This is a genomic window from Pseudomonas sp. P4_B4 (assembly GCF_056402255.1).
The window spans coordinates 1-55,402 of the sequence record NZ_JBFUHS010000024.1 but is presented as its reverse complement, the minus strand read 5'-3'; the positions used below and the strand labels follow the sequence as shown (position 1 = coordinate 55,402).

The 55,402-nt window shown below is 58.9% G+C and carries 56 protein-coding genes and 2 pseudogenes (1 of these 58 cut by a window edge); 20 read left to right on the top strand and 38 right to left on the bottom strand.

The features are described from left to right. The 6 genes in view from AC1DVE_RS22805 to AC1DVE_RS22780 are tightly spaced (at most 54 nt apart) and all read right to left on the bottom strand, a layout consistent with a single transcriptional unit that may run on beyond the window. On the bottom strand, positions 1–199 hold the 5' end (the start) of the coding sequence (locus tag AC1DVE_RS22805; RefSeq protein WP_477784217.1) for a tail fiber assembly protein. Its footprint begins 227 nt before the window's first position; the window shows 199 of its 426 coding nt (coding positions 1–199); its start codon is at positions 197–199; its stop codon lies beyond the left edge, outside the window. 54 nt (positions 200–253) lie between these two features. After that, positions 254–1,804: a phage tail protein gene (locus AC1DVE_RS22800; protein ID WP_477784216.1), complete on the bottom strand. Its 1,551-nt coding sequence runs from the start codon at positions 1,802–1,804 to the stop codon at positions 254–256. Further along, positions 1,801–2,418 (bottom strand): phage tail protein I, encoded by a 618-nt coding sequence (locus AC1DVE_RS22795; RefSeq protein WP_477784215.1) that lies wholly within the window; start codon positions 2,416–2,418, stop codon positions 1,801–1,803. Before AC1DVE_RS22795 ends, AC1DVE_RS22800 begins: the two co-directional genes overlap by 4 nt. Next, positions 2,418–3,329 (bottom strand): baseplate assembly protein, encoded by a 912-nt coding sequence (locus AC1DVE_RS22790; protein ID WP_477784214.1) that lies wholly within the window; start codon positions 3,327–3,329, stop codon positions 2,418–2,420. Before AC1DVE_RS22790 ends, AC1DVE_RS22795 begins: the two co-directional genes overlap by 1 nt. Beyond that, entirely contained in the window at positions 3,326–3,670 is a 345-nt protein-coding gene (locus tag AC1DVE_RS22785; RefSeq protein ID WP_477784213.1) for a GPW/gp25 family protein, read from the bottom strand. Before AC1DVE_RS22785 ends, AC1DVE_RS22790 begins: the two co-directional genes overlap by 4 nt. After that, positions 3,667–4,239, bottom strand: a complete 573-nt coding sequence (locus AC1DVE_RS22780) for a phage baseplate assembly protein V (RefSeq protein WP_477784212.1) — start codon at positions 4,237–4,239, stop codon at positions 3,667–3,669. Before AC1DVE_RS22780 ends, AC1DVE_RS22785 begins: the two co-directional genes overlap by 4 nt. Before the next feature lie 194 nt (positions 4,240–4,433). On the opposite strand from AC1DVE_RS22780, the gene AC1DVE_RS22775 reads away from it, so the two are divergent. Next, positions 4,434–5,330 carry a hypothetical protein gene (locus AC1DVE_RS22775; protein ID WP_477784211.1) on the top strand — a complete coding sequence of 299 codons (897 nt, stop codon included), beginning with the start codon at positions 4,434–4,436 and terminating at the stop codon, positions 5,328–5,330. Positions 5,331–5,380: 50 nt separating this feature from the next. On the opposite strand, the gene AC1DVE_RS22770 is transcribed toward AC1DVE_RS22775, so the two are convergent. The 12 genes and pseudogenes from AC1DVE_RS22770 to AC1DVE_RS22715 all read right to left on the bottom strand — a co-directional run bounded on the left by AC1DVE_RS22770 (position 5,381) and on the right by AC1DVE_RS22715 (position 11,629). Then, entirely contained in the window at positions 5,381–5,839 is a 459-nt protein-coding gene (locus AC1DVE_RS22770) for a phage virion morphogenesis protein (RefSeq protein WP_477784210.1), read from the bottom strand. Beyond that, positions 5,836–6,312 carry a phage tail protein gene (locus tag AC1DVE_RS22765; RefSeq protein ID WP_477784209.1) on the bottom strand — a complete coding sequence of 159 codons (477 nt, stop codon included), beginning with the start codon at positions 6,310–6,312 and terminating at the stop codon, positions 5,836–5,838. The genes AC1DVE_RS22770 and AC1DVE_RS22765 overlap by 4 nt, the downstream gene beginning before the upstream one ends. After that, positions 6,309–6,494 (bottom strand): annotated as a pseudogene (gene lysC, locus AC1DVE_RS22760) (Rz1-like lysis system protein LysC); the annotation flags it as partial. The pseudogene lysC and the gene AC1DVE_RS22765, both read right to left, overlap by 4 nt. After that, positions 6,409–6,852, bottom strand: coding sequence for an Rz-like lysis system protein LysB (gene lysB / locus AC1DVE_RS22755; protein WP_477784208.1), 444 nt, complete (start codon positions 6,850–6,852; stop codon positions 6,409–6,411). The gene lysB and the pseudogene lysC, both read right to left, overlap by 86 nt. Further along, complete coding sequence (locus tag AC1DVE_RS22750; protein WP_477784207.1) at positions 6,849–7,055, bottom strand: hypothetical protein; 207 nt, start codon at positions 7,053–7,055, stop codon at positions 6,849–6,851. The genes lysB and AC1DVE_RS22750 overlap by 4 nt, the downstream gene beginning before the upstream one ends. Beyond that, positions 7,052–7,894, bottom strand: a complete 843-nt coding sequence (locus AC1DVE_RS22745; RefSeq protein WP_477784206.1) for an N-acetylmuramidase domain-containing protein — start codon at positions 7,892–7,894, stop codon at positions 7,052–7,054. The genes AC1DVE_RS22750 and AC1DVE_RS22745 overlap by 4 nt, the downstream gene beginning before the upstream one ends. Next, entirely contained in the window at positions 7,891–8,214 is a 324-nt protein-coding gene (locus AC1DVE_RS22740) for a phage holin, lambda family (protein ID WP_477784205.1), read from the bottom strand. The genes AC1DVE_RS22745 and AC1DVE_RS22740 overlap by 4 nt, the downstream gene beginning before the upstream one ends. A 44-nt stretch (positions 8,215–8,258) precedes the next feature. Further along, complete coding sequence (locus AC1DVE_RS22735; protein ID WP_477784204.1) at positions 8,259–8,471, bottom strand: tail protein X; 213 nt, start codon at positions 8,469–8,471, stop codon at positions 8,259–8,261. Then, on the bottom strand, positions 8,471–8,932 hold the full coding sequence (locus AC1DVE_RS22730; RefSeq protein ID WP_477784203.1) for a head completion/stabilization protein: 462 nt from the start codon (positions 8,930–8,932) through the stop codon (positions 8,471–8,473). Before AC1DVE_RS22730 ends, AC1DVE_RS22735 begins: the two co-directional genes overlap by 1 nt. Before the next feature lie 104 nt (positions 8,933–9,036). Further along, entirely contained in the window at positions 9,037–9,735 is a 699-nt protein-coding gene (locus AC1DVE_RS22725) for a phage terminase small subunit (protein ID WP_477784202.1), read from the bottom strand. Positions 9,736–9,745: 10 nt separating this feature from the next. Beyond that, the gene (locus AC1DVE_RS22720; RefSeq protein ID WP_477784201.1) at positions 9,746–10,756 is read right to left on the bottom strand and encodes a phage major capsid protein, P2 family; all 1,011 of its coding nucleotides are present in this window, start codon (positions 10,754–10,756) and stop codon (positions 9,746–9,748) included. Between the two features lie 42 nt (positions 10,757–10,798). Further along, positions 10,799–11,629: a GPO family capsid scaffolding protein gene (locus tag AC1DVE_RS22715; protein ID WP_477784200.1), complete on the bottom strand. Its 831-nt coding sequence runs from the start codon at positions 11,627–11,629 to the stop codon at positions 10,799–10,801. A gap of 168 nt (positions 11,630–11,797) precedes the next feature. Between AC1DVE_RS22715 and AC1DVE_RS22710 the strand changes: the two genes are divergently transcribed. After that, entirely contained in the window at positions 11,798–13,555 is a 1,758-nt protein-coding gene (locus tag AC1DVE_RS22710; protein WP_477784199.1) for a terminase ATPase subunit family protein, read from the top strand. Continuing rightward, on the top strand, positions 13,555–14,574 hold the full coding sequence (locus tag AC1DVE_RS22705; RefSeq protein WP_477784198.1) for a phage portal protein: 1,020 nt from the start codon (positions 13,555–13,557) through the stop codon (positions 14,572–14,574). The genes AC1DVE_RS22710 and AC1DVE_RS22705 overlap by 1 nt, the downstream gene beginning before the upstream one ends. Before the next feature lie 22 nt (positions 14,575–14,596). Here AC1DVE_RS22705 and AC1DVE_RS22700 read toward each other — a convergent pair whose 3' ends face one another. From AC1DVE_RS22700 to phbB, 7 genes are all read right to left on the bottom strand, one after another. Then, positions 14,597–15,205: a GNAT family N-acetyltransferase gene (locus AC1DVE_RS22700; RefSeq protein ID WP_477784197.1), complete on the bottom strand. Its 609-nt coding sequence runs from the start codon at positions 15,203–15,205 to the stop codon at positions 14,597–14,599. A 15-nt stretch (positions 15,206–15,220) separates the two neighbouring features. Further along, complete coding sequence (locus AC1DVE_RS22695; RefSeq protein WP_477784196.1) at positions 15,221–15,394, bottom strand: hypothetical protein; 174 nt, start codon at positions 15,392–15,394, stop codon at positions 15,221–15,223. Between the two features lie 851 nt (positions 15,395–16,245). Further along, positions 16,246–16,539, bottom strand: coding sequence for a hypothetical protein (locus AC1DVE_RS22690; protein WP_477784195.1), 294 nt, complete (start codon positions 16,537–16,539; stop codon positions 16,246–16,248). Between the two features lie 970 nt (positions 16,540–17,509). After that, entirely contained in the window at positions 17,510–17,776 is a 267-nt protein-coding gene (locus AC1DVE_RS22685; RefSeq protein WP_223459047.1) for a hypothetical protein, read from the bottom strand. Between the two features lie 608 nt (positions 17,777–18,384). Continuing rightward, positions 18,385–20,088 carry a class I poly(R)-hydroxyalkanoic acid synthase gene (gene phaC, locus AC1DVE_RS22680; protein WP_223459045.1) on the bottom strand — a complete coding sequence of 568 codons (1,704 nt, stop codon included), beginning with the start codon at positions 20,086–20,088 and terminating at the stop codon, positions 18,385–18,387. Positions 20,089–20,249: 161 nt separating this feature from the next. Then, the gene (locus AC1DVE_RS22675) at positions 20,250–21,428 is read right to left on the bottom strand and encodes an acetyl-CoA C-acetyltransferase (protein WP_223459043.1); all 1,179 of its coding nucleotides are present in this window, start codon (positions 21,426–21,428) and stop codon (positions 20,250–20,252) included. A gap of 64 nt (positions 21,429–21,492) precedes the next feature. Beyond that, a complete protein-coding gene (gene phbB, locus AC1DVE_RS22670) occupies positions 21,493–22,239 on the bottom strand; it encodes an acetoacetyl-CoA reductase (protein ID WP_223459041.1) in 747 nt (248 codons plus the stop codon). 273 nt (positions 22,240–22,512) lie between these two features. Between phbB and AC1DVE_RS22665 the strand changes: the two genes are divergently transcribed. Continuing rightward, on the top strand, positions 22,513–23,628 hold the full coding sequence (locus AC1DVE_RS22665) for an AraC family transcriptional regulator (protein WP_317848710.1): 1,116 nt from the start codon (positions 22,513–22,515) through the stop codon (positions 23,626–23,628). Positions 23,629–23,642: 14 nt separating this feature from the next. Here AC1DVE_RS22665 and AC1DVE_RS22660 read toward each other — a convergent pair whose 3' ends face one another. After that, positions 23,643–26,066 carry a DUF3141 domain-containing protein gene (locus AC1DVE_RS22660; protein WP_223543092.1) on the bottom strand — a complete coding sequence of 808 codons (2,424 nt, stop codon included), beginning with the start codon at positions 26,064–26,066 and terminating at the stop codon, positions 23,643–23,645. 250 nt (positions 26,067–26,316) lie between these two features. On the opposite strand from AC1DVE_RS22660, the gene phaP reads away from it, so the two are divergent. Continuing rightward, a complete protein-coding gene (gene phaP / locus AC1DVE_RS22655) occupies positions 26,317–26,880 on the top strand; it encodes a TIGR01841 family phasin (protein WP_223459035.1) in 564 nt (187 codons plus the stop codon). A gap of 35 nt (positions 26,881–26,915) precedes the next feature. On the opposite strand, the gene phaR is transcribed toward phaP, so the two are convergent. Both phaR and AC1DVE_RS22645 read right to left on the bottom strand, forming a co-directional pair. Next, on the bottom strand, positions 26,916–27,449 hold the full coding sequence (gene phaR / locus AC1DVE_RS22650) for a polyhydroxyalkanoate synthesis repressor PhaR (protein WP_223459033.1): 534 nt from the start codon (positions 27,447–27,449) through the stop codon (positions 26,916–26,918). 59 nt (positions 27,450–27,508) lie between these two features. Further along, positions 27,509–27,715: pseudogene (locus tag AC1DVE_RS22645) on the bottom strand (helix-turn-helix domain-containing protein); the annotation flags it as partial. A 423-nt stretch (positions 27,716–28,138) separates the two neighbouring features. On the opposite strand from AC1DVE_RS22645, the gene AC1DVE_RS22640 reads away from it, so the two are divergent. From AC1DVE_RS22640 to AC1DVE_RS22620, 5 genes are all read left to right on the top strand, one after another. Next, positions 28,139–29,482, top strand: coding sequence for a serine hydrolase domain-containing protein (locus AC1DVE_RS22640; RefSeq protein ID WP_477784194.1), 1,344 nt, complete (start codon positions 28,139–28,141; stop codon positions 29,480–29,482). After that, complete coding sequence (locus AC1DVE_RS22635; protein ID WP_223459029.1) at positions 29,479–29,799, top strand: YbjQ family protein; 321 nt, start codon at positions 29,479–29,481, stop codon at positions 29,797–29,799. The genes AC1DVE_RS22640 and AC1DVE_RS22635 overlap by 4 nt, the downstream gene beginning before the upstream one ends. 146 nt (positions 29,800–29,945) lie before the next feature. Further along, a complete protein-coding gene (locus AC1DVE_RS22630; RefSeq protein WP_223459071.1) occupies positions 29,946–30,134 on the top strand; it encodes a hypothetical protein in 189 nt (62 codons plus the stop codon). A gap of 40 nt (positions 30,135–30,174) precedes the next feature. Further along, positions 30,175–30,435 (top strand): hypothetical protein, encoded by a 261-nt coding sequence (locus tag AC1DVE_RS22625; RefSeq protein ID WP_223459027.1) that lies wholly within the window; start codon positions 30,175–30,177, stop codon positions 30,433–30,435. Positions 30,436–30,445: 10 nt separating this feature from the next. Continuing rightward, the gene (locus tag AC1DVE_RS22620) at positions 30,446–30,814 is read left to right on the top strand and encodes a hypothetical protein (RefSeq protein WP_007988063.1); all 369 of its coding nucleotides are present in this window, start codon (positions 30,446–30,448) and stop codon (positions 30,812–30,814) included. A 341-nt stretch (positions 30,815–31,155) separates the two neighbouring features. Here the strand turns inward: AC1DVE_RS22620 and AC1DVE_RS22615 are convergent, their stop codons facing one another. Further along, on the bottom strand, positions 31,156–31,692 hold the full coding sequence (locus AC1DVE_RS22615; protein ID WP_477784193.1) for a hypothetical protein: 537 nt from the start codon (positions 31,690–31,692) through the stop codon (positions 31,156–31,158). A 339-nt stretch (positions 31,693–32,031) separates the two neighbouring features. Here AC1DVE_RS22615 and AC1DVE_RS22610 point away from each other — a divergent pair, with 339 nt between their 5' ends. Continuing rightward, positions 32,032–32,499 carry a glycine zipper domain-containing protein gene (locus AC1DVE_RS22610; RefSeq protein WP_223535448.1) on the top strand — a complete coding sequence of 156 codons (468 nt, stop codon included), beginning with the start codon at positions 32,032–32,034 and terminating at the stop codon, positions 32,497–32,499. 16 nt (positions 32,500–32,515) lie between these two features. Next, positions 32,516–32,698, top strand: a complete 183-nt coding sequence (locus tag AC1DVE_RS22605; protein ID WP_046042925.1) for a hypothetical protein — start codon at positions 32,516–32,518, stop codon at positions 32,696–32,698. A 30-nt stretch (positions 32,699–32,728) separates the two neighbouring features. On the opposite strand, the gene AC1DVE_RS22600 is transcribed toward AC1DVE_RS22605, so the two are convergent. Beyond that, a complete protein-coding gene (locus AC1DVE_RS22600) occupies positions 32,729–36,085 on the bottom strand; it encodes an RHS repeat-associated core domain-containing protein (RefSeq protein WP_317850331.1) in 3,357 nt (1,118 codons plus the stop codon). Positions 36,086–36,333: 248 nt separating this feature from the next. On the opposite strand from AC1DVE_RS22600, the gene AC1DVE_RS22595 reads away from it, so the two are divergent. After that, positions 36,334–37,029, top strand: coding sequence for an HAD-IA family hydrolase (locus tag AC1DVE_RS22595; protein ID WP_223543090.1), 696 nt, complete (start codon positions 36,334–36,336; stop codon positions 37,027–37,029). Between the two features lie 140 nt (positions 37,030–37,169). On the opposite strand, the gene AC1DVE_RS22590 is transcribed toward AC1DVE_RS22595, so the two are convergent. Further along, a complete protein-coding gene (locus tag AC1DVE_RS22590; protein ID WP_223459018.1) occupies positions 37,170–37,916 on the bottom strand; it encodes a 3-oxoacyl-ACP reductase family protein in 747 nt (248 codons plus the stop codon). A 124-nt stretch (positions 37,917–38,040) separates the two neighbouring features. Between AC1DVE_RS22590 and AC1DVE_RS22585 the strand changes: the two genes are divergently transcribed. Beyond that, positions 38,041–38,964: a LysR family transcriptional regulator gene (locus AC1DVE_RS22585; protein ID WP_223532870.1), complete on the top strand. Its 924-nt coding sequence runs from the start codon at positions 38,041–38,043 to the stop codon at positions 38,962–38,964. Between the two features lie 133 nt (positions 38,965–39,097). Here AC1DVE_RS22585 and AC1DVE_RS22580 read toward each other — a convergent pair whose 3' ends face one another. The 3 genes from AC1DVE_RS22580 to AC1DVE_RS22570 all read right to left on the bottom strand — a co-directional run bounded on the left by AC1DVE_RS22580 (position 39,098) and on the right by AC1DVE_RS22570 (position 42,650). Then, positions 39,098–39,826 (bottom strand): aspartate/glutamate racemase family protein, encoded by a 729-nt coding sequence (locus AC1DVE_RS22580; protein WP_223459014.1) that lies wholly within the window; start codon positions 39,824–39,826, stop codon positions 39,098–39,100. Between the two features lie 56 nt (positions 39,827–39,882). After that, positions 39,883–41,424: an NCS1 family nucleobase:cation symporter-1 gene (locus AC1DVE_RS22575; protein ID WP_223543089.1), complete on the bottom strand. Its 1,542-nt coding sequence runs from the start codon at positions 41,422–41,424 to the stop codon at positions 39,883–39,885. A gap of 485 nt (positions 41,425–41,909) precedes the next feature. Further along, positions 41,910–42,650 carry a phosphoadenylyl-sulfate reductase gene (locus tag AC1DVE_RS22570; protein WP_095197272.1) on the bottom strand — a complete coding sequence of 247 codons (741 nt, stop codon included), beginning with the start codon at positions 42,648–42,650 and terminating at the stop codon, positions 41,910–41,912. Between the two features lie 173 nt (positions 42,651–42,823). Here AC1DVE_RS22570 and thrH point away from each other — a divergent pair, with 173 nt between their 5' ends. After that, a complete protein-coding gene (gene thrH, locus AC1DVE_RS22565; protein WP_223461372.1) occupies positions 42,824–43,441 on the top strand; it encodes a bifunctional phosphoserine phosphatase/homoserine phosphotransferase ThrH in 618 nt (205 codons plus the stop codon). 51 nt (positions 43,442–43,492) lie between these two features. On the opposite strand, the gene pabB is transcribed toward thrH, so the two are convergent. From pabB to rloA, 4 genes are all read right to left on the bottom strand, one after another. After that, positions 43,493–44,836 (bottom strand): aminodeoxychorismate synthase component I, encoded by a 1,344-nt coding sequence (pabB, locus tag AC1DVE_RS22560; RefSeq protein WP_223461374.1) that lies wholly within the window; start codon positions 44,834–44,836, stop codon positions 43,493–43,495. A 264-nt stretch (positions 44,837–45,100) separates the two neighbouring features. Next, complete coding sequence (locus tag AC1DVE_RS22555; RefSeq protein WP_223533931.1) at positions 45,101–46,087, bottom strand: alpha-L-glutamate ligase-like protein; 987 nt, start codon at positions 46,085–46,087, stop codon at positions 45,101–45,103. Next, entirely contained in the window at positions 46,087–47,622 is a 1,536-nt protein-coding gene (gene rloB, locus AC1DVE_RS22550) for an osmotic stress tolerance membrane protein RloB (protein ID WP_223533930.1), read from the bottom strand. Before rloB ends, AC1DVE_RS22555 begins: the two co-directional genes overlap by 1 nt. A 5-nt stretch (positions 47,623–47,627) precedes the next feature. Further along, positions 47,628–48,164 carry a retropepsin-like aspartic peptidase RloA gene (gene rloA, locus AC1DVE_RS22545; RefSeq protein WP_223461380.1) on the bottom strand — a complete coding sequence of 179 codons (537 nt, stop codon included), beginning with the start codon at positions 48,162–48,164 and terminating at the stop codon, positions 47,628–47,630. 298 nt (positions 48,165–48,462) lie between these two features. Here rloA and AC1DVE_RS22540 point away from each other — a divergent pair, with 298 nt between their 5' ends. From AC1DVE_RS22540 to prpF, 5 genes are all read left to right on the top strand, one after another. Further along, positions 48,463–49,182 carry a GntR family transcriptional regulator gene (locus tag AC1DVE_RS22540; protein ID WP_223533929.1) on the top strand — a complete coding sequence of 240 codons (720 nt, stop codon included), beginning with the start codon at positions 48,463–48,465 and terminating at the stop codon, positions 49,180–49,182. After that, the gene (gene prpB / locus AC1DVE_RS22535) at positions 49,179–50,069 is read left to right on the top strand and encodes a methylisocitrate lyase (RefSeq protein ID WP_008061726.1); all 891 of its coding nucleotides are present in this window, start codon (positions 49,179–49,181) and stop codon (positions 50,067–50,069) included. The genes AC1DVE_RS22540 and prpB overlap by 4 nt, the downstream gene beginning before the upstream one ends. 42 nt (positions 50,070–50,111) lie before the next feature. Next, positions 50,112–51,239: a bifunctional 2-methylcitrate synthase/citrate synthase gene (prpC, locus tag AC1DVE_RS22530; RefSeq protein WP_046042905.1), complete on the top strand. Its 1,128-nt coding sequence runs from the start codon at positions 50,112–50,114 to the stop codon at positions 51,237–51,239. Positions 51,240–51,442: 203 nt separating this feature from the next. After that, the gene (gene acnD, locus AC1DVE_RS22525; protein ID WP_223461382.1) at positions 51,443–54,037 is read left to right on the top strand and encodes a Fe/S-dependent 2-methylisocitrate dehydratase AcnD; all 2,595 of its coding nucleotides are present in this window, start codon (positions 51,443–51,445) and stop codon (positions 54,035–54,037) included. Positions 54,038–54,107: 70 nt separating this feature from the next. Continuing rightward, entirely contained in the window at positions 54,108–55,298 is a 1,191-nt protein-coding gene (gene prpF, locus AC1DVE_RS22520; RefSeq protein ID WP_223533928.1) for a 2-methylaconitate cis-trans isomerase PrpF, read from the top strand. Positions 55,299–55,402 lie beyond the last annotated feature (104 nt).

The following is a 55,402-nucleotide window of genomic DNA, read 5'->3' as shown; positions in this document are numbered from 1 at the left end:
CAGCCAATTGCTCAACGGGCAACGCTGGCCGCTCAATTAACGACGGCGGGCAAGTGGTAAAGTCGATGATTTTCCCCGCAACCTGTCCTTCCAGGTACAACTGGTGCTCATCTGATGTCAGGGGGTGTGCGTCCTCCGGCAGCGGATTGATACGATCATCCAAAAAGCACTGTTGCGAACAGCTTGAATAGACAGCCATTTTTCATTCCTTATGAATTTGAGCCAGCAACACTCGCTCGTTTGGTCACGACAGCTAGAAGCCAATGGCGAGGTAGTTGTGGCCGTTACCGGTGCCGGTCGCCCTCCAGACAAAACTGCTCAGCGAATTTGTGCCTGCGCAGGCGTAGCCCATCGAGTTCGAACCCGCCGTGTAGCCCTGGGAAATCACAACTGTGACAAACGCAGTGGGAAACGCGATGGGTAGTGATGTGGTCACATCACCGGCTGTTGCGACTGGAGTCTGGCCCCATTGAAGAATCAGCCCGCTCGGCAACTTCTGCCAGCCACTGGTGCCCAGAGCAGCGCCGAATGGTCGGGTTTTGCCTTGCACGCCGGTGCCTGTTAGCAACCACCGGCCGGTGCCGATGTATAAGCAATCCACGTAGCTGTCTGGTGGAATCGAGCGAGTCGTTGCTGACCACGTACCGTCGATGTTTTCCTGCATTTTGTCCGAGCCTTGAATCGCCAGGCCCAAACTAGTGACACCCCAATTCTGCACACGAACGTTAGCGCCTAATGGCAAGTTGTTGGCGGTGGAGTCAGGAAGGCTGTACGAGTTTGCTGTTGCGCCAGAACAATGGAGCACTCCACCCACATGGGAAACAATCCCGAGCAACGCACCACTGAACGAGAGAAAACCGGCGTATTGGAGTCCGCGAGCCTGAAGCGCTGCCATGGTGGCGATCTTGGTGCTCACGTCAAACCGTGCCGGCGTCGGAGCGGTCGGGTTGCCCGTGAATGCCGGGGAGTTGATCGGCGCCAACCCTTGCGTAATGTTCTGGAACGTCAGGGCCGTGGTGCCCACGACAATCACTCCGTCGGTGACGAGTTGCCAACGGGTGTCCGCTTGCGTGGCACCTTGCTCAACCGAAACCAGCAGCGCTGAGCTGACTTTGGCATGGGTGTCGGCATCCGGCGCACGAGGCCAAGCACCTGCGGCCGCGACATACAGCCCATTGTCCTTGGCAGACGTTTGGTTCTTCACCAATACCCGGTCGCCGGCGACCAGGGCGATACCGTCGAGGGTCTTGAGGTCTGTCAGCGTGATATTGGCTGTGGTGGCCACCCGCACAGATTGCTTGCTGTCGAGTTTATTCAGCTCCTCCAAGACCTTGGAGTCGACGTAGGCACGGGTCGCGAGAACCACGCTGGGGTCGATCTTCAGTTCGACGTTGCTGGAGTTGCTGACGATCATGTTCATACGCACGACTTGCGTACGGCCTGATCCTTGATTGAGTAACGGCTTGAACGAGGGGGCGCAGTTGGCGACGGCGATCATGTCGCCGTCTGAGTCGTACAAGCTGATTTCGCGAATCCACCAGCCTCCGACGTTTTCCGGAATGACTTGTTCCGCGACGATGACGGCCGCGTTCGCGGGGTCGACTTTGATCTGGTTCAGCGGTGCTCGGCGGCGTTCGTTGATGAGCCTGGTTTGTGTGGCTGATGGGATTGGGTCAGTTCCATTGGCATCACCGACGCCCATGTGGGTGATTTGCCACGGGATACCCAGGGCATCAGCGTTCGCCTGTTTGGCGACTCCGATGTTGGTGAGGATGGCGAAAAACTGCGAGTTCTGGTCGATCATAGAAATACATCCAGGGTGTCGATGGTGTGGTCGCGACCGCCTCGGCCAATCACGCCGCCGACTTCGATGTCACGTTGGGCAGGCGGGTAAACGCTGATTTCGTCGCCCTCATACAGGGTGGCGCCCAGGAACATATGTCCGGTGGTTGCCAGGCTGATAGCCAGCCCAGTGAGGTGGCGGCTGCGTGGTTTGGCGTCATCGATGAGGAAGCTCAGTTCCTGGTACATCTCATCGGTGATGCCGGTTTCCAGTACCCCAACCTTCAAGGCGAAGGTGCCAGGGACGCCTTCGGGATGAGTCTGAAACCATTCAACCACCTCGATCAGGTATCCAAGCGGTTCGACCACACGGCGAAGGGCGCCGATGGTGCCTTTGCGCGAGTGGATGTAGTACGCCGAGCGAATGGCGGCACGCTTGGTGGCTTCGCTCCACTGGGTATCCCATCGGTCCACGGAAAAAGCCCAGGCCAGATAGGGCAGCATTTCGAGGGGGCATTGCGATGGGCTCCAGAGTTGGCGCAGGGGGATGGGCGTGCGCTGAATCTGCGCCAGCGCCTCGGCCGCCAAACGCTCCAGCTGGGTGGCATTACGCGGCAAAAGCGAAACGCTGCCCATTACTCAACCCCCTGTGTCAGGGTGATGCCAGTGCAATACGGTGCCTGGTACGGCGTCGCGCAGATGTCCACCCAGTTCTCCAGCTCGACTTTGCGCACGCCCTCGACGTGCAGCGCGGCGTGGATCGCAGATTCGGACACGTCCATGGCCAAGCGCCGACGTTGGTGGACGAACGCTAACAAGCGTTGTTCGGCAGCGGCAAGGATGGGCTCCGACTCGGGGCCACTGGTTTTCAAGAACAGCTTGGCTTTAACCAGGTAGGGAACAACAGCGGCGCTTTGTACGGTCAGGCGATCCGCCACGGGGCGGCGGTCGTCGTCGCTGAGGTAGGCATTCACGATGCTGAGCAATTCCGGTGCAGCGCTACCATCACCCAATAGCGCCTGAACCGTCACCACCACTACGGCCGGGGACGGGCTTTCCGCCGTGGCATCGGCCACACGTCCATCCGCCGCGCGGGCGTGAAAGATGTAGCTGTTGCGTGGGCCAGCGGTGCTCAGGCCTTCCCAGGCCATTTGTGCGCGTTCGCGCAGGCTGTCGTCGCTTTCCATCAGCCTTGGCATCGGCGGCACGGCCGATGGATTGCCGGGCTGTATGACCAGTCGTTTGACGTTGTAGTTGGCGGCGAGGTTTTCGAGGTCGGTGCCTTTGGCCAAGGCGAGCATGTTGGCGACGGACGCCTCGTTGACCCGCTGCCGCCACACGGTTTCACGGTAGGCGTTTTCCTCGAGCAATTTGGTCAGAGGCTCGGATTCCATTTCCAGGCGAGCAGCAATCTCTTCCTGTTGCTCGGCTGGCCAGAGGCTGATGGCGTAGGCCTTGCGCTCGGCGAGGATCTGCTCGTAATCGAGCTGCTCGACGATCTGCGGTGCCGGCAGTTGGCTGAGGTCAATGGCGACGAAGGTGTTCATGCGCTGCCCCCCAATTGCAGAGGTACGCTCAGGCTCAACGGCTGATTGCTGTCCACGAGGGTGCCCTCAAGGTCCAGCGATGCTTGGCCTTGGAGGTTCGCCCCAACGAGCTGCACACGACTCAGGCTGATGCGCGTTTCCCAGCGCATCAAGGCCATGACCGTGGCGGCATACACCTGCAGGCGGGTGAAGTCGTTGAACGGCTGATCCACCAGCTCGGGCAGCAGGCTGCCGTACTCGCGGCGCATGACGCGGGTGCCGAGGCGGGTGGTCAGGATGTCGGTGATCGACTGGGCGATATGTTCGACCAGGTTGAGGGTGGCGCCGGTTTCTCGGTTCATTCCGGTTTCCCCGTTTTTCCGGGGCCAGCCATCACGCCGCCGTGCAGATGGTTGACCAGACTAATACCGGCGGCCACCACGTCCTCCGACACAGTGACCTTACCGGTGATGGTCTGGTTGCCGGTTTGTGTGTAGTCACCCTCATGGGTGATCGGGCCAACGATGTGGATGCCGCCGGTGCTGGTCAGGTTGGTGGTGCCGCCGTCGACCAGTGTGGCGTTCAGGTGGTGGGCGATGCTGTCGTATTCGATGACGGTGCCGTCGCGGTAGGTGCAGCGGTGCAGGCCATCGCGGTCGCCGTTGGCCGGGACGTGATCGCTGAACAGGCCGGTCAGGACGATGCCGTTGCCGAGTTGGCCGGAGGGGCTGAAGAGGATGACTTGTTCGTCGAGGGTAGGCGGATTCCACTCGCGGTCGGCACCGGCTCGGGGGGCAATCCATGGTAGCCAAGCGGTGGTCAGCGATCCGGTTTTGACCTGCACGCGCGGGGGCTTCATCTGGACGGCTGCGATGGTGCCGAGGCGGATGAGGTTTTCGATGAGGCGGGCGAGGGTGGCTAGGTCGTTCATGACGCCGATGGTGGTGCCATGCGCGTGTGCTTGCAGCCTTAGCAATTTGTATAGCTTTGAGTTACATGCTCAGATCTGTGATGACTGGACTGGAGATAATTTAATTCCGGCTCTTCCTAGCATAATGGCTACTTGCTGCTATACATTTTTCAAGGGTGACAAGAAGTCATTAAAGGCGGGTTAGGGAGTCGGGATTGAAAAGACCAGTATGTATATTCGGATTGTCGGATTCTCATCGAGTAGGGCGAGGGCTTTTAATCTCTATGGTCGTATTTACCGCCGCTTGCTCCAATCGCCCGACTCATTTCATACCACCTAATCGTGCTGATCCGATTATTGAGGTCTCCGAAGTCAAAATCGAAAAGACTGGAGATATTATTGGAAGAATCAATAGCACTTCAACTCGGAACGCTGAACAGCTGAAGTTACTTGCAATGTCAGATATTTATTGCGGCGATTTTATTTCCTCGATTTATGGGCGGCGGGCTGTGACAAATGTTTGGTACAGCACCATTACAACGGCTACAGCGGCGGCGGCTGCAATCGTAGGCGGCAGAGCGGCGCAAAATTTGGCGGGCACATCTGCTGTGACCAATGAAATGCGTTCATCCATAAACAACGAAATGTACGGAGGAGAGCTTATTCCTACTGTCGCTAAAGAGATACAAGGCATGCGCAAAGCCGAGATTACTCGCATTAACAGTTGGCAAGCGAAAGACATAAACCTATATAGCGGTCCCGCAGCGGTCTCGGATGCGATCGGCTACCACGAATTGTGTTCAATCCCTATCGCGATTTCTAGAATTTTGAGTCGGGCCAATGAAAAATATGGAGTCGAAACCCTTGATCTTGACAGTTCAACTAAAAAAATAGATGACGCGATTGCTGCTAACAAAACCTTGTTAAATGACAAAATTTTTTCGAGTGATTCAGTAAAGAAAAAGGAACTTTCTACGGCAATCATCGAGTTGACGGAACACCGGAACACATTAATAAAAACGTTCGCCATACCCGGCTATAAGACTATTTCCGACGGTGAGGGAAAACCCGGCGTTGCTTCCGGATCATCTGGCGATTCCGCGCCAAAATAATCAGCCGTTTGAACTGGGTTTTGAGTCAAGTAATTAGTTCTTGACCTTGGCTATGGCTGCAGATGTACGAGTAGTTCATCCCGGATTAATTCTATGTCAGCCTCAGTGAGGCCAACTATCTCCCGTCGCTCATATTTGACAGAGGGTGCATCCAGTTCGGCGCGGTCTTTTAGCCCGAACTGGTGCACTCTCGCAATCCGGGCAATGCGCCCCGTATAACCAACGCTGATCGCGTTGCCGTCACCCCGAACCTTTAGAAAGCTTGCGTTCCGAATTTTTTTGAACATATGAATCTTGCGCTTCACCCTTCCTTTCTTACCACGGAGGTTGCGCTGTTTGCGCGGTGCATACTTGTTCCCGTCCGGGTTTTGTTGGGCAATGATTCGTTGCTGCTGGCTACGGCGCAACGCCTGGCCGAGGCTGCGGGCCAGCTTGTTGCGCGATGTTGGCTCAAGTTGCGCGAGCAGGCCGGCCGCCCAGTCTTCCAGCACTTCCAGGCGGTTGGTCATTCTGGCAGCACCCATTCGCTACCTGTGCCTTGGGCGCCGGGGATCCAGTTCGGGTCAAGGAAGTCAGCAACCCGTTGCGGTTCGCCAGGATGGCGGATAGTGGTGTTGCCTTGGTCGTCCTTGCCTACTATCACGCGCTCAGTCAGGGGCAAGGTCAGGCTCAAATCGACTTTGCTGTTGTCCAGGATGTCGGCCTCGAACTGGATGCCGTCAGTTGCCTTGCTCAGGTTCTCCAGCAGTTCGGATTGGTGGACGCTCAGCCAGCCGAGCAGCGGCAGCATGACGCTGTCGGGATGGCCGGCGAAGTCGGTGAGGATGACTTGCAGGTCGAAGCTGTATTCGAAGGAAAGCGTTGCGGCGGCGGTGCAGCGGATTTTGCCGTTGTCGATGAAGATCAGCAACCGGTCGGGGTTGTGCTTGAGCTCGGCGACGGTGGCCAGCAGGTGAGATTTCAGGCTGTCGGGTTTGTTCATGGTTGGGCCTGCTGCTGTTGGTAAACCATGTCGAGCTGGCTTGCGCATTCAGCCCATGCGGCCTCGATACGATCCTGGTCAGTGAGTTGGTCGCCGTTACTGCGCGGGCTGGTCGCCGGCAGGGTGCAGGGCACTACGGCCGGACAGCCACTGACGATAAGCGTCGGCGCCGGTGAGGACGGGGCGTTCGCGCAGCCGGCGAGCAGCAGCAGGCAAAGGCTGGGCAGCCCAATTGCGTAGTTCGGAGTTTTCACGTTTCAGTGCCTCAATGGTGAGTTCGCGTTTTGCCAGGCCTTGGCGCAATTGATCTTGCTGGGTGCGCAGGGTGACCTGGGCGGTGCGTTCCTGTTGCAGGGTGGCGCGCAAGGTGTTGGCGTTTGCGAGGTGGTGCTCGGCTTGGTCCCGGGCGCTGGTCGCGTCCTGGGTGGCCAGCTTGGTGTGTTGGTTCGCCACGCTGATACGTAGCTCCTGGCTCCAGACCAACAAGGCCAGGGCGGTGAGCAGGGCGATGCCGAACAGGGCTTGGCGCAGGCTAGTCATGCGCGGTACCAGCCGAGCTTGTTCATGGCATCGACGTCCAGTTGCTGTACCGGGCCGCGGATGATGATGACGTTGCGACCCGGCATCTGGACGTACAGCGCATCGCACAGCAGTTCCATGTCGTGTTGATCGCTGTCTGGTGGCACTACCAGCAGATCACCGTCTTGCACTTTCAAACGTTGCACGGCGTCGAAGTCGATCATGCAGCCACCGCCTGACCGCAGCCGCAGTCTTCGTGCCGTTCGTAGGCGCGCTGGAGTTTGATGTCGTACAGGTTTCGCTGGTAGTGCGGCCCGTTGTAGAGCTTGGCAAATTCGGCCCATTTGCGGCCCTTCAATGCCTTGTGCAGTGCCGGATCGGTCTCAATGATGCGTACGAAGGCGTCGAATTGCTGCGACTCGCCCGTACCCATGGCCGCGACGAAGTCCTGCACGCTGCTGTAGCCCAGGCGTTGCCAGTGAAACCCCATGATCTGGAACGCGCCCCAGGAGGCGGACTCCAGTGCTGCGGTGTCGTCGATCAGGCGTGCGGTGGCCAGGCGTTGGTGTTCGGCGGTGCCGCCGGCATAACCACCCGACCTGGGATTGACGATGGCCGGGTTGGTTGCGGCCAGTTGGTCCGCGTGGTGCTTGAGTGCTGCTGCATCGTCGCCTTTGTGCCGAACCTTCGACAGTTGGCGGTACATGACATGCCGCTCGAACAGGATCACTGGCTTGCCGTTGTCGAGGAAACCGGCGCCTTTCGATTCGACTTCGTTGACCGCGTAGACGCTGGCCAGCGGCACGCCGAGGCGTTCGGCGGCGTTCACCAGGTCGACGTTTTTGAGCAGCCGCTGGCAGTGGGCGCCAGCGAGTGCGGCCTGCGTCTTGCTGCTGGCGACGCCATCGGCGACCAGGCCGACCTTGAGTTGGTAGGCACGCACGGCGGCTTCTGTGACGTCACCGTATTCGCCATCGACGATCAGCCTGGCGCCGTGTTGGTTGAGGTTCTTTTGCAGGATGCGCACCGCTTGCGAGCGGTCGCCGTGGCGGAGGGTGGTCATAGCTGATCTACCTTGCGAGTGAAGAGCCTTTTCGCTGCGGCACGGGTGCCTTCGACGCCCAGCAGGCCGATGACGCCGCCGAAGAACGGCGCGGTTGAGGGCGCAATCCCCACCAGTGACAAGCCATGGCTCACCGCAAGGGCCAGCGCACCGCACAGCGGCGCCTCGATCACCATTCGGCGCAGGGTGCCGCCGCCATAGATGACCCGCAGGCCAGCGATGACTAAGGCCAGCAAACCGGCATAGAGGGTCGGCCAGTGCTGTTCGAGCCAGGCGGCGAGCCAGGCCCAGGTTTCGTGACGGTCAGGCATGCGTTTCATTCCAGGGTCCAGGGGGTTGGGTTCAAGGGCGCGGTGCGGACGGGTCAGTCCCATAGGTTCACCATTTGCCGTTGTGGGGCCGCGGCTTGGGCTTCAGGCATTCCCACCGGGAGGCCTTGCGGGAGTGTTGGGCCGTGGTCGGCCAGACCAGGGTTGGCTTCAAGCACCGCTTCGGTTACGCCCGCAGTGCGGCCGTAGTGACGCCAGCACAGGGCATCGACGGTGTCGCCTTGCTGGGCGCGGACAGTGACGGCCATCAGATCAACTCCACGGTGGTGCGGCCGAGACCGAGGAAGTCGCGCACGGCCCAGCGTTGATCGCGGCGCAGCTCGTCGATGCTGGGGCTGAGGTCGTCGGCGTTCTGGTTGCCGCTGTTGGTGCTGTCGAAGGAGCGGTAGCGTTCGCAGATTTCCGCACCGGTCGCGGCGTAGATGGCGCGTTGGTAGAGGTGGACGAATTGCGAGACGTCTTTGACTTTTTCGGCCGGGACATCGGCAAGGGTGGCGTAGCCTTCGGCCTGCTTGGCGCGGCGCCACTCGGCGAACTCGCGGTTGACGCTGATGGCAGCGGCGATGGTTGCGGTTTCCAGGCGGATGGCGGTGACGCTGGAGTCGATCCGCAGTGTGCCGCGCACGTCGTCCAGATCAATCGAGGGCCAGAAAGGATCGGTGTTGATATGGCCAGCAGGGGCCTTGCTGCCCGCTACGAATCCACTCATGTCGGTGCGCTCTGCGTTGGGTCGCCGGTGGTCGGGGCTTCTCGTTCAGGAGGAGCGGCCTGGCCGATCCGCCCCGAGCCGGCGGGGTGCGTGGGGACGCTCGGTTAGCTACCGGTGGTAGCGTGTTTTTTGAGCAGGCGCTCGGCCCGCTCCAAATCCTTTTTGCCGCCGCAGGCGTCATGCAGGTCGATGGCCTTCTTCAGCAGGTCGATGCCGGCCTGCACCTGACCGGGTTGACCGGGTTGCTCTTCGGTGAGGCCTTCCAGCGTTGCGCGGCCCATGGCGAGGAACAGCTTGGCGCGGGCCTGATCGGGCATGTCTTCGGCGTCGGTCAGTTCGGCGGTGCGGTGCAGGATGGACAGGTCGAAGGGTTCACCGACCTTCTGCGCCTTGAACGCGGCGGTGGCGACTTCTTCCGCCACCAGGCAACCGAGGGTGCGGGCGAAGCGGTCGGGCATGACCATCTTGTGCTGCAGCACGTACTGGGCAATGTCGAGGCCGCCGGTGAAGTCGCCGGCATCGAAGCGCCAGACCATGACGGTGGTCATTACCTCGTCCTGGGCGCCTTGGCCGGCCTCCAGTACGCCTTGCACATAGGGCACGTAGTCGGGCAGCAGCTGGCGTTTGAGTTCGGCCTTGCCCTGGTTCGATTGCACCTGTTTCAGGCGCAGGCGGTCTTGCAGCAGCTGGTTGAGCTGATGCTCGTAGGCGGTTGCACCGGCCATGGTTTGGGTCGGTTCGGCCGCTGCCGCCTCAATGGCGGCGGTGACTCGTTGGAAATGGCGGCGGCAGGGGTTGGTCATGGTCGGCCCCTTACGACGCGATTTCGATGTTTTCAGCGAGCGAGGCGCATTCCAGATCCTCGATCACGTAGGCATCGTTGACCGACTCATAGTTCTCGACGCGGTCGCGCTTGGCGTTGTCGAGGACAGTGCGGCGGCGGCTGCCTTCCTGCCAGTAGATCGACAGGTTTTCCAGCTTGGTCACCAACAGCCCGCGCGCCGGGAAGTACGGCACGCGCACCGCCGGCAGGTTGCCCAGGCGTTTCTGGCTGGTGACGATGTCAGCGGCCAGCATTTCGGTCGGGGCGTTGTCTTTGTTGATGATCGGGAAGTACTTGTCGGCCAGCAGTTGGCGGCCGCAGATCACCACCAGGTCCGGGTCTTCCTGGTACCAGGGCGCGATGAATTCCTCGACCATGCTGAAGACCAAGGCGTCGAGGTTGGTGAAGTCCTTGCCGGCGCCGATGGTGATCGCGCCCGAGCCTTCGACGACTTCCTTCATGACTCGGGCGGCGTTTTCGGTGCGCATTTTTTGCAGCCAGCCGACGTTGACGTCCTGGCGCAACGGGTTGGTCGCCGGGTTCGAGGTGGCGGCGCGGCTGGCGCCGTTCCAGCCGATCAGGATGCGGTCCAGCGCCTGGCGTTTGAGGATAGCGTCGCGTATGCGTGCCTGGAAGTCGGGGAACTTGGCCCAGGCATCCAGCTTGCTGTAGCGCAGGTGGGTGTCGAAGTTGGTCTGCGAGCAGAAGTAGCCGCGGTCGTCGAGGGTGGTGATGTCAGTGGTTTCGCGGTCTTTCAGGGTGGTGTCGGTGGTGCCGGCGTTCGGCCCGCCGATGCCCATGCCGATCTTTTCGCCCATCTGTTCGGTCACGCCGTAAATGTTGATCGCGCTGAGGAACTGACTGGATTCCTGCATGCGGGTTTCCAGCGTCTGGGTGACGCTCGGCGCGGTGGCGAATTTGGTGGTCACGTTCGGCACGCCGTGCAGCTTGGCCAACTGACCGAGGTAGGCGTTGAAGTGGTTGCGGGTGTCGTTGCGCATGAAATCGTCCTTCGTTGTTCGGGGCTGTGGGTGGGCCGGCTGTCAGCAGTCGGTCATGACCTGGTTGTCGCCACCGGTGACCGGAGGGCGCTTCGTTTGGTTGTGGTCCTGGGTGGTGGAGAGCCTGGTTTTCAGCTCTTTCAGGTCGGTGCTGACCTGTTCGATTTGCGTCTTCAGCCCGGCGGAAAACTGCTTCTCGGCAGCCAGTTGCTCGGGCAAATCCTTGACGTGTTCGGCGACGGCTTCGAGCGCATCGCTGATATGTGCGAACTCGGTGTCGTCCTTGGCTTGCTTGCCTTTGAGCAGGGTTTGCACCTTGCTGAACAGCTGGGCGCCGAGGCTTGGCTTGTCTTCGATTTCCTCGAACGTCAGCTCGGTCTCCAGCGCCTCGGTGAACATCGAGGTCGCGGAGTAGTGGCGATCCTTGAACGGACTGGCGTCAGGTTTCTGGGCTGAGAACGACAGCACGTCGGTGCCTAGGCTGGCCGGGGAATCGGTGATGCCAAGCCCGACGATGTAGGCCTCGCCGGTGTCGGCGAAGCTGTCGTCGATTTCAATCGAGGTGTAGACCTTCTGCTTGGCCTTGTTCAGGGCGATCAGTTCGGCGGTCGGCTCGACCTGGGCGAACAGCGCCAGTTTTTTCTGGCCGCCGATGTCCACTTCTTCGGTCTTCACGGCCAGCACGTCGCCATAGGCCTTGAACGGGCCATCGGGCAGCACGCTGCGGTAATGCTCCAGCCAGATGCGCGCGCCGTAGGTGGACGGGTTGAAGTTCTTCGCGGCCTGTTCCAGCCAGTTGCGTTTGATGGTGCGCTTGTCCGAGGTCGCGCCCTCGACCGCGACGCGGAACCAGTTGCTGCGGAATTTCTTCATGCCGGGAATCCTCAATGCGTAGGGCGCCTGCCTGTGGGGGAGCAGTACGTTGCGATGAGGGCATGGTCGTGACGCGCGCGAGTGGCGGCAACGAGGTGGGACTGTAGGGAAGGGCGGTACAAAGGGCGGCGCTATTGAGTCGCGGGCGCGGGCGGCAGCATCGCGGCCATGACTACGACCGAACTGCTGCCCATCGATCCCCGCCGCCAATCCAGATTCCTGTACTGGATGGGTTGGCGTGTCTGCGAGATTGCCGAGGCTACGGGCGAAAAGGAAAAAACGCTACACAGCTGGAAGGCCCGCGATGAGTGGGATCGGGCCGACAATGTCGAGCGCATTGGTGGGGCGCTGGAGGCGCGGCTGGTGCAGTTGATTCTCAAAGAAGGTAAGAGCGGCGGTGACTTCAAAGAGATTGATCTACTGCACCGGCAGTTGGAACGGCAGGCGCGGATCCAGCGCTTTCAGGGCGGCGGTACCGAAACGGACCTCAATCCGAACCTGGCCAAGCGTAACGCCGAGCCGAAAAAGAAGGCCGTCAAGAACGAGATCGATGAAGACCAGGTCGAGTTGCTGCGCGAGGCGTTTCTCGACGGTTGTTTTGACTATCAGAAAGACTGGTACCGGGCGGGCAATCAGCGTACTCGCGTGATCCTCAAGAGTCGGCAGATCGGCGCCACTTACTACTTCGCTCGCGAGGCATTTATCGATGCCCTGGATACCGGGCGTAATCAGATTTTTCTCTCGGCATCGAAGAACCAGGCCTACCTGTTTCGCGGGTACATTCAGGCGTTTGCCCGGGAAGTGATTGGCGTCGAGTTGACGGGTGATCCTATCGTTTTGCCCAACGGTGCCGAGTTGTTTTTCCTCGGCACCAATGCCCGCACCGCCCAGGGCTACCACGGCAATTTCTACTTCGACGAATTCTTCTGGACGTTCAAGTTTGAAGAGCTGAACAAGGTCGCCTCGGGCATGGCGATGCACAAGAAGTGGCGCAAGACTTACTTTTCCACGCCGTCGAGTATGGCCCACGAGGCGTACACCTTCTGGACGGGCGAGCGGTTCAACAAGGGTAAGCCTGCCGCGCAGCATACGAAGGTAGACGTGTCCCACAGCGCGCTTCAGCTGGGGCGGTTCTGTGAGGATCGGTTGTGGCGGCAGATCGTCACAATCCTCGACGCAGAGCGGGGCGGTTGCGACCTGTTCGACATCGAAGAGTTGCGGCGTGAGTATAGCCCCGAGGCGTTTGCCAACCTGCTGATGTGCGATTTCGTCGACGACGGCGCGAGCATCTTCCCGCTGACCCTGTTGCAGTCGTGCATGGTGGACAGCTGGGTTGAATGGGCTGAGGACTACAAACCTTTCGCCTTGCGACCGTTCGGCGACCGTCAGGTGTGGATCGGCTACGACCCGGCCGAGATGGGCGACTGCTCCGGCATGGTGGTAGTCGCGCCACCGTTGGTACCGGGTGGCAAGTTCCGCATCCTTGAGCGCCACCAGTTCCGAGGCATGGACTTCGCCGCGCAAGCCGCGTTTATCAAGAGCGTCTGCGACCGCTACTGGGTGACCTACATCGGCATTGATGTCACTGGGCTGGGTAGTGGCGTGGCTCAGCTGGTGCGCCAGTTCTTTCCGGCAGTGACCACCTTCAGCTACTCGCCCGAAGTCAAAACCCGTCTGGTGCTCAAAGCCTACGACGTGATCCACAAAGGCCGGCTCGAATTCGATGCCGGCTGGACAGACATGGCCCAGTCGCTGATGGCGATCCGCAAGACCGTCACTGCCAGCGGACGGCAATACACCTACACCGCAGGGCGCAACGACAACACCGGTCACGCCGATCTGGCGTGGGCGCTCTTTCATGCATTGCACAACGAACCGCTTGAGGGGCAGACCTCTGCCAACACCGGGCGGATGGAGATTTATTGATGACTGAACAACTTGCTGGCCAGACGCTGCTGCCCGCGACTACATCCACCGCCGGGACTCAGATTTTTTCCTTTGGTGAGCCGACGCCGGTGCTGGGTGGTCGGGAGGTGTTTGATTACCTGGAGTGCTGGTTTAACGGACGGTGGTATGAGCCGCCGTTGTCGCTGGACGGGCTGGCCCGGTCGGTGGGGGCGAGTGTGCATTTGCATTCGGGGTTGATGTTCAAGCGCAATTTGTTGAGCAAGACGTTTATTCCGCATCCGCTGTTGTCGCGGGCTTCGTTTGAGCAGTTTGCGTTGGACTTTTTGTGTTTGGGGAATGGGTATCTGGAGGCTCGGCGTTCGGTGCTGGGCAATACACGGCAACTGGTGCCGCCGTTGGCCAAGTACGTGCGTGTTGGGCCGGAGGGAAGGTTTTACCAGGTGCGTGGGTGGAAGGATGAGCATGTCTTCGAGGAGGGAAGCGTCTTTCATCTACGGGAGGCGGATCTGCACCAGGAGATTTATGGGCTGCCGGAGTGGATCAGTGCTTTGCAGTCGGCGTTGTTGAATGAGTCGGCGACATTGTTTCGGCGTAAGTATTACGAGAATGGCAGTCATGCTGGGTTCATTCTGTACATGACGGATGCGGCGCAGACTGAGGCGGATATTGATGCTTTGCGTAAGGCGCTGAAGGATTCGAAGGGGCCGGGGAATTTCCGTAATCTGTTTGTCTATTCGCCGACTGGCAAGAAGGATGGGATTCAGTTGATCCCGGTGAGCGAGGTTGCGGCAAAAGATGAATTTAACTCAATCAAGAATCAGACGCGTGATGACGTGTTGGCTAGCCTGCGGATTCCGCCGCAATTGATGGGGATTGTGCCGCAGAACGCTGGGGGATTTGGGTCGATCAGAGAAGCGGCGCAGATTTACGCGGCGAACGAGCTAGAGCCCATTCAGACGCGGATGCTGCATCTGAATGATTGGGCGGGGGAGGAAGTAATCCAGTTCAAGCCCTACGAAATCACCGGGGAGGTATAGACCGAAATAGGCCAGCTAATTTTCAGCAGGCAGCGACTTCAGCAGCGGCTGTTTCTTCATCTGGTTCGGGATTTTCGTCCTGGACTAGCTTGTTGAGATCGAGAAACATCACAGGCTCCTGGCGGCCTCTGTTTTCCTCTGTATCTAAAAGTGTTAGTCCAATCTTTTCGTAAAAGCGTACAGATTGAGCCTTGGAGTCAGTCACTAGGAACCTACATCCAACACTTTGGGCAATATGATCTGCCGCCATGGCGATAGCGAACTCCATGAGCACGCTGCCGATCTTGTTGCCGGCATAGCCTGCGTGGCTTGCCAGGCGAGCTACCTTTAAAGCGGGCATTGATGGGTAACGATTAGCGTGCTCGCAGTCGTCTAGTGCGTAGGTACCATTGAGCTCAATCTCGCTACAGGTCAGCGTTATGTATCCGATCACCCTAGGTCTGGCGCCGTGCTCTGCAGGTGGCAGGATGGCTACATAGGTGACGGCGACGTTGGCAATCTGATACTCCAGCGCGTTGTTCTGAATGAACGACTTCAAGGGCCGCAGATCAAGATCTGGGCCCATTGAGAATCTGCTTGGTTGGTGGAGCGGGTCGAGCTTTTCTATGAAGTAATCAACGCCTGGTTGCATCCTGCACTCACTTTATTAGCGAGCGCGGGCGGCTTGGCTGTTGAATACTTGGCTCAGCAGATCGCGGCCACGTGCATACGAGGCTTTCGCTTTTGCGTTGGGTTTGTCTTCGCGCATGTGCTGCACGAAACGAACGGCGTCCGAATCACTCAATTCAACGCGACTAAAGGTATCGCTTTTGATTGCCATGGGCATTTCCCTCGCAGCTAGTACGCGCTGCTACTCATCGGCTTCGCCGATTCCTTCGCCGGACGAACGTCGGGCGGTTGCGTTTAAACGCTTCGGTGATCATTTTTGATCACCAACAAGCACTATGTCAATCGTAGTAGGTTTCGAAACGTGTGCAACGTACGCGGTATTCACTGCGGCGGATTACGCCGGTCTGAAACGGTGCAGGAAAAATGGCGGCTAATTTCGGCTAAAAAATGACCTAGCGCTTTGTAAAGCGCGTGCTGGTTACGTCTTGCGTTTCCGAGACTCGTTCGCATGACTCTGCGGAGCAGGAGGGTGTTGACTCTACGCTTTCAGTTTTCGCTTGTTATACCGTCTGTCAGTTTTTGCTTGAACTGATAGGGGGTAGGGCAGTTCTCGACGCGATGCGGTTTAAGCACTCCAGTTTGACCTACGAGCACCGACGTGGTTGGTCTATTGGGCCTGCGCCTGCACAAGGGCCAGCGATTCCCGTGCCTGCTCCAATTTCAACAGATCCGCATCGGTCAGACCATTCAGGCGTCTTATGCTGCGCCCACTTGCGCTCCCAAGGGCGGATCTGATTCATGTGGGTGTCGCACCAAGTTGGTGCGATTATGGCCGGCCTGGGTGGGTCAGCAACTGGCGCGCGCCGTCGTCCCCCCACCTCGCCTGCGGGCTAAATGGGTCTTTTTTTCTGCACTTCTGCACCTAGCTGAGAACCTCTCAGTGCCAGCCTTAGAAGCGTTTTGGGGAGTGAGAAAAATCCTGCAGATCCCTGCGGAGTGAGGGCGTTTTGCCGCTACCTCCGGCCTCACAGTGGTCGGCTACGCCTGCTTATTGGTTGAGCGTCAACTCAATACCGGTACTGGTCGCTCATCCCATTTCAGTGATTCTTCACCATTTTTAATTTCTATTCGAAGGTTACTGACCAACCGACCATATAGGTGCGGGTTATGGCCACAGTGAACCCTTCCTTCCCATTGCCTGCCATTGATAGTGCCGTAGTGCGCGGGATATGGATTTGCCGTCGAGTCCTTTGCGTAATCCAGTTTCTCAGAAGCGGTTGACGTTTTCTCAATGTAAAGCTGCTCCATCAGATCCTTTATGTACGGTGCCTTACGGCGGTAGTTGACGATTGCCACAACCTTCTCCTCTACAGAGGCATGGTCGCCGATCCACTCCCACGTAATTAGCCAACCACTTTTCATGTATTACCCTCGGATCACTCAAGAAGCCGGGCCCTTCAGGACTCAGCAGTGGGCAAATCATAGCTCTTCCATTGGTGCCAGTGCCTGGAGCGGGATTTTTAGGAGGGGTGGGGGGCTTTTTCAGGAACGCCGTCGGAAAAAGGTAATTTTGGTAATTTGGAGCATTTATACGGCTGGAAGCCCCGTATTGACTGGGTTTTACGGATTACTTCAAAAGGTAATTTTTAGTAATGCATAAGGTAATTTTTACGTAACTTATTGATTTGTAAGGTACAGGTGATTAAAGGTGATTACCTACAAGAAGAGTAATTTCATTACCTAAAAATTACTCAGATATTACCTTTCCGGTTTCGTCTGGAAGCCTTGAAAACAAAGGCCTGTAGCCAATTGTCGCACTCACATTACCTAAATTACTCTTTTCCGATGGCTCACCCGAAAAACGCATCAGGCCCTACCAGTCGATGCGATTTCCGTTGCCGCACAAACCCATGGGAACGCCGTGGGAATGCTTGCGCGCTAACTATCGCCGCGAAACCCTTATAAACCGGGGGCTGATTTTCCGAAAACCGCGATCGGGTGCTTTCGAATCTCTCCTTCACCGCCACATTTAAACGTTAGAGCCCCGATTATTCGGGGCTTTTTCGTTTCTGCGGTTCTGAAAAAAATTCAGCCCATACTTTGGACGGTTCAGTGCTTTGCGATCAAAGGCTGATTTTTCAACAGTTTCTAAGCGGTGTACATCACTCGACGCACTGTATTTCAGTGATGATCCCCGCATCGCGAAAGCCCAAGGCATAGCCCTCTGCACGACTGGCTGATTCCAACACCAGGTGCATGAGGCTGCCTTCGATGATCTTGAGAGTGGAGTATTAGGCGGATCACCGGTAGCGATCCGCGAGAATGCTTACTCTGGCATTGTCCAGGATTGTAGCTTGTAGCCCTCCTGGCTCAACTCGGCGCGCACCTCTTCCAGCAGGCTTTCCAGCTGCGCCGGGTCGGAGTAGGCACTGCTTGGAACCTGTTTGCGACAAATATGAGTGTTGGCCCGGTCCATGACGGTCAGGCTCAGTTCGCCATTACCGTCTTGCGGAGCCCAGGCGACGCATTGAAAAGGTTCGAATGCGTGGCCGGCAATCAAAAGTGCTTCGTTGATGCGCAACGGAGTGCTCATGGGTCGTCTCTCCTTGTACCCAAACAAATGATGTGCCATCGGGTGGGCTTACCGGTCGGCTGTTTATTAGTAGGGGGGGCGGGTCACACGTAGTAATAATTTTGTTTAAACTTTATTTCATTCACAAAAATTAACCCGCGATTGTGAAAGTTGAATGGACGGTAGTAATTCATTAGGGAAACTCTGAAAAAGACTTCCAGATTTGGTGAAATTGTTGGCGCTGATTGAAAACTCACACACCCTGCCGATTGAAATTTGACCCAGGGCGGATTGCTGATTTCGCAGCAGCAATTTCGGATAAACTTAGCTGCATGCCGAACACATGAGTCGCGGAAGACCTGCTGCATGCCGTCATGCAGCAGGGCATTTCCACAACAACAGTCAAAATTGCTGGTCCTCCTCCGTACCAACCTCGTCCTTGAGCTTACGTTTGAGTGATTTGATCTTCGTCTGAACAATCAAACTGCTGTGTTGCAGGCGGTTCGACTCGTTGCCCGTTTCCGATCAATCATACTTCGGCACAACCCACAATATCTCGACGCTGCCGTCATCCAGGAAGTTGAGCGTCACGGACTAGAAAGTGTCGCGCTCTGGCCCACAGCAGTTTTTCATTGCTTTACATAACTGCCTGGCGCCGGCTCCAGAGGCGGGAATTTGTCATTCCCTATGTGCGCAACCGCTGGTTGGCGCTCGCCGGAGTGTCCCGCCAGCCAGTTGAACCAATCATTCCACCAGCTACCGGGTTGCTGCTCAGCATTCTTGAACCAGGTCTCCGGGTTTTTCGTGACCCGATTATTGGTCCAGTAATGGCGCTTCTGCTTGGCCGGTGGATTGATGACGCCGGCGATATGCCCTGAAGCTCCTAATACAAAACGCTTGGCCCCGGAGAGCAGGTTGGTGCTGGCGTAGGCGCTTTTCCAAGGCACGATGTGATCGTCATGGGTGGCGAGGATGTAAGCGGGAGCGTCAATTGCACGCAAATCAAGCTTGACCCCACAGCACTCCAGCTCGCCTGATTTCAAATCGTTCTGCAGATAGGTGTGGCGCAGATACCAGCAGTACATCGGCCCCGGAAGGTTGGTGCTGTCGTTGTTCCAGAACAGCAGATCAAGCGGGATCGGCTTCTGCCCCTTGAGGTATTTGTCGACGTTGTAGTTCCACCACAGTTCGTTGGGGCGCAGTAGGGAAAAGGTATTGCCCATGTCCTCACCACGAAACAGACCGATGGGACCATTCATGCCACCGATGGTGCGCTCTCGATAGGCCACCAGTTCTTCGTCGACGAATATGTCGATGGGACCGGTATCGAGGTAGTCAAGGAACGTGGTGAACAGGCTCACGCTGGCGATCTCCCTGTCGCCGCGTGCAGCAAGTACTGCCAGCGCCGTGCTCAGCAGGGTGCCGCCGATGCAGAAGCCCACACAATTGAGTCGCTGCTCGCCACTGATATCGCGGGTCACCTGCAAGGCGTCGATTACCCCGTGCTCAATCAGGTCATCCCAGGTGGTGCCGGCGTGTTCCTCGTCAAAGTTGCGCCAGGACATCAGGAATACAGGATGTCCCTGTTCCAGCAGGTGGCGGACCATCGAGTTGTCCGGGCGCAGATCAAGGATGTAGTACTTGTTGATCGACGGAGGTACGACGAATACCGGGTGTCGGTACTGGGTTTCGCTTTGCGGGTAGTACTGAATTAGTTGGAATAGGTGATTCTCAAAGACGATTTCGCCGGGGGTGTTAGCCAGATCGACGCCAACCTTGAAGGCGCCGCTATCACACTGGCGCATTTTGCCTTCGTTCATGTCGCTGGCCAGATGCTGCATACCTGTGAGCAGGCTGGCACCTTGAGTCTCAACCACACGCTGGAGCGCATCAGGGTTACTGACCAGGAAATTGCTTGGCGCACTGGCGGCAATGGCTTGCTCCACCAGATAGCGCAGGCGTTGGCGCGGTTTTTTTTCGTCGATCAGCAGCTTGTCGAGCAGTTTCAGGAGAAAGCTTGCGTTGAGCAGGTAAAACGCAGCGAGGGAGCCGAACAGTGGCGCGCTCCAGTTGCCGCTGGAGAAGCGTCGATCATCGAAGCTGAAGGGTTGGCCGGTCAGCAGTTTTTGGCCGAGTTGGCCCCATTGAACCTGGTAGTCCGCTTGAAGGCTGTCCAGGGTTTCGCGAGGCAACTCGAACCAGGCGCCGTGCTCATGCCCGGAAAACCACGGATTAGTGCTGACCCATAGACGTAATTGTTGCACTGCAAAGGAAGCGATGAACGGAACCTGGCCTGACCAATAGGTTTTGAATGTATGCGCGTTGTTGTCCATAAAGTTCCTTGCCCATACAGATGAGCCGGGCAGAAAAAAAGCCGCGCTTTGCCGGACTCCGGCGTAGCGACGGCAGGAATGCGGGCAGCGTTGTCTGACGCCAATCTGATGCGCGGAACAAGGGTCCCAAGTCCGCGCATGGGCTACTCAGATGCCGTTGGTTAGCGCTCGATAGCCAGGCCGACGCCTTGTCCGCCGCCGATGCACAAAGTGGCCAGCCCCTTCTTGCCGTCGCGACGGATCAGTTCGTGCACCAGCGACACCAGAATCCGTGCCCCCGATGCGCCGATCGGATGGCCAAGGGCGATCGCGCCGCCGTTGACGTTGACTTTGCTGGTGTCCCAACCCATCTCTTTGCCAACCGCCAGCGCCTGGGCGGCGAAGGCTTCATTGGCTTCGATCAGGTCCAGGTCCTCGACGCTCCAGCCGGCCTTTTGCAGGGTCAGGCGTGTAGCCGGGACCGGGCCGATGCCCATGATCGACGGGTCCACACCGGCGCTGGCATAGGCTTTGATCCGTGCCAGTACCGGAAGGCCGAGCGATTGTGCTTTAGCGGCGCTGGCCAGCAACAGCACGGCCGCACCATCGTTGAGGGTCGAAGCGTTGCCGGCGGTCACGCTGCCGTCTTTCTGGAATGCTGGTTTGAGTTTCGCCAAGGCTTGCGCAGTGCTGTCGATACGCGGCTGTTCGTCGGTGTCGAAGACCAGCGGTTCGCCCTTGCGCTGAGGAATCAGGATCGGGGTGATTTCGCTCTGGAAACGCCCGCCCTCAATGGCTGCGGCGGCCTTCTGTTGCGAGGCGGCAGCGAAGGTATCCTGTGCTTCACGAGAGATCTCGTACTTCTGCGCCAGATTCTCGGCGGTGATACCCATGTGATAGTCGTTGAAGGCGTCCCACAGGCCATCCTGGATCATGCTGTCTTGCAGTTGTGCATGGCCCATACGCAGGCCGGTGCGTGCCTTGGGCAGAACATAGGGGGCCAGACTCATATTTTCCTGGCCGCCAGCGATTACCAGTTCCGCGTCGCCGCAACGGATTGCCTGGACGGCGAGATGGACCGCCTTGAGGCCGGAGCCGCAGACCTTGTTCAAGGTCAGGGCAGGGGTGGTGTGTGGCAAACCGGCTTTGATCGCTGTCTGGCGTGCCGGGTTTTGCCCAGCGCCGGCAGTGAGTACCTGGCCGAGGATCACTTCATCAATTTGAGCAGCATCGATACCCGTCTGCTCCAGCAAGCGGCGAATCACTGCGGCACCCAGTTCGGTCGCGGGAATTGCAGACAAAGCACCCTGGAAACTGCCAATGGCGGTACGAGTAGCGGCAACGATTACGACTTCGTTCATGCGTGACCTCATCGAAAAGACAAAATTCGTCGAGCAAACCAGGGCATTCCTGCCCTGATCGGGGTTATTGCATGTTCATGCCGCCGTTTACCGAGAAATCGGCACCGGTGCTGTAGGCAGACTCATCGGAAGCCAGCCAGGCCACGATAGAGGCGATCTCTTCGGGTTGGCCAAGGCGACCGACCGGAGTTGCAGCGATCATGCCTTCGAGAATGTCCGGGCGAATTGCCGCGGTCATGGAGGTCTGGATGTAGCCTGGGGATACGGTATTGACGGTCACGCCCTTGCCGGAGACTTCCCGGGCCAGTGCCATGGTGAAACCATGGATGCCAGCCTTGGCGGCGGAGTAGTTGGTCTGGCCGAACTGGCCACGCTGACCGTTGATCGAGGAGATATTGATGATCCGCCCCCAGCCTTTGGACAACATGCCTTCAATGACCTGCTTGGTGGTGTTGAACAAGCCCGTCAGGTTAGTCCCGATCACGCTGTTCCAGTCTTCCGGGGTGAGCTTGCGAAAAGACGCGTCGCGGGTGATGCCGGCGTTGTTGACCAGCACATCGATCGGGCCGAATTGTTCACGAGCTATCTCGAAAGCCTTGCGGGTTGACTCCCAATCGGTGACGTCACCATAGATGAACTCGAATTCATAACCCGCCTCCAGTTGGCTGGCACGCCAGTCGTTCTTGCGGCTGGAATCAGAGCTGCAGCCGACGATTACCTTGAATCCTTCCTTGTATAGACGTTGGCTGATTGCCGTACCGATACCGCCCATACCACCCGTTACCAAAGCAATGCGACTACGCGATTCCATACATCTACTCCATTTTTTTTTGCGCTGCAGGAGAGAAGATTGTTCGATATCGACGGGCCGTGCGGAAGTGTTTGAAGGTGACGTTCTCCTGTCCATCGGTGCCACACGGGTGTTTTGGCCTGCTGGCAAAAAAATGAGGAGCACCCATACTGGGATCAACTCTTAAAACTCAATGGATAGTTAATATTACTGAAACACTGTTGAAATATGTTCAGCGCATGTCAGTATCGGCTCCGGACAGGATGTTCGGTTCCATTGGTCATTGAGGACGCCATGTATAGAATGAGTTCAGGTTATGCCAGCATGCTGGCGAATACGTTTTTGGCCCAAGGACTGGACCTTGCCGGTTTGTGCCAGGAGGCGGGACTGGATGTCGAGTTCGTGGGTAAACCAGGAGCATTCTGCGAGCGAAGCGTTATCTATCGTCTTTGGGACCTGGCTGCTCAGGCTTCGGATGATCTGAATATCGGTTTGAAAGCCTACGGGGAATTCCATCCCAGTAGTTTTCAGATCGTGGGCTACACGATGATGTCCAGTTCGAATCTGAAAAGGGCGCTTGAACGTCTGGTTCGTTTCAGCCCGTTGATTGGTACCGGATTCAGCCTTTTCCTTGTCCAGGAGCAGCAGCATTACCGATTGGCCAGTCTCGATCATCAGCAACATGGCTCGGTCAAACCCCGGCAATACACGGATGCAGCCTTGGCTTCGCTGCTGGGTTTCTGCCATTGGCTGGCAGGTGGCAAGTCACCGCAACCGTTGAGTGTGGAGTTCACTTATCCCGAACCTGAAGACACGTCGGAGCATCAGCGGCTTTTTGGCTGTCCGCTGAGTTTCGGGGCGGCATATGACAGCATCTTGTTCGATGGCCAGGAGCTTCTGAGTCCGTTGAGCATGGCCAACGAGGCGTTGGCCACACTCCATGACAGTTTTGCCGAGGCTCAATTGGACCTGTTGTCCGGTTACTTTATCGTTGGCAGGATTCGCGCGCTGATTACCGAGCGCTTGAGCCAGGGGCAAGGCCAAGGGCAATGTGATATGGAATCGATTGCGGCGGCACTGAATATCAGCAAGCGAACGCTTCAACGAGGCCTTGAGAAGGATGGCACGCAATTCAAGGACGTCCTGAACGATGTGCGCCGGCAGATGGCTGACTTCTATTTGCGCCATTCTCATTTCAACATGAAGCATGTGACTTCCCTGCTCGGCTTCCATGATCACAGCAGCTTCCATAAGGCATGCATCCGTTGGTTCGGTATGACCCCCGGTCAGTATCGAACCGACGAGTTGTCGCCTGTGGTCGAAAAAGTCGCGCGGGTCCGATCCATGAACCCCATCGGTCTGTACAGAGATCATAAGGTCGCAGGCTTCGCCGAACGGATGCACCGCTAATCCCTTGTGAAGTGTCATTGAGGCTTGGGACCTGTTGTACCTTTGCTCGCTTTGCGCTTCGGGGCTTTAACTACGATGGCGGGAGCGGGCAGTGGTGTGATCTGCGGCGACGGAGATGGCTCCGAAGGGGTCTCCTGCGGGATGACAACTGTTTCACTGGGTGGTTGGGTCAGGCTGAAGCCCGGCAGGGGGACTTCGAGCAACGCGTGCAGTTCACACCAGAATTCGCCTTCAGCTCCAACGGTCGCTAGCAGTTCAGGCATCAATTGCCCAACGGCTGTCAGGACCTGTTGGCGTTCCTTTGCCTCAGGTAGCAACAAGGGCAGGCTGCGCAAGCTTTCTTGCGGGTGGGCGAAAACCAGCAGGTTCTGCAATCGGATGGCTTCGCGCAGGGCAGTGGGCTCATTGCTGTAGTCCTGGACCAGCAGGTGCACCTGCTGGACCAGCTTCTCGATGCTTTCCTTGCCCGCCTTGTCGCTGTCGCGGCCCAGCAAAAACAGAATCCGCACCAATGCTTCCAGGGGGCCGCCATGAGGCAGCGCATCCTGCAGGCGTTCGATCAGGGCCTGGTCCAGCTGGTCGGCATGTGCCTGGAGATTTCGCACAGGCTTGTTGCTGGTGAGGGCACTCAGTGCGCCGTAAATACCGTAAAAACACAGCTCCTGAGTGGCGTCACGCACATCGCGATAAGCATTCAGGGCGTCTTGCATCTGGTTGGAAAACAACGCTTGCCAGGCCAGCAACGGGTTGTCTTTGCGTGCAGGATGACGATCACTGCTCACTTGGGAGGCGGTCCCGGCTAACCACCACAGCGCCGGATTCAGGCTGCTCCATAGCACTTGCTGCTGATTAAAGGGGTGCGTCCTGCGTATCAATTCGGCAATGGGCTCGTTGACTATCTGACGCAGCCACGGACGTATGAACCCGTCGTAAAACGCGCTGTTGATTTCAGAGGCGCGCTCCACCAGAGAGAATTCGCGATCGTCATCACGGGCCGGCTCGACGTCATCATGGATATCGGCGATTCGCCTTGATTCGAAGCGCACTCGGTATTGCATGTCATCGCTACCTGAGGAGGTTGGCAGATCGTCAATCAGCATTTCATACAGTCCCGCCGGCAGCGCCTTGATGGTTTCGACCGCGCCGAGCATCCCACGGTGTTCGCGCCGCGCCACTTTGCCGGAAACAAAAATACCTAGATGGCCGATGCTGGCGTGCCGCAGGTAGACGATGGTACGTCCTGCGTCATGCAAAGCGAGATCGCTGGGATAGGCATCGGCGATCCAGTTCATTGCCTGCTGCGGGGGGGTGATGTTGTCTCCGTAGGAGCAAAATACCACCACCGGTGCTTCGATACGTTTCAGGTCAATGCCGGTGCTCTTGCGGCCGAGTCCGCCGGACAACTGGTTGCCGATGAAAAGCTGATCGACAATCATCTCGATCTCTTCGCCATTAAGCAGGGTCGGGCTGCCCCACCAGCGTTCGAAGTCGAGGAAGCGCGCAGCCTCGCTGTCGACCTGGCTGAATAACTGGTAGTACTTGCCCCAATAGGTGTTGGCCGGGTCCAGGTTTTCGAAATTGCTGACCAGCCAGGTACCGTCGAAACGGTCATTGCCCAGGTCGCTGCCCAGGCGAGCCATCCAGCCGCCACCCAGCAGGCCACCGGTATAGCGCATCGGATTGCGTCCATTGACACCGGCCCAGTATGACAAGGGGGCACCATTGATAATGATCAATCCCGGCAGTTCCGGTCGTTTTGCCGCCAGTCCCATCAAGGCCCAGCCGGCCTGGCAGTTACCGACGATGATCGGCTTGCTGCTGGTCGGGTGAAGGGCGCTGACGACTTCGATGAACCGGGCCTGGGCTTCGACGATATCGGCCAGGGTTTGTCCAGGCTGTGGTGAGTGACTGAAAGAGATGAAATAGGTGGGGTGGCCGGCTCTGAGGCTTTCACCTAATACCGAATCCTGTTTGAAGCCGCCGATTCCGGAGCCGTGGCCGCCGCGTGGGTCAATGATGATCACCGGCTGGCCGTTGCTGTCGATTCTTTGCTCTGGTCCGGGGAGGATTTGCAGCAGTGAATAGTTGACCGGTCGTGGGAGGTCGGAGCCGGCGATCAGGGTTTCATGATCGAACTTGAGCAGCAGTGGATACCCGGCGCGTTCATGGGCCAGCGTATTGTCGCCGCGCTGGCGCAGGGTGTCCCAGAACAGCAGGCTGCGTTGGCCGAGGTCGGTGAAGTATTCCTGCCAGTCAGTGGGCGTGGGTTGTCTGAGTTGACCCCGCTTCAGGGGCGCGAGAGTTTTTTCCTGGCGCTGGCGCAAAGCATCAAGGACGTTCAGGGTGTTGAGGTGCTGCAGATGACTCAGGTGTTCGAACAGGCCGCGTTGAGAGGAGGCTTTTTCATATTGCGATGCAATAATATCTTCCTGGCCCATGGTGATCTCCTGGCGTTATGCATGAGAAGCAGTTGCCTGCGCCTCTTTAATAAAGAGGGCTTGGCTGGCTGTTCGATGTTAGGAGTCTATAGCGAATAGAGGCAGGAGAAGAAATATTTTTGTGCACCGCACAAAAAATTATTGCTAAACGGATTTGTGCGCTGCAATATTAAGGCTAACGCGATGACCGGCAGGATCGCTATCGCGTCCTCAGGCCCATGTCGGCTTTTCAGAATCAGGAGATTCAAGCATGTCTTTTTTTAACTCGGAAAAATTGCAAGACGCTCAGAAAGCCAACCTAGACCTCCTGCAGCAAATCAGCGGCAAAATCTTCTCCAGTGTTGAACAGTTCAGCCAATTGCAGTTCAAGACATTGCAGGCCTCCACCGAGGAGCAGTTCGACGGCTTTCGCAAGCTGCTGGCAGTCCGTGATCTACAAGGACTCGCTGAGCTCCAGACTTCTTTCACCCAGCCAAATGTGCAAGCCGAACGCCTGGCTGAGTTCAATCGCCAAGTGCAAGCGTTGATTGTCGGCACTCACTCGGAAATCGCCAAACTGACCTCGCGTCAGGTCGAGGTGGGCACCCAGCAGGTGCAAGAGTTCGTTGAAGTGATCAGCAAGAATGCACCGGCTGGCTCCGAGCCTGTTGTGGCCGCGTTCAAGTCGTCGCTGGCGAATGCCGGTACCGTTTTTGAAAGCGCACAGAACGCCGTAAAACAGGCTGCTGACGTTGCCCAGAGCGGTTTTGACGCAGCGACCGCCGCAGCCGGCAAAACCGCTCCTGGTGCCAAGGCTACAAGCGGTAACAAGTAAGTCACATTAGAGCGGTTACACTGATGGCGATGGGTTTACTCCCCATCGCCATTTTTTTTCGGCCCGCCACCGGCACCTGGCTTGCCTGGTGGCATGCCGCCGAACAGGCCGAAGAGGTTCTGAGTGTTCAGGTAGAGGTTTTTTGACTGGTCGACATACTGGCGCATCAAATCCTGCATGACCGGTGCTTGCTGGTGCATGAACTTGCTCCAGGCTTCAGAGGACTGAGCGCCGGTCTGGGACTGGATGTCGATGACCGTCTGGATGCTTTTATCCAGGTAGCTGCCGAGGACACTCTGGTAGGGACCGTAGAACTGGATAATCCCCATGAGCATCTCACTGGAGAATATCGGCTCACCGCCACTTTCGGCTTCCAGAATGACCTGCAGCAAAATACTTCGGGTCAGATCCTCGCCAGTCTTGGCGTCGACCACCTCGAACGGGATTTTATCGACGACCAATTGGCGTATATCCGCAAGGGTCAAATGACTGCTGGTGTGCGTGTCATACAGACGGCGATTCGGGTACTTCTTGATCAGATGGGTGGTGTTCCGACTGTTATCTGTCATGCGGGGCTACTCACAGCAAGCCTGATTTGCAGGCATCTTATCTTACTCTGACCACTGCCACTCCAATGCGTCGCCTCACGCGGCACGCGCTGGGTGGTCAGCGTAAGAACTTTCTTCATCTTTTTAGTGCTGAGCTTGCGAGGCTGGCCACTTCTAGGCAGGTTCGTTCAATCCCTCAAGACCCGCCTCCGGATAGCGCTTTCGCCATTTGAACACCACAGGTTCTGAGATCTGGGCTGATTGCTGATGTCTCTGGGCGTTAATCCAACACCCTGTGCACCTGTTCCTGCGTTGGCGAAGCAAAACTGAGCAAACAGGGCGCGCTTCTGTGATCGCCACATAGGTTAGCGTGGGGGGAGGGTGATGTCTGGCCAAACACCATCGCCTTCGTTCGTCCTTTCGGTCGCGGTAGGAATGGCACCCCCAGCACAGGCGACATCCCGATCGACGGTGACTTTACGCACTTTGAGTTGCCGCTCAGCGTGACTATGCTCAGGACCAATCGCCAGTAGTCTTTTTTGTGGGGATGCGCCATGGGACAAAACCCCTGGTTTCGAAAGAAGCCAGGGGTTTTGTGTTTTTGGAGTTTGAATTTCGGCAAATAAGAGACAAGAGCATCTACCGTACAAGCGGTAATCAAGCCAATCCGGCTGTTAGACTGCTCAAACTCTTCGAACGGAATCGACATCATGCTCCATCCTCCCGCCAGCTTTCGCGGCGCAGCCAAGCTCATCGCGGCTGTGTCGATAGTTGCCATGTCATCACTGGCCCTCGCATCCGCCCCTGCAACTTTTCCCGACGCTGAAGCCAGTGATCCGGCCAAACTCGGCTGGATGGCAGGTTCGCCACCCCCCGCTGATCGCACCGTGCGTTTTGAAGACGGCAGCTATTTCCAGTTTCCGGCAATGCGCTGGAGCGTTTCGAATTTCCGGCAACTGATGCCGACGATCAACGTTTCACGCGGCCTGGGTGCTCCGGTTCCACTGGAGATAGCACTACGCAAAGATATCGACGGGATCAGTTTTGTCCCCCTTGGCGCCAAGGCGCCGATGACCTGGGAGCAATCCCACGCGGCCACTTACACCGATGGCATTGTGGTGATGCACCGCGGGAAAGTTGTCTACGAACGTTACTTCGGCGTGTTGAAGCCGGACGGCCAGCACGCCGCGATGTCTGTGACCAAGTCTGTGATCGGCACGCTGGGCGCCATGTTGGTGGCGCAGGGGCGCATCGATACTGACAAGCGGGTTGCCGAATATGTGCCGGAGCTGACGGATTCTGCGTTTGGGAGTGCGACAGTGCGGCAGGTACTCGACATGACCACGGGCCTCAAATACAGCGAAGACTACGCGAATCCGGATGCCGAAGTCTGGGCCCATGCCAAGGCAGGTAACCCGTTGCCCAAACCCAAGGGTTATGACGGCCCTCGCAGTTACTACGAGTTTTTGCAGACGGTGCAACCGCAAGGTGAGCACGGCAAAGCGTTTGCCTACAAGACCGTCAACACCGACGTGTTGGGCTGGGTCATTGCCCGTGCTACCGGTCGCAATGTTGCACAACTGCTGTCGGAGAACATCTGGAGCCGGTTGGGTGCCGAACAGGACGCCTATTTCACCGTGGACTCCATCGGCACGCCGTTTGCCGGTGGTGGCCTGAATACGGGGTTGCGGGATCTGGCTCGTTTTGGCGAGATGCTGCGTAACGGCGGTCGGTTCAACGGTCAGCAGATCGTGCCGCAGGCAGTGATCGACGATATCCGTGGCGGCGGTGATAAACAGGCTTTCGCCAAGGCGGGATACACATTGCTCAAAGACTGGAGTTACCGGTCGATGTGGTGGGTGACGGGCAAGGAGGGCGGGGCGTTCATGGCGCGTGGGGTCCATGGGCAGCGTATCTATGTCGACCCGAAGGCCGAAATGGTCATCGTCCGCTACGCATCCCATCCGGTGGCCAGCAACTCGGCCAATGATCCCGTCACTTTGCCGGCGTTTGATGCACTGGCTGAATTTCTGAACAGGAAGGAACACCCATGATCACCACCACAACCCACTCCATTGAGGGTCGGCAAATTACCGCCTATCTGGATATCGTCAGCGCCGAGTCGGTGCAAGGGATCAACGTTGTCCGCGACGTGTTTGCCGGGATGCGCGACTTTTTCGGTGGGCGCTCCCAGACTCTGGAGCGAGCGTTGAAGGAAGCACGCATTCAGGCCACCGAAGAGATCAAGGAGCGGGCGCAGGCGCTTCAGGCGGACGCGGTAGTCGGGCTTGATTATGAGATCAGCATGCCGGCCGGCAAGGGTGGGATGGTCGTGGTGTTTGTGACGGGGACTGCGGTCAAGTTGCGGTGAAAGGTGAGAAGCCATTCGTCGGTCACGGGGAAATCCGAACGGCAGGTCCGTTAGTGACCGGCTAGTCTCAAAAACCTTGGCGATCGATATTTCTCCAGGCAAAGGGCTTGCCGATGTCGATCGCGCGTGTTGAAAGGGGTGAAGAGATGGCTGATCCGTATATCGAGGACGATGGCGCAGAATTTCCGATCAACAATTCCGTGCGGTGTGGTCAGACCCAGTATGTGGCCAGTTTCGGCGAGGACCAGACTGAGGTCGACAAGATCAAGACCAGGGCGTGCCGGGCATTGAAGGGCAAATTTTTACCCAAGGTGACAGCGCCGGTCAGGAAGTAACCGAACGTTAGGCAGACCCCGTTATAGAGCGGGTTTTTTCATGTCTGAAAAGTTTTATGACAATTTTTTAAAGATGCTGATCTTTCACAAACTTTTCACAGATCCCTCCGTAATCTCGACTCATCCGTTAGAAAGCAACACCTGGCCCGTTTCCCCAGCGGGCTTTTTTTTGTCCGTCATAAAACCTTTTTCAAAAATGCTGTCCAACCGTCGCCAATCGCGAAGTTGGACCGGCGTGCTGGACTTTATCCGCGCAAAAGCATTCAATCTCGCCCCCTTTTTGTGTACCCCTATTTTTTGAGGTTTTTGTCATGCGTTTAACACTGCCTGCTCTGGTTCTGGGGCTTCTGGTTGCTCAAGGTGCAATGGCTGGTGACGGCACTGCCGCGCTGGGCGGTGGCTTGGGCGGCGCGTTGGGTAACGTGGTCGGCCAGAAAATGGGCGGCAGCACTGGCGCAGCGATTGGTGCGGGCGTGGCTGGCGCGGCGGGCAGCGCAGTTGCCGCCAAAAAAGGTCATCGCACCAGCGCTGCTATCGGTGGCGGTGTCGGCGCGGCCGGTGGTTCGGTGATCGGCAATAGCCTTGGCGGCAAGTCCGGTGCCACTATCGGTGCAGGCCTGGGCGGTGCATTGGGTGGCGGCGTAGGCAGCAACCTGGCCAATGGTCACAAGCGTCACTGATCCTGATTGAGCATTTAAAAGAGCCCGGCCATCGTGACTTATACCCTAAAGGTACATAGTTCTGAGAGCGGGGCCCAAAGGTCTAGCAGATGTCGGCTTTCGAGCATCATATCCTTTCGATGTAGAAATACATCGTAAGACATCGCTACTCCTGAGCGCCGATGGCAACGTCGGCGCTTTTTTATGCATGGTCCACATTCCTAGTCATAGCCCTGACCCCTACTTGGGGTTGTGCCGAGATATGGCAAAAATTAGGACATTCGCTCTATAACACAATGAATTACAAGGTAATTTTTAGATTATTACTTTCTGCTCACCCGCCGTTTGGCTAGATGTCTACTTCAGCGCCAAGGCCAGGCCGGGGTCCATGGCTTACTATAATTTAGTGTAGGGGGACCGTCGGAGGTGGCGCTATGCGTATCTTCAAGCAACTCCTGCTCTTGGTCGCGGGGCTTCTGGCAAGCAGCCTCTCCCTGGAGGCAATCAGCGGTGGCGGCCTCGGTCAAAATCCTCACCCGGCCGTTCTGGTCAGTGGGCAGCCACAGCAATGCGGGCAATTCCACCATTTCCACGGGGGCCCGTTTCATATGGAAAACCGGCATTTCGTGCCAATGCACAACCGGCATTTCGTACCAATGCACAATCGGCATTTCGTGCCAATGCACAACCGGCATTTCGTACCAATGGATAACCGGCACTTCATACCGATCCACCGGATGAACAGCTTCGAGGTGATCAGAGGGTCCGGGTTCAGCGATCAGCCCTTCGGTTCCAGGCACGTTCACTTTGTGCGCCAGTTCGATCCGCGGACGGGGCAGTTTCTGATTCGGGAATTTGTCTGGTGAAGCATGCCGCTCCAGAGAACTGAGCAGCAACAACTCACACCATCCGTTCCTGGCGCAATACCTCACCCATGGCTTGCAACGCCCAGGTCAGGTGCTGGCGCCCATCCGCTGGGCATTGGGCAATAACAAATTTCGACCATTTAGCGCTCAGATTTTGATTACATACGAAGCTGGATCACGGTATAGCTTTCGCAATGGCCAGACAAAAAAATACCCCTCGGAGAGGGGTATTGAAGCAGGAATGTTAATAAGCCCATTAACTATGTATTCCCAAGCGTGGGGAATAACTTGATGCCGGGCTTTTTCATATATGAACGTTTCACGCCGCAGCAGCTCAAATCTTCCAAACCCCTGAAAAATGTGAGGCGTGCCATGAACCCAAAAACCAACGGCAAGAAAACCGCAAGCCTGAGTGCTCGACGATTGATGTTGCCTGCGATTATTTTTGGATGGCTGGTCTCTCAGGCGGCGCTGGCGGGAGGTAATGGAGATGCCGCCGTGGGCGGTGGTCTTGGTGGGGTGTTGGGCAATGTTGTCGGTGGCCAGGTGGGTGGCAGCACGGGGGCAGCGATTGGCGCGGGTGTCGGCGGAGCGGCCGGTAGCGCCATTGCCGCACCCAAGCACAGTCGCACCGAGGCGGCGGTAGGCGGTGGTTTGGGCGCGGCGGGTGGATCGGTGGTCGGCAACAGTCTTGGCGGTTCGACCGGATCGGCCATCGGTGCCGGTCTTGGCGGTGCAGCCGGCGGTGCGGTCGGCAATGATCTGGGGAGTGACAGCGGTCATTCCCATTCCGGTAACGGTTATAAACACTCGAACAAGCACCACAAAAAGCATCACTAGTTGAGCGAGGCATCCCATGACTGCGAAAAGCGAAGGCAAGGAAGAAAAGGGCCCGAGCGGACTGCCATCTATCAACGATCCCGGCAATGAAGATCCGGGATCGCTGATGGATGATGCGACAGTGCCGCTAAATGACGCTGATGATGCGGGCGATGTGGGGAATATCGAGTTTGAAGATGAGGAAGAGGACGAAGATTGATCGAGTCGTGTTGGTGGATTGACCGGTTGTCTAGCTGATCGAGCGTGTCCATCGCCCGGTCCTCGATATGTAGTGGTCTGAGTCTGCGTGATGTAAGTATTGGTTTGGAGGTTTTGGAGAGGGCACATTGGGCTCACCCTCATCAACCTTTGCCTCACCCACCCCATCTGGCGCCGAGCCCCCTGCCTTGTTCGCCAGTGGACAGTTCCCGCTCAACCTCATCGGATCCACCCACCCCGTCGGGTTCCGGGTGTACCGATACGGGTTCAACCCTCCGGCCAACTTGACCGGATCCGGTGTCAGATAACGACCGATGTCCGGATGGTAGTAGCGATGCCGGTTGTAGTGCAGGCCGGTCTCAGAGTCAAAGTATTGCCCCGGAAACCGTAGCGGCTGTTCGAGTCGTTCGCCGTCGCCGTGGTTCACTTCGCGGAGTTTGCCGTGGGCGGTGTATTTGGCCGACCAGACGATGGCGCCGCCGTAGCTGGTCAGTTCCTGCGGGGTGCCGAGGTGGTCGAGTTGGTAGTAGAACGGGCAGGTGTCTGCCCGGCCTTTGCCGTCGAGTAGCGCCAGCGGGCGAAAACTGCCGGGTTCGTAGACGTAGCTGCGGTAGTGCCGGGGGCCGCTTTCGGCGATGAGTTGGTCGCCTTGCCAGAAGAATTGCGTGGTCTGGCCATCGACGGTTTTGCCGATGCGCCGGCCGAAGGCGTCGTAGCGATAGCTGACACTTTTACCGTCCGGGGTGCTGATGCCGATCAGGCGGTGCTGGCTGTCGTAGGTGTATTCGGTGATTTTGCTCGGCATACCGCGGCGTTCGCGAATCAGGTTGCCGAAGGCGTCGTAGTCGTAGTGGCTGTCGTAACGGCGGCGCAGACGGTTGCCCTGGAGCACGCACGGGCCGGGGCGGTCGTGGATCAGCAGGTTGCCGGCCGGGTCGTGGGTGAAGTTCTCCGCGAACTGGTCGCGGGCGTGGCGTACGCCGGTCAGGCGGTCGAGTGCATCGTATTGATAGTGGCGTTGACCGTGACGGCTGTCGGCAATCTGCAGGAGATTGCCCTTGGCGCTGTAGGCATACTCGCGGCGGTAAAGCGGTCGTTGCTTTTGGCTGACGGCATGGGCCTGCAAACGGCCCTGCTCGTCGTAGGCATAATCGCTGAGCAGTAGGCCCTGTTGGCGTTGCTGTTCGCGCCCGCCGACAAAACGATGGCTGGTCAGGCGCGTACCGTTGAGGTCGATGGCAGTCAGGGCACCGCCCCGGGCATGGTGGTAATCGAGCACGCAGCCGTCCGGCAGGCGCAGGCGCTTGAGCCGACCGCAGAGGTCGTATCCGTAACGCAGGGTGCTCCAGCCCTGATGCTCGGTGATCAGCCGGTCCTGGGGGTCGTATTCGAACTCCAGCGGATGGTCCTGGCCGTCATCGACGCTGACCAGCCGCCCGAGGCTGTCGTAGCGGTACTCGACCTCGATCCCGTCGGGCAGGGTCTTGAGCAATAAACGTCCGGCGCTGTCGCGTTGGTACAGCGTGACAAGTTGCGAACCGTCGTTGCCAAACTCGGTTTTCTCCAATAACTGGCCATTGCCGTCATAGGCATACGCGGTACGACGGCCATCGAAGCCGGTTTCCTGTCGGATCAATCCGCCTGGCGTGTAGTCCAGCCGGTAGGTATCGCCGACCTCGTTTTCGATTTCGGTGAGCAACAATTGCGCATGGTCATAGCGGTACTTCAGCGCGCGGCCTTCGGGGTTGATCCGGCGGCTGACCAAGGGCAGGTCGTCGGCGTATTCGTAACGGGTCACCCGTCCCAGTTCGTCGGTTTCGGCGGTGACCTGGCCGTTCGCGTTGTAGCGATAGGCGCGGTGGGCGCCGGTGGGCAGCGTGGTCCGGGTCAGTCGGCCCACCGCGTTCCACTTATAACCGGTGATGGCACCGTGTTCGTCCTGCCGGGTAATGCGCCGGCCGAAGGCATCGTAGGAAAAAGTGCGCTGAGCACCGTCCGGCAGGGTCTCCTCCAGCAATTGCCCCAAGGCGTTCCAGACAAACCGGTGACCGCTCTGATCGGGGAAACGGATCGTCAGCAAACGCCCCTGCGGGTCGTAGAAATAGCGGGTGATCTGCCCGTCTGGATCGGTGATGGCAGTGATGTCGCCCTGGGCATTGCGCTGGTAGGTCCACGTCGCCTGACCCTGGGTACGGGTGTGCAGCAAACCGTGGCGATACTCGCAGGACGTGGGCGCCGCATCCGGCGCAAACAGCGCGATCAGCCGACCGACTTCGTCATAATGGTATTCGGTGATGGCGCCGAGGGCGTCCTGCTCGGCGATCAGACGGCCCCGATCGTCATAAGCCTTGTGCTGCTCACCGCCGTCTAGCCCAACCTGGCGCACCAGTCGCGCGCGGTCGTCATGAACGTAAACCTCATCGCTACCGTCGGCGTTGTTCACCGTCACGCAGCCTTGATCGTCCCAGACGTAATGCGCCTCCATCTGCGCAAACGAAGCCCAGTGACGAATGCAGCGGGCGGCTTTGCCGGAGCGTTCCCACGCCCAGAAAAAACTCGCGCCGCCGGCCAGTTGCCGTTGCAGGATGACGTGTTGCTCGTCGTAGTCGTAGCGCTCGCTTTCACCCGCCGCGTTGGTTGCCTCGATCAAACGCTGGCGGGCGTCGTAGCGGTAGCTGGCCAGTGTCTGCTCGGTGCGCCAGGTGGACGCCTCGGGGTCGCTACGCTGAAACACCTGATAGTCGATGGCCACCAGGTGCTTGAGCTCGTAACGCAGCAACAAGGCGCGGTCGGCGCCATTGTCCAGGCGCTGAATCCGGTCAAAGTGGTCCCGCTGCACCGTCAGGCGGTTGCCGTAGGCGTCGCTGATCGCGCTGAGCCGGCCGTTATGAAAGTGGTAGAACAGCGCGCGGTCGCCGGCCAGGGCGAGGATCAGTTCGTCCGGCTCCTCGCCGAGGTAAATCGCCGCCCGCGAGAGGTTGTTGTGGATCATCGGGCGCTCCGCCGTCGGCCGTGGAAAGGACGTGCGGCGGTTTTCGGGGTCGATCCACAGCACCCGCTCGCCGTGGAGTTCCAGGTGCTGGGACAGCGAATGGCTCCAGCCAAAACCGAGGCCGCTGTCGAGCTCGACGGCACTGGTGCGATAGACGCGGCTGAAGTCGAACGGCAAGATCCCGTCGAGGGTGCCGTCGGTGAGTGTCAGCAGTTTTTCGCCGGTTACCATCGACACCGAGCAGTTGTGGGTGGCAGTGCGCTCGACGGTGTCGGCGCTGTCGCCGTTGGGGTTTTTCGCCTGTCTGGACGCGTCGTCATGGTGTTCATGCTTGCCGGAGCGAAGTGTCAGAGGGCCGCTGACGGGGCATGCCAATACCTTTTGGGGATCGAACATCTGCAGTCTTTCGCTTGGCGGAATGTGGAGCGCAAAACTCTGCGGGGGATCGGCAAGGAAAGAAGTCGGGAAAGGTGGCGCTTGCTGTAGGGCGATTCGCTAAATCACGAAGGGCCATTCGGCGTCGATCGGGATTTCCTCGTTGCTCTAAGCCGGCGGCGCTCGCTATGCTGCTGAACCCTTTAATCCATTCGGGCATCGGCTGTACCTGAGCTGCCCGGGATGCCTTGGAAAACGGATCAGATGCAATGAATGCACCACTGAAAGCATTCGGCCCGATCAAGGCCGTGATTTTCGATATGGACGGCTTGTTGCTGGACACAGAGGGCATCTACACCGAAGTCACGTCCATCATTGCCGCGCGTTACGGCCGGACGTTCGACTGGAGCATCAAACAAAACATCATTGGCCGGGGCGCGGGCGATCTGGCGCGCTATGTGGTTGAGGCGCTGGACTTGCCGATTACCGCCGAAGAGTTCCTGGTGATCCGCGATCCGCTGATGCGCGAGCGTTTTCCTACAGCGCAAGCGATGCCCGGCGCACAGGAACTGGTACGGCATCTGAAGGCCAACAACATTCCCATTGCCGTCGGCACCAGTTCTTCGAGCCAGTCGCTCGGCCAGAAAACTACCCTGCATCGCGACTGGTTCGCCTTGTTCGACTTCATCGTCACCGCCGATGACCCCGAGGTGGGCGCGGCTAAACCGGCACCGGATATTTTCCTGGCGGCGGCGCGGCGTCTGGGCGTTGCGCCCGGGGATTGCCTGGTGTTCGAGGATTCGCCCTTTGGTGTCACCGCGGCGAAAGCGGCGGGGATGACGGCGATTGCGATTCCGGATGCGGCAATGGCCGACGTCAGGTACGCACACGCCGATGGCATTCTTCGTACGTTGAAGGCGTTTGTGCCGAGTGCTTTTGGTTTGCCGGCGCTGGAATGGGCCTAGCTAAAAAGACGGGTCGACACTGGCAAATGTGGGAGCGAGCCTGCTCGCGAAAGCGGTGTTTCAGACAACATCAACGTGTCTGATACTCCCTCTTCGCGAGCAGGCTCGCTCCCACGGTTATTGCAGTTGGCTGACACGCATCAGGCGCCGAATCCACCGTCGATGGTCAGGCTGGCTCCCGTGATGTAGCCGGCTTCAGGGCTGACGAGGTAGGCGACGAAGCTGGCGATCTCTTCGGCCTTACCGTAACGGCCAACGGCCATCAATGGGATCAGGCTTTCCGCAAAGTCACCGTTGGCCGGGTTCATGTCGGTGTCGACCGGGCCGGGTTGCACGTTATTGATGGTGATGCCTTGCGGGCCGAGATCACGGGCCAGGCCTTTGGTCAGGCCGACCAGTGCCGACTTGCTCATGGCGTACGGGCCACCACCGGCGAAGGGCATGCGATCGGCGTTGGTGCTGCCGATGTTGATGATGCGTCCGCCTTCGGTCATGTGTTTGGCGGCGGCCTGGGTGGCGATGAATACGCTGCGCACGTTGATGGCCAGGGTCTGGTCGAAGTCCTCCAGTTTGAACTCAGCCAGCGGTGCGACGGCCAATACACCTGCATTGTTGACCAGGATATCCAGGCGACCGAAGGCTTCTACCGTGGCGGATACGGCACCGCGGATGGCGTCGGCGTCGGCGCTGTCGGCCTTGATGGCCAGGGCCTTGCCGCCCTTGGCGGTGATGCTGTCTTGCAGTTCTTCGGCCTTGGCCGTGGAGCTGACATAAGTGAAGGCAACAGTCGCGCCTTCAGCAGCCAGGCGCTTGACGATGGCTGCGCCGATGCCGCGGGAACCACCTTGAATCAATGCCACTTTGCCGCTGAGGTTCTGAGTAGTCATGTCGATCTCCAAGTCCCGAGGCGAGATGTCCCGGTTGATGGAGCCTAGTATCGATTCAGGATTACCTGCTGTGTAGACCATAATTGCGATAGTCTGTGTAAACCAAAAGTTTATAGTGGCGCCTATGGAAACCTTCAGCAGTATCGAATGCTTTGTGCGCAGCGCCGAGGTCGGCAGCTTTGCCGAAGCCGCGCGGCGCCTGAGCCTGACACCGGCGGCGGTGGGCAAGAGCGTCGCCAAGCTCGAGGCGCGTTTGGGCGTCAGACTGTTCCAGCGCAGCACTCGCAGCCTGACCCTGACGGAAGCCGGTCAGTTGTTTCTCGGAGAAGTCAGCGGCAGCCTGCACACGATCCAGAATGCCGTGGCCAATCTTGCCAGCGCCGGAGGGCAGCCGGCGGGCACCTTGAAAGTCAGCATGGGGACGGTATTCGGCTGCTTGTACATTGTGCCGATGCTCGGCGAGTTTCTGCGGCGATTCCCGGCGATCAACCCGGACTGGCATTTCGACAACCGCCAGGTCGATCTGATCGGGCAGGGTTTCGACGCGGCAATCGGCGGTGGCTTCGAATTACCCCAGGGCGTGGTGGCACGCCGGCTGAGTCCGGCGCATCGGGTGTTGGTGGCGACGCAGGACTACCTGGAGACACATGCGACGATCAGCGAGCCGGATGACCTCAAGCACCATGACGGGATTCTGATCCGCTCGCCGCAAACCGGTCGGGTGCGCTCCTGGCAGTTGACTCATCGCAATCAGCAACACAGCCCGTTGACGCTCAAGGCGCGGATGACCATGAGCGATTCCGAGGCCGCCTGCGCCACGGCCGCGCAAGGTCTGGGCATTGCGCTGGTGAGCATGCCGTTTGCCGCGGGCTATCTGGAGTCGAGCAGGTTGCAGCGGGTGTTACCGGACTGGTACATCGATGACGGCTACACCTCCATCTATTACGCCGAACACAAACTGCTGCCGGGTAAGACCCGGGCGTTTGTCGAATTCGTCATTGAGCAGTTTGCCGAGCGGGGGTTGGGGCAGAGGTTTAGTGCGGTTTGAGGCAGGCTCAAGACCGAGGCGCTGCATTCGCGAGCAAGCCCGCTCCCACATTTGATCTGTTGTGAACACAGTATCTGTATTCAACGGAGATCCAGTGTGGGAGCGGGCTTGCTCGCGAAGGGGGCACCGCGGTCTACCGGGCGAACCGCGCCGGCCAGCCAATGATGTTTTTCGGCCGTGGCGTCGCATAAGTCCGCACTTTCGACGTCGACAACCCCAGTCGCACCATGGCCTCGGCAATGGTCACCGCCGCCGTCACCCCATCCACCACCGGTACCCCGGTACGCCGGCGAATCTGCTCGTCCAGCCCGGCCATGCCGCCACAGCCCAGGCAAATCACTTCGGCTTTGTCCTGGGTCACCGCCAGTTCGGCCTGATGCACGATAGCCTCCAGTGCGCGCTGCGGTTCGTGCTCCAGTTCCAGCACGGCCAAACCACTGGCCCGTACCGAGGCGCAACGGTCCCAGAGGCCGGAGAGCTTGAGGCGATCTTCGATCAGCGGCACGGTGCGGTCGAGGGTGGTGACCACGGAATAGGCGTGACCGAGAAACATCGCCGTGCTGGCGGCGGCATCGGTGATGTCCACCACCGGCACATTGAGCAGTTCCTGCAAGCCTTCACGGCCGTGCTCGCCGTAGCCGGCCTGGATCACGGCGTCGTATGGCTGGTCATAGGACATTACCCGGTCCATGACCGCGATGGCTGCCAGGTAACTCTCGAAATTGCCTTCGATGGAGTCGGCGCCGAAGTGCGGGGTGAGGCCGACGATTTCCGTGCCGGGCGACGCGACGGCCTGCGCCGAGCGGGCGATGGCCTGGGTGATGGATTCGGTGGTGTTGACGTTGACCACGAGAATGCGCATGGGAAGTCCTTATTGCAGTTGGTTCTGCGGCCCGACAACGCCGGGCTGCGACAGGATCAGTGGCTGACGTTGTCGACCGCGATGGCTTCGCCGCTGACATCGGTGTAGAGCGGTTGGCGCTTGGCGATGATCAGGTAGAGCATCCCGGCGATGCCGGCACCAATCAGCCAGGAGAACGGCGATACACTGTGAAACCCCGGCACCAGGGCCAGGACGATGGCGATCAACGCTGCAGGAATGAACGCCGCCACGGCGCGCAAATTGACCCCGCGACTGTAGTAATACGCGCCGTTCGGGTCTTCGCTGTACAACTGCGGCACGTTGACCTGGCCTTTTCGCACCAGCCAGTAGTCGACCATGATCACCCCGTACAACGGGCCGAGCAGGGCACCGAGGCCGGACAGGAAATACACGATCACCAGCGGACTGTTGTAGAGGTTCCACGGCAGGATCAGCACGGCGATGGTCGCGCTGATCAGCCCGGCGCGACGGAAGGTCAGGTACTTGGGCGCCAGGTTGCTGAGTACGAACGCCGGGGCGACGAAGTTGGCCATGATGTTCACCGCCACGGTGACGATCAGGAATGCCAGGCAGCCGAGCACCAGGAAGAAGGTATTGGGGATCGAGGCGATGATTTCGGTCGGGCTTTCGATGATCCGGCCATTGATCTGAAATTGCGCGCCGCACAGCAGGACCGTGATGCTGGCGAACACCAGGATATTCACCGGCAAGCCCCAAAAATTTCCGACCTTGATGGTTTTACGGCACGGTGAAGAGCGGGCGAAGTCGCAGAAGTTGAGGATCAAGGTGCCGTAGATCGCCAGCCACAATGCGCCACCGGCAAAGATGTTGCGCCACATCTCACCGCCAGTCAGCGGCTCACGGATCGACCAGGCAATGGTCGCATCGGCCTGGGTGTACATCCACGCGGCGAGGGCGGCGACGGTCAGCAGAATCACCGGGCCGGCAAATGCCTCGTAGCGCCGCACCATCTCCATGCCATAGGCAAGGATCGCCAGTTGCACGAACCAGATCGCGACGAAACACACCCAGCCCAGGGTCGACAGGCCGAGGATCGAGTCGTGGTCGTAGTCGGCGAACCCGGGATGGACCGCCGTCAACAACACGCGAAAAACCACGGACGCAAGGTACGTCTGAATACCGAACCAGGCGATGGCGATAACGGCGCGGATCAACGCAGGAATCTGCGCACCGTGAATACCGAAACTGATCCGGCTGATGACCGGAAACGGCACCCCGGTTTTCTGGCCCATGTAGCCAGACAGGTTCATGAAGAAGTAAACCAGCGCCGCACCGATCCCCAGGGACAGCAGGATCTGCCAGCCACCCAGACCCAAAGCGTACAGACCGATGGCAAACGAGTAGTTGGCAATGTTGTGAACGTCGTTGGTCCACAGGGCAAAGATGCTGTAGCGGCCCCAGCGCCGACCTTCGGACTTGGTCGGTGCCAGGTCCTTGTTGTGCAGTCGGGGGCTGAGCACCACGGGGGTGTGATGCGCCTGATTCTCGGCGGTGTGGGTGGTATGGGAAGAGGGTAGATCCAGCTCGATGTTGTTATTAGAGAGACTAGTACGCATTCCGGCAGGCTCCTGATGCTCGACGCCGCGATGACTGTGCATGAGCGTTGGCTCGACAAATCTTCGTCGCGGGTGGCGAATATCATTGGTTACGGGGCATCTGCAGCCTGTACGGGATAGGGCGCTTCAGGCTTGCGGATCTAAAGTGTGTGTATGTTTTGATTTGATTGTATACAAAACATGTATGCACTAAAGCCAGATCTGTGCCAGTCGCGATTCTATAAAAACCAGTGCTCATTTCGTTTTGTTATCGATAACGGATAACTGACTGAAAAATAGAAAATTTAAATTGACCGATTGAACAGGTATTTATTTTTGGAGAAGGGATGCAGGCGAGGTGACGGGAAAGGAGATGTAACTTTTTGGGGCGCTGAAACTAAAAGTGCACACACAAATGGCACCGATGGTGACATTCGTGTGTACGACTGACACGACGCCTTCGCGAGCAAGCCCGCTCCCACAGGGGGATTTCACAAGGCTTGGGATCAGTCTTTCGACTTGCTGATGATATTCCCCGCATGCAGCCCGCATTCCTTCTGCGTCGCTTCTTCCCACCACCAGCGGCCTTCGCGCTCATGTTGGTTTGGCAGTACCGGGCGGGTGCAAGGTTCGCAGCCGATGCTGATGAAACCGCGTTCGTGCAGGCTGTTGTACGGCAGTTCCAGCATGCGGATGTAGCCCCAGATCTCTTCGCTGGTCATTTGCGCCAGCGGGTTGAACTTGTACAGGGTGCGTTCCGGGGTGGAGAACGCGGTGTCGATTTCCATCACCGCGACGGCGCTGCGGGTCCCGGGGCTCTGGTCCCGGCGCTGGCCGGTGGCCCAGGCTTTCACGCCGGACAGCTTGCGGCGCAGTGGTTCGATCTTGCGGATGCCGCAGCATTCGCCATGGCCGTCCTTGTAGAAGCTGAACAGGCCTTTTTCCTTCACGAACGGTTCAAGTTTCGTGTAGTCCGGCGACACCAACTCGATGTCGATCTTGTAGTGCTCGCGCACCTGATCGATGAAGCGGTAGGTCTCGGGGTGCAAGCGGCCGGTGTCGAGGCTGAACACCTTGACGTTCTTGTTCAGCTTCCAGGCCATGTCCACCAGCACCACATCCTCGGCGCCGCTGAAAGATATCCACAGGTCATCGCCGAACTCGGCAAAAGCGAGTTTCAGAATGTCCTGGGCGGATTTGTTGGCATAGGTCGTGGCGAGTTCCACGACGTCGAACGTTGGGCTCATCAGGGCGGCTTCCTATAGGTCGGTGGCGCTGGGCGCTCTATATGGGGTCGATGGTAACAAAAAGCTGCACGGGCCGGGGCATCCTCTGCGTTGCGCAGGCAGGCCCGAGTCGCTAGAGTTCGGCAGTCTTTTTGCTCGCTCGACTCAATAATCAATACAAATGGGAGTGTCTTGTGGAAATTGCCTGTCTGGATCTTGAAGGTGTGCTGGTTCCGGAAATCTGGATCGCCTTCTCCGAAAAAACCGGGATCGAATCCCTCAGGGCCACCACCCGGGACATTCCCGACTACGACGTGCTGATGAAGCAGCGCCTGCGGATTCTCGACGAGCACGGCCTGAAGCTCTCCGACATTCAGGAAGTGATCGCCACACTCAAGCCGCTGGACGGCGCCATCGAGTTCGTCGACTGGCTGCGCGAGCGTTTCCAGGTGGTGATCCTGTCGGACACCTTCTACGAGTTCTCCCAGCCGCTGATGCGTCAACTGGGTTTCCTGACCTTGCTCTGCCATCGCCTGATTACTGACGATAGCGGGCGAGTCACTGGCTACCAGTTGCGTCAGAAAGATCCCAAGCGTCAGTCGGTCCTGGCCTTCAAGAGCCTCTACTACCGGGTGATCGCGGCGGGGGATTCCTACAACGACACCACGATGCTGGGCGAGGCCGATGCCGGGATTCTGTTCCATGCGCCGGATAACGTGATCAGTGAGTTCCCGCAGTTCCCGGCGGTGCACACGTTTGAAGCATTGAAGCAGGAGTTCATCAAGGCTTCGAACCGGACGTTGAGCCTGTAACTCGATCCCCTGTGGCGAGGGGGCTTGCCCCCTCGCCACAAAAGTACTGCATTACAGACTTTGCAGGGTTTCGAGCAGCACCTTCACCTTGGTGATTGACTCCTGATACTCAGCCTGCCACTCCGAATCCGCAACAATCCCGCCACCGCCCCAGCAACACACCTGTCCGTCCTTGACCAGCAAACTACGGATGGCGATGGAGCTGTCCATCTCGCCGCGCACGTCCAGGTACAGCAATGAACCGCAATACAGCCCGCGCCGGGTCGGTTCCAGCTCATCGATGATCTGCATGGCGCGAATCTTTGGCGCACCGGTAATCGAGCCGCCGGGGAAGCTGCCGGCGATCAGGTCCATGGCATCGCGCTCATCCGCCAGTTCACCGGTGACGCTGCTCACCAGGTGGTGCACGTTCGGATAGCTTTCCAGGCTGAACAGTTCCGGCACCCGTACCGAACCGGTACGGCAGGTACGACCGAGGTCATTGCGCAGCAGATCGACAATCATCAGGTTTTCCGCGCGATCCTTGGGGCTGGCCAGCAATTCGGCGGCGTTCGCGGTGTCTTGCTCAGGCGTCAGGCCCCGCGGGCGGGTGCCCTTGATCGGACGGGTTTCCACATGGCCCTGACTGACTTTGACGAAGCGTTCCGGCGACAGGCTGAGTACGGCATCGCCGTCAGGCAAGCTTTGGAAACCGGAAAAAGGCGTCGGGCACGCAGCGCGCAGCGCGCAGTAAGCGGCCCACGGATCACCCTGGCAGGGTGCGCGAAACCGTTGGGCGAAATTGACCTGATAACAGTCGCCGGCCTGAATGTATTGCTGGATGCGCTCGATGGCCTGTTGATACTGGTCAGCGCTCAGGTCGGCAGTCATCGGGGTGAGCAGTTTGAAGGGCGCGACCACTTCCGGCGCAGACTGGCTAAACAGGTCGATCAGGCGCTGACGCTCGCTGTCGGGCAGAGTCGGGTGGAACACCAATTGACTGGTCTGCGAAAGGTGATCGCTGATCAATGCCCAGGTGTACAAGCCGAAACGCGCGTCGGGCAGATGCAGGTCGTCCCGCGCCTGGCTCGGCAGGCGCTCCAGATGCCGGCCGAAGTCGTAACTCAGGTAGCCGATCAATCCACCGGCAAACGGCAATTCATAAGGTGCCGGCAGAGTGGCTTCGCCCAGGCGTGTCAGGTTATCGCGCAGGCGTTGCAGGAAAGCGTCACCACTTTCGTCGGGCGATACCGTCAATTGTTCCAGCGGCCAGGCGCTGAGCAGGTCATAGCGACCGCGGTCGGCGCTGGGGCGGCCACTGTCGAGCAGCACGGCGCCGGGGGCATGACGAATCGCCGCGAAATATTCGGCGGGGTTGGCGCGATAGGGCAGCGGGTGTACGGAACAGGTCAACATGGGCGGGGGAAGTCAGCCATCGAGGCGGGGTGGCGATTGTAGTCCTCTGCAGGATTTGGTCCTAGAGGGATGTTGGAAAGAGCTAAGTTTGCAGCGGCTGTATGAAACCTGTGGCGAGGGGGCTCGTCGGAACGCCGCACCGCCCCGTTCGGCTGCGCAGCAGTCGTGAAATCGGCTGGCAAGGTCTGCCTGATACTCTTGAATTGGATGGTTTTTGGGGTTGCTTCGCAACCCAACGGGGGCAAGCCCCCTCGCCACAAGGGATCAGCCTTCGACTGCAGGAATATGCCCAAACATCTCCTGCACAAACGCCACGCGCTCTTCGACCGATTCAGTCACGCCACGAGCCTTGAGGTCTTCCAGCCGCGCCTCGACCGCATGAGTACGCAACGTCAGGCCGCAGTCATTGGCAATCTGGATATTCAGCCCCGGGCGGGCGTTGAGCTCCAGAATCAGCGGGCCTTTTTCCTGGTCCAGGACCATGTCGACACCGATGTAGCCCAACCCGCACAACTCATGACAGCCAGCGGCGAGTTTCATGAAACCGTCCCAGTAGGGCAGTTGCACGCCATCCACTGCATTCGTGGTGTCCGGGTGTTTGTTGATGATGTTGTTCAGCCAGGTGCCGCGCAGGGTCAGGCCGGTGGCCAGGTCAACGCCGACACCAATGGCACCCTGGTGCAGGTTGGCCTTGCCATTGGACTGGCGCGTCGGCAGGCGCAACATGGCCATCACCGGGTAGCCCATCAAAACAATGATGCGAATGTCCGGCACGCCTTCATAGCTGATGCTTTTGAAGATCTGGTCCGGAATCACGCGGTACTCGATCAGCGCCCGGTCGCGGTGACCGCCCAGGGAGTACAGGCCGGTCAGGATGCTGGAAATCTGATGCTCGATTTCTTCATGGCTGATGATCCGTCCGGACACCGAGCGATATCGGCCTTCAAAACGGTCGGCGATCACCAGGATGCCATCGCCGCCAGCGCCCTGGGCCGGTTTGATCACGAAGTCAGTGCGCGCGCCGATGATCTCTTCGAGATTGTCGATTTCCTTCTCGGTGGAGATCACGCCATACAGCTCGGGCACATGGATGCCGGCGGCGATGGCGCGCTCCTTGGTGATGATCTTGTCATCGACGATCGGGTACAGGCTGCGCTTGTTGTACTTGAGCACGTAGTCTGCGTTGCGCCGATTGATCCCCATGATGCCCCGGGCTTCCAGGGCCCTCCAGGTCTTCCAGAGGCCGAACATCAGGCGTCAGCCTTTTTCAGGAAGGCCTTGAAGCGCACCAGTTCGGTCAGGCGATAACCGCGATAACGACCCATGGCCAGCATGAAGCCTACCAGGATCAGCAGGATCGCCGGGAAAGTGAACACGAAGTACACCAGTTCCGGCACGGTCATGATCAGGTGTGCCAGGGACGCGGCGAACAGCGTGCCGATCGCCACTTTCATGGCATGGCCACCGCCGCGCTCTTCCCAGGTGATCGACAGGCGTTCGATGGTCATGGTCAGGATCACCATCGGGAACAGCGCCACCGACAAGCCGCGCTCCAGGCCGAGTTTATGGCTGAACAGGCTGATCGCCGCAATCAGCACCACCACGAACGTCAGCACCACCGACAGCCTCGGCAGCATTTGCAGTTTCAGGTGTTCGAGGTAGGAGCGTAGCGACAGGCCCAGCGCCGTGATGATGGTAAACAGCATGATACCGAAGCCGAGCTGGGTTTCGCGGAAGGCCAGGGCGATCAGCACCGGGGTGAAGGTGCCCAGGGTCTGGATGCCGATCAGGTTGCGCAGGATCAGGATCACCAGCACGCCGATCGGGATCATCACCATGATCATGAAGGTCTGCTGGGTTTGCAGCGGCAGGCCGTACAACGAGTACTCGAGGAAGTTGGCGTCGGTGTTTTCATCAGTCAGCTTGGCCAGGCGAATGGCGTTCATTTCGCTGTTGTTCAGGCTGAAGGTCACGTTGGCTTTCTTGCCGCCATCGACAGTGATCAGGTTTTCGTCGCCGGTCCACCACAGCAGGCGGTCGGTCGGCAGGCCCTGTTCACCGGTTTCCGGGTTGAAGTACAGCCAGTTGGTGCCGTTGAAGCTGCGCAGCCACAGTTCCGGCACTTGCGGCTGGTCGGCCACCAGGCGGATGGTGTGGACCTTCTCGATCGGCACGTGGGCGATGGACAGCAGCAATTCGACGATTTTCGCCTTGTGCGCAGTGGATGGATCACCGGCCAGCAGCAGTTTCACGTTGTCATCGTTGAGGTTGTTGACCCGCTTGATGGCTTCGCCGACAAAGGTTTCGACGTCGGCCGAGTGCTGGCGAATCGGTGCGAGCAGGGCTTCGGCGGCGATTTTTTCCGGGCCTTCGATGGTCATGCTGTCGCGAAAGGTCGGGCCTTTGATCTTGGCTTTCTCACCGGAATAACGCTTGGTCAGCACCAGGCGGTAATACAGCGTCTGATTGCCTTTGGCCCGGCGTGCCGACCAGGTGACCTTGCGGTTGCCGTCGACCCGGTTCACGGCCACGCCGTAGTTGTTGGAGATGAAGCTCTCGTTGAGGCTGACGAAGTCGCGGCTCAGCGGTGGCACGAACATCTGGATCTTGACCGGGTCCTTGGCACTGGCGACGAACTCGACCTTGGCGTCGATGTTCCACAGGTCGTCGGTGGCGTCTTCGGTCACCGGGATGCCCAGCACGAAGATCTGATAGGCCGTAACTGAAATGCCCAGCACCACCAGGATGGCGATCAGCAGTTTCAGGTGAAGGGTAAGAGAGCGCATTGAAATTACTCGGCGGTATGAGCGTCGGTGGTGCAGGCAGGTTTGCCGGCAGCATATTTAAGGCTGGGGTCAACCAGTGCATCGAAGCGCTTGAGTGCTTCGGAGCCAATCAGTAGCGGGTATTGGAAAGCGCTGCGGTCGGTCAGGTTCACTTCGATGCTGCGCAGGGCCGAGCCCATGCAGATGTCCAGTTCGATCACCGGGCGGGCGGTGTACTTCTTGCCCTCTTCGGGGTCGTAGTCGCCGGCCCGGCGCTTGATCTTGCTGACACGGGCCAGCGGGCGTTCGATCGGGTGCGAATGGGCGGCGTCGATGGCCAGGTAAAAGCGCACCCACGACTCGCCGTTGCGTTTGAAGCGTTTGATATCCCGTGCACTCAGGGAAGCGGTTTTCGCCCCGGTGTCGAGTTTGGCCGCCACTTCCAGATCGATACCATTGAGCGATGCGTACTCATTGAGGCCATACACGGTCTTTTCCCCGGCGATTGCGAAGCCGGGCAGGCAAAGGAAATAAAGGAAGGTAGGGAAGGGCTTGAGTCTCATAAATCCTGGTGCGCAGCGGTCCGACTTGATTCAAGGCCCTGGCATCGCTGCGCAAGCTCCCTCGTATGCCTGGCAGGGTTTTATGACAGGCAGTGCAGATGTGACAAACAAATGCGGGCGGCATTCTAGCACGGTGGTTTGATGGCGCCAGCGCTGGCCGGTGGCTATAACCTTAGGGGGGTGCTTCGTTATGGTGCAGCCGGTTATCAGAAGATTGTCGACAATATCTATTTATCCTTTGACTGATGCGCCTCTATTCGTTAGTTTTTACGGCATTGGCTTACAAGGTGTCGACAATATGCTGGATCAACTCGATCCCCCGGTTTCTACGCAAGACGATACGGAGACACTGTCCGAGAACGTCTTCCGCCGCATTCAGGCGGCTATCGTCAAGGGCGATATCGCGCCGGGCAGCAAAATCTCCGAGCCGGAACTGGCGCGCACCTACGGCATCAGCCGGGGCCCGTTGCGCGAGGCCATCCACCGTCTGGAAGGCCAGCGCCTGCTGGTTCGCGTGCCGCATGTCGGCGCACGGGTGGTGTCGCTCAATCACGCCGAACTGATTGAGCTATACGAAATCCGCGAATCCCTGGAAGGCATGGCCTGTCGCCTGGCCGCCGAGCGCATGAGCCTCGAAGAAATCGACGAACTGCGTCGGGTCCTGGAAACCCACGAGCGCGATGAAGCGTTTCAGGCCGGCCGGGGCTACTACCAGCAGGAAGGCGATTTCGACTTCCACTACCGAATCATCCAGGGCAGCGGCAACCGCACGCTGACCCAGATGCTCTGCGGCGAGCTGTATCAACTGGTGCGCATGTACCGCATCCAGTTTTCCACCACGCCCAATCGCCCGCACCAGGCGTTTGCCGAGCACCACCGAATTCTCGATGCCATTGCCGACCGTGACGGTGAACTGGCCGAGTTGTTGATGCGCCGTCACATCGGCGCCTCCAAACGCAACATCGCCCGTCATTACCAGGACGGCGTCAACCCGACAGCCAAACGAGGTGAGTCATGAGTTTGAACAAGAGCACTCCAGGCCAGCGTTTCCGCGATGCGGTCGCCAGCGAGCATCCATTGCAAGTGGTCGGCGCGATCAACGCCAACCATGCGCTGCTGGCCAAGCGCGCCGGTTTCAAGGCGATCTACCTGTCGGGTGGCGGGGTGGCTGCCGGCTCCCTCGGCGTGCCGGACCTGGGCATCACCGGTCTGGATGACGTGCTGACCGACGTGCGCCGTATCACCGATGTCTGCGACCTGCCGCTGCTGGTGGACGTGGACACCGGTTTCGGTTCCTCGGCGTTCAACGTCGCTCGCACCGTCAAGTCGATGATCAAGTTCGGCGCGGCGGCGATTCACATCGAAGACCAGGTTGGCGCCAAGCGCTGCGGTCACCGTCCTAATAAAGAGATTGTGACCCAGCAGGAAATGGTCGACCGCATCAAGGCCGCCGTCGATGCGCGTACCGATGACAGCTTCGTGATCATGGCCCGTACCGACGCCCTGGCGGTGGAAGGTCTGGAGTCTGCCCTGGATCGCGCCGCCGCGTGCATCGAGGCCGGCGCCGACATGGTGTTCCCGGAAGCCATCACTGAGCTTGAAATGTACAAGCTGTTCGCCAGCCGTGTGAAAGCGCCGATCCTGGCCAACATCACTGAGTTCGGCGCGACGCCGCTGTACACCACCGAACAACTGGCCGCTGCCGACGTATCCCTGGTGCTGTACCCGCTGTCGGCGTTCCGCGCCATGAACAAGGCTGCAGAAAACGTCTACACCGCGATTCGTCGCGATGGCACGCAACAGAACGTCATCGACACCATGCAGACCCGCATGGAGCTTTACGATCGCATCGACTACCACACCTTCGAGCAGAAGCTCGATGCGTTGTTCGCCGCGAAAAAGTAAGTCGAATAACTCCCTAATAAATTCAAGAAATTGGAGGCAGAAATGGCCGAAGCAAAAGTACTCAGTGGCGCCGGGCTCCGTGGCCAGGTAGCCGGGCAAACCGCACTGTCCACCGTGGGCCAGTCGGGTGCCGGTCTGACCTATCGTGGTTATGATGTTCGTGAACTGGCGGCTGACGCACAGTTCGAAGAAGTTGCCTACCTGCTGCTGTACGGCGAACTGCCGAGCAAGGCGCAACTGAATGCCTACATCACCAAGCTGAGCAAGCTGCGTGACCTGCCGCAAGCGCTGAAAGAAGTGCTGGAACGCATCCCCGCCGACGCCCACCCGATGGACGTGATGCGCACGGGCTGCTCGTTCCTGGGCAACCTGGAGCCGGAGAACAACTTCTCCGAGCAACACGACAAGACCGACCGCCTGCTGGCCGCGTTCCCGGCGATCATGACCTACTGGTATCGCTTCAGCCACGAAGGCAAGCGCATCGATTGCGTGAGCGACGAGCAGTCCATCGGCGGCCATTTCCTGCACCTGCTGCACGGCAAGAAACCGAGCGAGCTGCACGTCAAGGTGATGAACGTTTCGCTGATCCTCTACGCGGAGCACGAGTTCAACGCCTCGACCTTCACCGCACGTGTTTGCGCGTCGACCCTGTCCGACCTGTACTCGTGCATTACCGCAGCCATCGGCTCGCTGCGTGGCCCGCTGCACGGCGGTGCCAACGAAGCGGCGATGGAAATGATCGAGCGTTTCTCGTCGCCGGAAGACGCGATCAAGGGCACCCTCGGCATGCTCGAGCGCAAGGACAAGATCATGGGCTTCGGCCACGCGATCTATAAGGACAACGATCCGCGCAACGAGGTGATCAAGGGCTGGTCGAAAAAGCTTGCTGACGAAGTGGGCGACAAGGTGTTGTTCCCGGTGTCCGAAGCCATCGACAAGACCATGTGGGAGCAGAAAAAACTGTTCCCGAACGCCGACTTCTACCATGCCTCGGCGTACCACTTCATGGGCATCCCGACCAAGTTGTTCACACCGATTTTCGTCTGCTCGCGCCTGACCGGCTGGGCCGCCCACGTGTACGAACAACGTGCCAACAACCGCATCATCCGTCCAAGCGCCGAGTACACCGGCGTAGAACAGCGCAAGTTCGTACCAATCGAACAACGCTGAATGGTGGAGGTCGGCACCGGGATCTGAATGCAACACAGATCCCTGTGGGAGCGAGCCTGCTCGCGATGACGGACTGACATTCAACATCAATGTCGCCAGTTCCATCGCTATCGCGAGCAGGCTCGCTCCCACAGTGGATTGTGTTGGCTTCGAAGCCGGTGCCAGGCCCCGCCTTTTGTAACTACCGTGACCGAGTCCTGACGATGAACACTGAATTCCGCAAATCGCTGCCCGGCAGCAAACTGGATTACTTCGACGTCCGTGCGGCTGTCGAGGCCATTCAGCCCGGCGCCTACGACACCCTGCCTTACACCTCTCGCGTGCTGGCGGAAAACCTTGTGCGTCGCTGCGACCCGGCCACGCTCACCGAATCCCTGAAGCAATTCATCGAACGCAAGCGCGACCTCGACTTCCCGTGGTTCCCGGCCCGCGTGGTGTGCCACGACATTCTCGGCCAGACCGCGCTGGTCGACCTCGCCGGCCTGCGTGACGCCATCGCCCTGCAAGGCGGCGATCCTGCGCAAGTCAACCCGGTGGTGCCGACGCAACTGATCGTCGACCACTCCCTGGCCGTCGAGCGCGGTGGTTTCGATCCAGAGGCGTTCGAGAAGAACCGTGCCATCGAAGACCGTCGCAACGAAGACCGTTTCCACTTCATCAACTGGACCAAGAAGGCGTTCAAGAACGTCGACGTGATCCCGCCGGGCAACGGCATCATGCACCAGATCAACCTGGAGAAAATGTCTCCGGTGATCCAGGTGCGTGACGGTGTGGCCTTCCCTGATACCTGCGTCGGAACCGACAGCCACACCCCGCACGTCGATGCGTTGGGCGTGATCGCCATCGGTGTCGGTGGCCTGGAAGCCGAGAGCGTGATGCTCGGCCGCGCATCGTGGATGCGTCTGCCGGAAAGCGTTGGCGTCGAACTGACTGGCAAGCTGCAGCCGGGCATCACCGCCACCGACATGGTGCTGGCGCTGACCGAGTTCCTGCGCAAGCAGAAAGTGGTCGGTGCATGGCTGGAGTTCTTCGGCGAAGGCGCCTCCGCGCTGACCCTCGGCGACCGTGCGACCATCTCCAACATGGCCCCGGAATACGGCGCCACCGCGGCGATGTTCTACATCGACCAGCAGACCATCGACTACCTCAAACTTACCGGCCGTGAAGACGAGCAGGTGCAGTTGGTCGAGAACTACGCCAAGCAGACCGGCCTGTGGGCTGACAGCCTCAAAGGCGCGCAGTACGAGCGCGGCCTGACGTTCGACCTGTCTTCGGTTGTGCGCAACATGGCTGGCCCGAGCAACCCGCACGCCCGTGTCGCGGTTTCGGATCTGGCAGCCAAAGGCATCTCCGGCCAATGGGACGATGTGCCGGGTCAAATGCCGGACGGCGCGGTGATCATCGCCGCCATCACCAGCTGCACCAACACCAGCAACCCGCGCAACGTGATCGCCGCCGGCCTGCTGGCGCGCAACGCCAACAAGCTCGGCTTGACCCGTAAGCCATGGGTCAAGTCCTCTCTGGCTCCGGGTTCGAAAACCGTCGCGCTGTACCTCGACGAAGCCGGCCTGACCGATGAACTGGATAAGCTTGGCTTCGGCGTCGTGGCCTTCGCCTGCACCACCTGCAACGGCATGTCCGGCGCGCTAGATCCGGTGATCCAGCAAGAGATCATCGACCGCGACCTGTACGCCACTGCCGTGTTGTCCGGTAACCGCAACTTTGACGGCCGGATTCACCCGTACGCCAAGCAGGCGTTCCTGGCTTCGCCGCCACTGGTGGTCGCTTACGCCATCGCCGGCACCATCCGTTTCGACATCGAAAAAGATGTGCTGGGCGTGGTGGATGGCAAGGAAATCCGCCTGAAAGACATCTGGCCGAGCGACGAAGAAATCGACTCGGTGGTGAAGGCCTCGGTCAAGCCGGAGCAGTTCCGTCAGGTATACATCCCGATGTTCGCCATCCACGAAGACACCGGTCCGAAAGTCGCGCCGCTGTACGAATGGCGCGAGATGAGCACCTACATCCGCCGTCCGCCGTACTGGGAAGGTGCGCTGGCCGGCGCCCGTCCGCTCAAGGGCATGCGTCCGCTGGCCGTGCTGCCGGACAACATCACCACCGATCACCTGTCGCCGTCCAACGCCATCATGCTCGACAGCGCCGCTGGCGAATACCTGGCGAAAATGGGCCTGCCGGAAGAGGACTTCAACTCTTACGCGACTCACCGTGGTGACCACCTGACTGCGCAGCGCGCAACCTTCGCCAACCCGAAACTGTTCAACGAAATGGTTCAGGAAAACGGCAAGGTCAAGCAGGGTTCGCTGGCCCGTGTCGAGCCGGAAGGCAAAGTGATGCGCATGTGGGAAGCCATCGAAACCTACATGGATCGCAAGCAGCCGCTGATCATCATCGCAGGTCAAGACTACGGTCAGGGTTCGTCCCGCGACTGGGCGGCCAAGGGCGTGCGTCTGGCGGGTGTGGAAGCGATTGCCGCCGAAGGTTTCGAACGCATTCACCGCACCAACCTGGTGGGTATGGGTGTGTTGCCTCTGGAATTCAAAGCGGGCACCAACCGCCACACCCTGGCCATCGACGGCAGCGAAACCTACGACGTGATTGGCGACCGCACCCCGAGTGCCGAGCTGACACTGGTGATTCATCGCAAGAATGGCGAGCGCGTCGATGTGCCGGTGACCTGCCGCCTCGACACCGCCGAAGAAGTGTCGATCTACGAAGCCGGCGGCGTGTTGCAACGCTTCGCCCAGGACTTCCTCGAAGAATCGGCGGTTGCCGTCTAAAACGCTGCACAGACATGGGACTTTGAGTCCCATGTCTGTTTCTAGATCTAGATTAGGAGTAACGAGCACCATGGCTCACGCACCGCAGATCAAAATTCCCGCTACCTACATGCGCGGCGGCACCAGCAAAGGCGTGTTTTTCAGCCTGAAGGATTTGCCTGAAGCGGCACAGGTCCCAGGCCCGGCCCGCGACGCTTTGCTGCTGCGCGTGATCGGCAGCCCCGACCCGTACGACAAACAAATCGACGGCATGGGCGGCGCGACCTCCAGCACCAGCAAAACCGTGATCCTGTCGAAAAGTATCAAGGCCGATCACGATGTCGATTACCTGTTCGGTCAGGTGTCGATCGACAAGCCCTTCGTGGACTGGAGCGGCAACTGCGGCAACCTGTCGGCGGCGGTCGGTTCGTTTGCCGTCAGCAATGGCCTGGTGGACGCCAGCCGCATCCCGCACAACGGCATGGCGGTGGTTCGCGTGTGGCAGGCCAACATCGGCAAGACCATCATCGCTCACGTACCGATCACCAATGGTGAAGTGCAGGAAACCGGTGATTTCGAACTCGATGGCGTGACCTTCCCGGCGGCCGAAGTGCAGATCGAGTTCCTCGATCCGGCGGCGGACGAGGAGGGCGGCGGCGGTTCGATGTTCCCTACCGGCAACCTGGTGGATGACCTGGAAGTGCCCGGCGCCGGTACCTTCAAGGCGACCATGATCAACGCCGGCATCCCGACGATTTTCGTCAATGCCGAAGACATCGGCTACAAAGGCACCGAGTTGCAGGGCGCGATCAATGGCGACCCGAAAGCCTTGCTGATGTTCGAAACCATCCGCGCTTACGGCGCATTGCGCATGGGCCTGATTTCCAACATCGACGAAGCGGCCAAACGCCAACACACGCCAAAAGTGGCCTTCGTGGCCAGGCCGGCGGACTACGTTTCGTCCAGCGGCAAAGCCATTGCGGCAGGCGATGTCGACCTGTTGGTGCGTGCGCTGTCCATGGGCAAGCTGCACCACGCAATGATGGGCACGGCGGCAGTCGCCATCGGCACGGCGGCAGCGATCACTGGCACGCTGGTTAACCTCGCAGCGGGTGGCACCGAACGCAACGCGGTGCGCTTCGGCCACCCGTCCGGTACCTTGCGCGTCGGCGCAGAGGCCAGCCAGGTCAACGGCGAATGGACCGTGAACAAAGCCATCATGAGCCGCAGTGCGCGGGTGTTGATGGAAGGTTATGTGCGTGTGCCGGGTGACTCCTTCTAACCCAGACACGGGACCAATGTGGGAGCGGGCTTGCTCGCGAAGGCGGTGAATCAGGCAATATTGATGTCGACTGACACACCGTCTTCGCGAGCAAGCCCGCTCCC

Coding starts and splice junctions, on each gene's coding strand:
- AC1DVE_RS22800 (WP_477784216.1), bottom strand. CDS start 1,804: ATGATCGACCAGAACTCGCAGTTTTTCGCCATCCTCACCAACATCGGA.
- AC1DVE_RS22795 (WP_477784215.1), bottom strand. CDS start 2,418: ATGGGCAGCGTTTCGCTTTTGCCGCGTAATGCCACCCAGCTGGAGCGT.
- AC1DVE_RS22790 (WP_477784214.1), bottom strand. CDS start 3,329: ATGAACACCTTCGTCGCCATTGACCTCAGCCAACTGCCGGCACCGCAG.
- AC1DVE_RS22785 (WP_477784213.1), bottom strand. CDS start 3,670: ATGAACCGAGAAACCGGCGCCACCCTCAACCTGGTCGAACATATCGCC.
- AC1DVE_RS22780 (WP_477784212.1), bottom strand. CDS start 4,239: ATGAACGACCTAGCCACCCTCGCCCGCCTCATCGAAAACCTCATCCGC.
- AC1DVE_RS22770 (WP_477784210.1), bottom strand. CDS start 5,839: ATGACCAACCGCCTGGAAGTGCTGGAAGACTGGGCGGCCGGCCTGCTC.
- AC1DVE_RS22765 (WP_477784209.1), bottom strand. CDS start 6,312: ATGAACAAACCCGACAGCCTGAAATCTCACCTGCTGGCCACCGTCGCC.
- lysB (WP_477784208.1), bottom strand. CDS start 6,852: ATGACTAGCCTGCGCCAAGCCCTGTTCGGCATCGCCCTGCTCACCGCC.
- AC1DVE_RS22750 (WP_477784207.1), bottom strand. CDS start 7,055: ATGATCGACTTCGACGCCGTGCAACGTTTGAAAGTGCAAGACGGTGAT.
- AC1DVE_RS22745 (WP_477784206.1), bottom strand. CDS start 7,894: ATGACCACCCTCCGCCACGGCGACCGCTCGCAAGCGGTGCGCATCCTG.
- AC1DVE_RS22740 (WP_477784205.1), bottom strand. CDS start 8,214: ATGAAACGCATGCCTGACCGTCACGAAACCTGGGCCTGGCTCGCCGCC.
- AC1DVE_RS22735 (WP_477784204.1), bottom strand. CDS start 8,471: ATGGCCGTCACTGTCCGCGCCCAGCAAGGCGACACCGTCGATGCCCTG.
- AC1DVE_RS22730 (WP_477784203.1), bottom strand. CDS start 8,932: ATGAGTGGATTCGTAGCGGGCAGCAAGGCCCCTGCTGGCCATATCAAC.
- AC1DVE_RS22725 (WP_477784202.1), bottom strand. CDS start 9,735: ATGACCAACCCCTGCCGCCGCCATTTCCAACGAGTCACCGCCGCCATT.
- AC1DVE_RS22720 (WP_477784201.1), bottom strand. CDS start 10,756: ATGCGCAACGACACCCGCAACCACTTCAACGCCTACCTCGGTCAGTTG.
- AC1DVE_RS22715 (WP_477784200.1), bottom strand. CDS start 11,629: ATGAAGAAATTCCGCAGCAACTGGTTCCGCGTCGCGGTCGAGGGCGCG.
- AC1DVE_RS22710 (WP_477784199.1), top strand. CDS start 11,798: ATGACTACGACCGAACTGCTGCCCATCGATCCCCGCCGCCAATCCAGA.
- AC1DVE_RS22705 (WP_477784198.1), top strand. CDS start 13,555: ATGACTGAACAACTTGCTGGCCAGACGCTGCTGCCCGCGACTACATCC.
- AC1DVE_RS22700 (WP_477784197.1), bottom strand. CDS start 15,205: ATGCAACCAGGCGTTGATTACTTCATAGAAAAGCTCGACCCGCTCCAC.
- AC1DVE_RS22695 (WP_477784196.1), bottom strand. CDS start 15,394: ATGGCAATCAAAAGCGATACCTTTAGTCGCGTTGAATTGAGTGATTCG.
- AC1DVE_RS22685 (WP_223459047.1), bottom strand. CDS start 17,776: ATGAGCACTCCGTTGCGCATCAACGAAGCACTTTTGATTGCCGGCCAC.
- phaC (WP_223459045.1), bottom strand. CDS start 20,088: ATGGACAACAACGCGCATACATTCAAAACCTATTGGTCAGGCCAGGTT.
- AC1DVE_RS22675 (WP_223459043.1), bottom strand. CDS start 21,428: ATGAACGAAGTCGTAATCGTTGCCGCTACTCGTACCGCCATTGGCAGT.
- phbB (WP_223459041.1), bottom strand. CDS start 22,239: ATGGAATCGCGTAGTCGCATTGCTTTGGTAACGGGTGGTATGGGCGGT.
- AC1DVE_RS22665 (WP_317848710.1), top strand. CDS start 22,513: ATGTATAGAATGAGTTCAGGTTATGCCAGCATGCTGGCGAATACGTTT.
- AC1DVE_RS22660 (WP_223543092.1), bottom strand. CDS start 26,066: ATGGGCCAGGAAGATATTATTGCATCGCAATATGAAAAAGCCTCCTCT.
- phaP (WP_223459035.1), top strand. CDS start 26,317: ATGTCTTTTTTTAACTCGGAAAAATTGCAAGACGCTCAGAAAGCCAAC.
- phaR (WP_223459033.1), bottom strand. CDS start 27,449: ATGACAGATAACAGTCGGAACACCACCCATCTGATCAAGAAGTACCCG.
- AC1DVE_RS22640 (WP_477784194.1), top strand. CDS start 28,139: ATGCTCCATCCTCCCGCCAGCTTTCGCGGCGCAGCCAAGCTCATCGCG.
- AC1DVE_RS22635 (WP_223459029.1), top strand. CDS start 29,479: ATGATCACCACCACAACCCACTCCATTGAGGGTCGGCAAATTACCGCC.
- AC1DVE_RS22630 (WP_223459071.1), top strand. CDS start 29,946: ATGGCTGATCCGTATATCGAGGACGATGGCGCAGAATTTCCGATCAAC.
- AC1DVE_RS22625 (WP_223459027.1), top strand. CDS start 30,175: ATGTCTGAAAAGTTTTATGACAATTTTTTAAAGATGCTGATCTTTCAC.
- AC1DVE_RS22620 (WP_007988063.1), top strand. CDS start 30,446: ATGCGTTTAACACTGCCTGCTCTGGTTCTGGGGCTTCTGGTTGCTCAA.
- AC1DVE_RS22610 (WP_223535448.1), top strand. CDS start 32,032: ATGAACCCAAAAACCAACGGCAAGAAAACCGCAAGCCTGAGTGCTCGA.
- AC1DVE_RS22605 (WP_046042925.1), top strand. CDS start 32,516: ATGACTGCGAAAAGCGAAGGCAAGGAAGAAAAGGGCCCGAGCGGACTG.
- AC1DVE_RS22600 (WP_317850331.1), bottom strand. CDS start 36,085: ATGTTCGATCCCCAAAAGGTATTGGCATGCCCCGTCAGCGGCCCTCTG.
- AC1DVE_RS22595 (WP_223543090.1), top strand. CDS start 36,334: ATGAATGCACCACTGAAAGCATTCGGCCCGATCAAGGCCGTGATTTTC.
- AC1DVE_RS22590 (WP_223459018.1), bottom strand. CDS start 37,916: ATGACTACTCAGAACCTCAGCGGCAAAGTGGCATTGATTCAAGGTGGT.
- AC1DVE_RS22585 (WP_223532870.1), top strand. CDS start 38,041: ATGGAAACCTTCAGCAGTATCGAATGCTTTGTGCGCAGCGCCGAGGTC.
- AC1DVE_RS22580 (WP_223459014.1), bottom strand. CDS start 39,826: ATGCGCATTCTCGTGGTCAACGTCAACACCACCGAATCCATCACCCAG.
- AC1DVE_RS22575 (WP_223543089.1), bottom strand. CDS start 41,424: ATGCGTACTAGTCTCTCTAATAACAACATCGAGCTGGATCTACCCTCT.
- AC1DVE_RS22570 (WP_095197272.1), bottom strand. CDS start 42,650: ATGAGCCCAACGTTCGACGTCGTGGAACTCGCCACGACCTATGCCAAC.
- pabB (WP_223461374.1), bottom strand. CDS start 44,836: ATGTTGACCTGTTCCGTACACCCGCTGCCCTATCGCGCCAACCCCGCC.
- AC1DVE_RS22555 (WP_223533931.1), bottom strand. CDS start 46,087: ATGTTCGGCCTCTGGAAGACCTGGAGGGCCCTGGAAGCCCGGGGCATC.
- rloB (WP_223533930.1), bottom strand. CDS start 47,622: ATGCGCTCTCTTACCCTTCACCTGAAACTGCTGATCGCCATCCTGGTG.
- rloA (WP_223461380.1), bottom strand. CDS start 48,164: ATGAGACTCAAGCCCTTCCCTACCTTCCTTTATTTCCTTTGCCTGCCC.
- AC1DVE_RS22540 (WP_223533929.1), top strand. CDS start 48,463: ATGCTGGATCAACTCGATCCCCCGGTTTCTACGCAAGACGATACGGAG.
- prpB (WP_008061726.1), top strand. CDS start 49,179: ATGAGTTTGAACAAGAGCACTCCAGGCCAGCGTTTCCGCGATGCGGTC.
- prpC (WP_046042905.1), top strand. CDS start 50,112: ATGGCCGAAGCAAAAGTACTCAGTGGCGCCGGGCTCCGTGGCCAGGTA.
- acnD (WP_223461382.1), top strand. CDS start 51,443: ATGAACACTGAATTCCGCAAATCGCTGCCCGGCAGCAAACTGGATTAC.
- prpF (WP_223533928.1), top strand. CDS start 54,108: ATGGCTCACGCACCGCAGATCAAAATTCCCGCTACCTACATGCGCGGC.